Below are 56816 nucleotides of genomic sequence, written 5' to 3' on the forward strand. Positions count from 1 at the left end.
GGATTTTTTTTTGTTTTCAGCCTAGATCGGATTTACTTGACGATGAGAATCCGCGTGTTCTTTTTATTGTTTGCGCTTGGGGTCGGCGGACCACCCCAAAATAATCTAGTCTAGCAACTTTACGATCAGTTCGTGGGGTTCCGCATCGACAACCAATGCCTGGCGGAACGTTCCAACTTCACCGTCGCCTTCCAGCACCTTCACGATGTCGTCGGTGTCCAGGGAGTTGCCTTCGGTGCGGCCGTAGAAGTGGTATTCGCTTTCTTCGGCTTCTTCGTCCAGGATGACGGTCACGGTCTTGCCGATCATTTCTTCGGCGCGCTGTGCTGCCAGTTCTTCCTGGAAGTCGGTGATGGCGTCCAGGCGGGCGCGGGCGTCGCTTTCGTCCACGGGGGCGAGCTTCTTCATGGTCATGACCGGAGTGCCTTCTTCGGGGCTGAACACGAATCCGCCCAGATGTTCGAACTTGATTTCCTGGAGCAGGTCCATCAGGTCTTCGAAGTCTTCGTGGGTTTCGCCGGGGAAGCCTACCAGCACGGTGGTACGGAGGGTGACGTCGGGGAGCTTGGTGCGGATCTTGCGGAGGATGTCACGGAGTTCCTGACGGGTGTACTTGCGCAGCATGTTCTTCAGAACGGGGTCGCTGCTATGCTGGATAGGCATGTCGATGTACTTGACCAGGCGGGGTTCCTTGGCCATCAGGTCCAGCAGTTCATCGTCGATGAAGGCGGGGTACCAGTACAGCATACGGATCCAGGGAATGTTCGTCTCGGCGAGCAGCGCCTTCAGCAGGTCCGTGAGGGTTTCGCCTTCCTTCTTCTTTTCGCGACCGAAGAAGGTAGTGTCCTGGGCGATAAGGGTCAGTTCCTTGATGCCCTGGGCTTCCAGTTCCTTGGCTTCCTTCACCAGTTCCGCAACGGAGGTGGATTTCTGCAGCCCGCGGATATTGGGAATGGCGCAGTAGGCGCAGCGGCGGTTGCAGCCTTCCGCAATCTTCAGGTAGGCGTGGTGGGGGAGTCCGCCCAGGTTCAGGCGGGGAAGCTTGGCAGGATTGCAGCCTGCCGGCTGGTCGATGCCCATCTTTGCCAGAAGTTCGCCGGGCTGATAGGTGCCTGCCCAGAAATCGACTTCGGGGATTTCCTTTTCCAGTTCATCGCCGTAGCGCTTGCTGAGACATCCCGTCACGATCAGCTTTTGCTTCGCTTTCTTGCCCTTTACCTGGGCGAGGATGGCGTTGATGGATTCTTCCTTGGCGGCTTCGATAAATCCGCAGGTGTTTACCAGGATGTAATCGGCCTTGGAGGCTGTTTCCGTGGTTTCAAAACCGACGTTCAGCATTTCTCCAACGAGGCGTTCTGCGTCCACCTGGTTTTTGGAACAACCGAGATGAACGACGAAAATCTTAGGCTTTCTTGTAGGCATGGACCAAATATAGATTTCGGGGATGGCGGATATTAAATAGGAATTGAAAAACGTATATTTGAAAACGCTCATATTTAATTTGGAGGACATATGAATTTAAGGCACAGGCTCTTGCCTTGTTGGCATGTTCCGCTCTTTTCCTGACCGCTTGCGGAGACAGTGGTTCTAGCGCAGGCAATGGAACATATTGCAGGGTGTCTTCGACATCCACAACCGTTAAGGTTGATGCAGCCTATATGGGTGAGTCCTATACATCTGTTGCCACGCAGGTAAGTGACGATGTGGTTACATACCACTCTGTTTATGGATACGCCACACAGGCTGAGGCGGACAAAGCATGCGCCAATTTTAAGGAAGAAGCATCCTACTGGTTGGATGGAAGCTACAAGGTGGCTTGCTCTGGCACGCAAGTGACCGTGGATGAACACAGCGAATACATGGGCTTAGCTTCGGAAGGATTGGTGGAAGCTGAAGCTGATTTCAACGAAATGTGCGGTATGTTGCAAAATATGGCTGACTAAGGCTGTTGCTTGTCTACATAAAAGAAAGGTCCCGTTCAGAAGAACGGGGCCTTTCTTGTAAAGCTGACTTTTTTGAATTAGTCCCAGTCGTCGAAACCGTCTGCGGCCGGTGCTTCGGGAGCGGGAGCAGGCTCGGGTGCCGGTGCGGGCTCGGGTGCCGGAGCCGGTGCAGGGGCAGGTGCGGGAGCCGGAGTAGGAGCAGGAGCCGGTGCGGGCTTGGGTGCCGGAGCCGGAGTTTCTTCCTCTTCTTCTTCGTCGTCTTCTTCCATATCACTGGAGTAATCGCCTGCGGGATTGCCGACTTCGTCGTTCTTACGTTTGTCGACCCACCATGCAAAATTCAATGCCTTCAGGACTTGCTTACCGTATTCCTGGGCGTCGTTGCTGGTTTCAAAGAAACCGACGCGGATGCGGTAGTATGTGCCTTCCAGCTCGCCCGGATTTTCGACTTCGGCGATGTAGGCCTTGATATTCTGTTCTGCCAGTTTCTTTACGATACCGTCAGCGGCCTTCTTGGAAGACTGGATGCTGACCTGAATTACGAAGTCGCCCTTGCTGCCGGGCTGGTTGCTGCCTTCGGGGGCGGCAACTGCTGCGGGAGCATCATCCTTGTTGTCGTTGGAAAGGGACTGGATGGGAACCAGGACCGGTTCGTCTGCGCTCTTAGCTTCTTCGACGGGGGCGGGCTTGGGAGCCGGGGCAGGAGTTGCTGCTTTGGGAGCGGGTGCTGCCTGGGCGGCGGGCTTGGCGGGTTCCATCTGGGGAACGAGGTCTTCCTCTTCGTTGCAGGCAACGAACATCGAACATGCCGCGGCAAGAGAAATTATCGTTGCGATTTTCGCAGAAAAAACGGAAAGGGATTTCATCAAAATCTCCGAATTTTATTGAATGTATCAAAAAAATAAGCTATATGATTTTCGGTTAAAATATACATAAGTCTTTGATATTCCGCAAGTTATAAAAAAATAAAAAGGGTCTTTTTTTTATTACCCTTGACGGAACTATTGGGAATAAATATATTTGGCTATCCAATTTTGAATTTTAAACTTAACCAAAGGATTATCGTGATCGGCGTTATTGTTAAGTCCAACGAACCTTTCGAACGCGCTCTCAAGCGTTTCACCAAGTCTTGCGAAAAGAACGGCATCATTTCCGATGTCAAGAAGCGTCAGCGCTTCGAAAAGCCTTCTGAAGAAAAGAAGCGCATCGAAACTGCTGCTCGTCGCAAGCGCCTGAAGGAAATCGCTGACCAGAACCGCAAGCGTCTCTACTAGTCTGGTCGCCCTGTCTAGGGTACAGTCCAGATAGTGTCACGCCGGAGAATGTCTAGCTTACGCGTAGCCGGGCATTCCTAAAAAGCGAAACTTTCTACTTTGTGAGTCGCTAACCTGTGGTTGGTGGCTCATTAGGTGTTTATAGTCAAAGGGAAAAATATGGCAAGTGAATTGTTGACTCGCATTCTTGATGATATCAAGGCCTCTATGAAGGCTCATGATTCCGAAACTCTCAGCGTTCTTCGCACTCTTCATTCTGATATCAAGAATGAAGCCATGAAGGCCGGCGCTACTCCCGCCCAGATTACCGAAAGCATTACCGACGAAATGTGCGTCGATGCCCTGGCAAAGAGCGTGAAGCAGAAGCAGGAAGCCATTGAAATCCTCAAGAAGGGTGGCTTTGAAGACAAGATTCCCGCTGAAGAAGCTGTCATCGCCATCTACAAGAAGTATATGCCTGCCGAACTTTCCGAAGAAGAAGTGAAGGCTCTCATCGCCGAAATCAAGGCTGCAACTGGTGCTTCCTCTCCCAAGGATATGGGCAAGATCATGAAGGAACTTCAGCCCAAGGTGAAGGGCCGTTTCGATGGCAAGCGCGTTAGCGCCCTGGTCCAGGAAGCCCTGAAGTAAGTAGACAGTGGTTAGTAGGAAGTAGACAGTGATGTCATCCTGAGCGAAGCGAAGGATCCAGCGAAAACTACTAGATGGAAAAACTACAACAAAGTAAAATTCAAGAACTGGAGCTGCTCTACAAGATCAGCTCCATTTTGAACCAGAGTCTGGACTTCGAGAATGTGGCTCATCCCATTCTTGAAGTGTTGGAGTCTACCATGGGTGTGCAGCATGCCACCCTTACTTTGTATAATCGCCATACCGGCGAAATCTCCATTGAAATTGCAGAAGGCCTTTCCAGCCGCCAGGCCCGTAAGGGCCGCTATAAGGTGGGTGAAGGCGTCACTGGCCGCGTGGTGGAAACTGGTAAGCCGGTCATCATTCCCTCTGTGGGTAAGGATCCCAACTTCCTTGACCGTACTGGTCGTGGTAAGGATGAAAACCGTGCTTTCCTTTGCGTTCCCGTGATCATGGAACATGAGGTCATTGGTGCCTTGAGTGCCGACGTCCAGGATCCTGTGGAAGAACAGCTTCCCGAAAAACTTCGCCTTCTGGAAATTATCGCCCAGATGTTGGCCGCGGCTGTTAAATTGCGTCGTCAGGCCCGCGAAGAAAACGAAATCCTCAAGGCCGAAAATGAACGTTTGACTATGGAGCTTAAGGACCGTTTCCAGCCCGACAATATTATCGGCCGCTCCAGTGAAATGCAGCGTGTCTACGCCCAGATCGACCAGGTTTCCAAGAACCCACTTCCGGTTTTGATCGTGGGGGAGGTGGGTACCGGCAAGGGCCTCGTGGCCGAAGCTATCCATTACCGTTCCGACCGCAACACTCATCCCTACATCCGCGTCCATTGCGCCTCCATGCCGGAGTCTGTGCTGGACCGTGAACTTTTCGGAAGCGAGCGTGGCGCCTTGGTTGGCGTGCTTACGGAAACTCCGGGCCGCGTGGAGCAGGCTGATGGTGGAACTCTCTTTCTGGATGAAGTGGCGGAGCTTTCTCCCAACCTTCAGGTGAAACTCTTGCGCCTGCTGCAGGACGGCGAAATGGAACGTGTGGGAGCCCGTTTTTCCAAGAAGGTGGATGTCCGCATTATTGCTGCTACCACCAAGAATCTCCAGCAGATGGTGGCCGACGGCACTTTCCGTTCAGACCTTTATTACCAGCTTCACATTTCTCCCATTTACGTTCCCGCCCTGCATAACCGCAAGACGGATATTGTTCTTCTGGCAGACCACTTTGTGGAACATTACTGCCGTATTGTAGGTAAGAACGTGCGCCGTCTGGCCCGCACCACCATCAACATGCTCATGAGCTACCCCTGGCCCGGCAACGTCCGCGAGCTGGAAAATGCCATCGAGCGCGCGGTCCTCGTGACCGACGAAGACGTCATCTACCCGCACCATTTCCCCACAACGCTGCAGACGGCAGAAACTTCCGGCACCCAGGTGTCCGGCAACCTGAAGCTGATGGTGGAAGCCTACGAACGCGACATCATCTGCGATGCCCTCAAGAGTTCCAAGGGCAAGATGGCCGCTGCCGCCCGCAGCCTCTCCACCACGCCCCGCATTCTTACGTACAAAATAAAACAGCTAGGCATCGACCTAGCTGCATTTACCCGATAAAAAGACCTCCTTTGGGGAGGTCCTTGTAATTTTTTATCGTAGAAACTTTAGTTCCAAGTTGCGGTAAGCCTTGCGGATATACCGATGGAAGATTCAGTTGCGTCGCCAAGATTAGTTTCTCTGCCGTACAGAATAGCGGCCGTTGCGCCGATACCCCAGTTTTCGCTGATCCACCATTCCTTGCCGCCGGCCAGCTGGAGAGCGAAGCCACTGCGGGAGTAATCGTCTGGATTCCCCTGGACATTGGCCTGGAATGTGGGAATGTCATCACATACGCGGAACTGTCCGACGCCGATAGACGCAGATGCTAAGTAGTTGCCCGGGAAATAGTATGTAGCACCGATGCCGAGGATGGAAAGGTTTGTCTTAAAATCCTTGAATTCGTCATCCTCGTTAAAATCTTCAAGATCGTAAATCGTGGATGTGGGGGTGTTGCCAGCAAGGGTCAAGTGAAGGGCGAGGTTGTTTGTTAAGGAAAAACCGATTTTTATATCAATGTCTGTTGCTAGCCCCGATTGACTGGTTGTTTCGTCATCATAATCACCAAGGACAAAATCAATGCTCTGGAAACCCATACCCATGGCCAGGCTCAAAAAGAATCCGTCATGGGTGTGGGGTGCAGAAGCCGCAAAAGTGGACGCAGCTGCAAGAGCGAGTATAGACAAACTCTTTTTCAAGGTAATCCTCCTAAAATTGAACAACGTAAAAGATAAAAAAGAGTAATAGTAGATTGTTGTTTTTTTTGTAAACTTTTGTTAATCTTTGGTAAGGCGCCTTCCGTGGACCTTTCTCCTGTCTACTACCTACTACCTACTTCCTACTAATTTCTATCTTTCCTCGTAGAAAATGAAAATTCACCCTTTTTCCATGGGCTTTAGTTGATTGATGGCTAGCATTTCCTAACCACCAATCACTAACCACTAACCACTGAGAAAATTATGCAATTCCGTCCTGTTAAAGAACAGCTTGATATTTTGATGCGCGGCGTAATCGACATCGTCCCGCAGGATGAACTCGAAAAGAAACTCCAGAAGTCCTATGAAACTGGCGTTCCTCTCCGCATTAAGATGGGCGTTGACCCCACTGCTCCGGACGTTCATTTCGGCCATACCGTTGTGATGCGCAAGCTCCGTCAGTTCCAGGACCTGGGCCATACCGTGGTTCTTATCGTCGGTGACTACACCGCACAGATTGGTGACCCCAGCGGCCGTAACAAGGCCCGTCCCCGTCTCACTCACGAGCAGGTTCTTGAAAACGCCAAGGAATACCAGGAACAGTTCTTCAAGGTTGTCCGTCGCGACCAGGTGGAAATCCACTACAACGGTGAATGGTTCAGTAAGCTTGACTTTAGCAAGGTCACCGAACTCATGGGCCAGTTCACTGTAGCCCAGATGCTGGAACGCGAAGACTTCCACAACCGCTATACTGCAAATACCCCCATTAGCCTTCACGAATTCATGTACCCCATGATGCAGGGCTACGATTCCGTGGCTATCAAGTCCGACGTGGAACTTGGCGGTACCGACCAGAAGTTCAACGTGCTCCGCGGTCGCGACCTTCAGATTTTTGAAGGCATGGAACCCCAGATCGGTCTCTTCATGCCCATCCTTTTGGGTACCGACGGTAAGGTCAAGATGTCTAAGTCCATCGGTAACTACGTGGGCCTCAACGAAGCTCCCGACGTCATGTACCACAAGATCTACAGCCTGGCCGACAGCATCGTTGAAAACTGGTTCGAACTGCTGACCGAAATCCCCATGGAAGAAATCAAGCAGATGATGGCTGACGTGGCTTCCGGCAAGATGAACCCCAACGAAGCTAAGCATCGCCTGGCTATTGACATCGTCACCCAGTACTACGGCGCCGAAGCCGCGGTCGCTGCCGCCGCCAAGGAAAAGGAAGTCCACAGCGGTAACGCCATTCCTAGCGACGCTGCCGAATGCTCTGTTGCTGCCGGTTCCTACGGCGCTCTCGACCTCCTCGTTGAAGTCAAGGCCTTTGCCTCCAAGGGTGAAGCCCGCCGCATGGTCCAGAACGGTGGCGTCAAGATTGGCGGTGAAAAACTTGCTGACCCCCAGGCCCAGATTGAAATCAAGGGCGGTGACCAGATGGTGATCCAGGTGGGTAAGCGTAAGTTCTACAAGGTGAACTTCTAAGGGTGTTTTAAGGGTTTGGGTATGGCTCAAGAAATTCTCATCCTCGGTTTGAATCCCGCCTGGCAGCGCTTGTTCTTCCTGGACAAGTTTACGCCTGGCGAGGTACATCGTATTTCCAAGGTAGAGGAATACGCCTCGGGCAAGGGCATCAACTGTGGTCGCGTCCTGCAGCTGCTGGGCGGTTCGGCTCTTCTGATGCATTTCCTTGGCGACCAGAACGGTTCGCACATCTTTGATGAACTTTCCGCTTGCGGTGTTCAGCAGGCCCCGGTGTGGATCAAGGAACCGACCCGAATCTGTACCACCATCGTCAGTGCTGGTGAATCTACGGAGCTGATTGAGCCCTCTCCCGTTCTGACCGAATCCGAGAACGATGATTTCCTGCAGAACCTGAACGACTACTGGGACTCCACCCAGCGTGTGGCCCTTTGTGGAACGTTCCCCAAGGGCTTTGATGTCAATAAGATCAATTCCCTGGATTTTACCGGCAAAAAAATTTTTGTGGATGCCGTAGAAGACATCGATGCCTGGCTTGCCAAGGGCGTGGAACTGCTGAAGATCAACATGCAGGAATACTGCAAGTTGTGCGAACGAATGGGAATTCCCCTGGTCATGTCCAGCCCCCAGTTCTGGAAGATGTCCGCCACGGCGGTTTTGGAACGTCTGCCGATCAAGAACCTTGTGGTTACGGATGAGGAATCTCCGGTACGAGCCTTCAGACTTTTAGAAGGAAAGTTCCAGGGAGTCCAGATCCAGCCGCCTACAATTCAGGTCAAGAACAGCGTTGGTGCAGGTGATTCCTTCTTTGCCGGTTGGCTGTACGCAGATACCCAGGGCATGTCTTTCGAAGACAGTCTGGTTCTTGCCACCGCAGTCGCCGCAGCCCGTTGCGAAACGGATCGTCCCTGGAATCTTAAACTGGAACGTGTGTCGGAACTTCAGGCGTCCCTGGCCGAAGCCGTAGAAAAACTGGAGTGATTATGGAAAAGCCCGCCTTTGAAAATGTACCCTTGTTTGCCTTTGCGACAGCTATGGAATTTTCGGCGGTCTTCCCCAAGGCGTCCGCAGAATATCCCGACGCTGTCAATAAGCTGATCCCTATCGATGAATTTCCCGGCGGTGCCTACGCCTGCGTACTTGACGTCGGTGCCCTGGATTTTTCTGTTGGTCTGACAAGTATCCTCCTTGAGTGTAGACAAACTAATATTGCCGTTTCTGCAGTAGTCAACGTCGGTATTTGTGGCGCATATCCGAACCGTTGTCTGAACCTTCTTGACGTGGTCCGTGTCGACGAAGACTTGCAGGGCGATTACGGCTGCGAGGAACAGGACGGTTCCTTTAGTTCCTGGGCGAAAGCTCGTCACGCCGCTTCTCCCAAACAGGCTCCGGAATCCATCCGCAACATTGTTTCCAACCTGAAATCTGTCAGAGGCGCAACCGTAAATTGCTGCACCGGTACGGAATGTACCTCCATTTTGCGTTCCCAGAAACTGGATTGCGACGTAGAGTCCATGGAAGGCATCGCCTGTTTCGCGGTCTGCGAAAAATTCCAGATTCCCGCTTTCCAGATCCGCGCCGTTAGCAACTTTGCCACATCCCGTGACAAGAGCCAGTGGAAATCCAGGGAAGCCCTAGAAAAACTGCGCGCAACCATTTTAGCGTAAAGCGAAAAGGTTGAAGCGAAACGGCTAAAGGGGGTTCGCAGGATGGAAACGCTAGCTGTTTAATTAGTAATTCATATCTTGTATCTCGTCTCTCACCCCTCATCTCTTATGCGACTTTCTCTCGGAATTTCTTCCTGCCCCAATGACACCTACATTTACGAAGCCCTGGTAAAGGGTCTTGAAGGTTCCCCTTTTGACTGGGACGTCCATTTTGCCGATGTCCAGACCCTGAACGAAATGGTCCGCCGTGGCGAACTGGACGTGGCCAAGGTGAGCGCCCAGGTTTACCCCAAGGTGGAAAAGGATTATGTCTGCCTGGGCTGTGGCGGCGCTATCGGCTATGGATGCGGACCTCTGCTCCTTTCCGCAGTGGGGGAGTCCTTTGACGATTCCCTGCCGGTAACCTTGCCCGGTTGCGACACTACGGCCGCCTTGCTGTTCCGTTTCTGGCGTTCCCGAACCCGGAAAATCCCCGCAGACCTGCGATACGCCCTATTCGACCAAGTCTATCGTTCCTTGCGCTCCAAGGAGGCTCCTCAGGGCGTTGTCATCCACGAACATCGTTTTACCTGGAAAAGGGACGGTCTGTTCCTGTTGCAGGATCTTGGTGCCTTCTGGGAACAGGAAACTGGAACCCCGATCCCCCTGGGAATTGCGCTGGCGCGAAGGGAACTCGGACCCGAGACCGTTAAACTGGTTGAAAGTGAAATCCGGAAGAGTCTGCAAATGGCCCGCTCCCGTGATACGCTCATCACCGATTTTATCAGCGAAAAGGCTCAGATCGAGGACGATTCTGTCATGGAAGCCCACATCAGGATGTTTGTCAATGACTTCTCCGAAAATGTCGGGGAACGCGGCCAGGCCGCCCTGGATCATTTGTGGACGTTGGTACGTGGTTTATAAGTTGTTGAAGGGTTTCGTTTTATTGTAATATTATGTTAATGTGAACTTAATTTTACAAAATGGCGAATTTTTAGAAAAAACTTTAATTATTTTCCCTACAGCATCTTTTTTTTGGAGTTTGCTTATGAGTTTAGTGAACGATCTTGAACAGGAAGTCGAGAACTTTAAGCGCGAGTACGAGAAGTTCCAGCGCGGCAATAAGTCCGCTGGTACAAGAGCTCGTAAAGTGTTGCAGGACATAAAGAAAACCTGCCAAGAGATTCGCGTCTCCATCCAGGGGGCGAAGAAGGACGGCGAAAAGGACGAACCGGAAGCCGACGATTGACCTGGGAAAACTTCAAATGCGACCACTATCACAATATTTTTACGATAATTTTGCCCATTTTTGCGAAAATCGTTTGACTAATGGCGTTTTTGAAGGTATATTCCCATTTGAATTTTATACTTGCCCCATTGGGGGTAGTATAGATGCATGAATTTTATGTGTTCTATGATTGGAGAAACGTAGCAGTATGACCCTAAAGAAACTGGTCTTGATCACGGCCGGGGCTATGCTCTTGACTGGAACCGCCATGGCAAAGAATATCAACGTGCCTGGCGACTACCAGAAGATTGCAGACGCACTCGGTAATGCAGATGCCGGGGATACCATCCTCGTCAAACGCGGTACTTACAACGAAAACATCACCTTGGTGATGGGCGTTGTGCTTAAGGGCGAGGACCCGCTCACTACCATCATCGATGGTGGCCGTCGCGGTCCGACCGTCATGGGTACTTCTGGCGCCGAAATGTCTCACTTCACTGTGAAGAACGGCCTCGAAGGTATTCTGTGCGAAAACGCAGCCCCCTACATTCATCACTGCTACGTGATGGATAACAAGGCAACCGGTATCGGTGCTTTCATTTCCCTCCCGCATCTTCGTAATAACGTGGTGTACGGCAACCGCTGGTCCGGCATTCTGGCCTGGGGTGCTAAGTCCCTCGACGCTTATATCGAACAGAACGTTGTGCTCCGTAACGGCTACTCCGGTCTCGCTCTCAAGGGCCCGACCAACGTGATTGCCCGCAACAACATCTTCATGGAAAACCACTACTACGGTGTGTTCGCCGACCCCGCTGCCGGCCAGACCAAGGTGGAATACAACAACATCTACAAGAACTACTATCCGTTCAACCAGTTCATCAAGGTGAACCGCACTAACGTTTCCTTGGATCCGAAGTTCATGAATCCTTCGCTCTCCAAGCCGAACTTCTACTGCCAGTCCACCTCTCCGATGCTGAAGCGCGGTAAGGGCAAGCTGGACATCGGTCTGACTGCTGCCGAACTGGTGAAGGAAGAAGAAGCTGTTGAAGAAACTCGTAATCCGGATACCGATGGCGATGGCCTCTGCGATCCGTGGGTTTCCGAAGAAGGCTTCTCCGACAAGTATGCTTCTGTCTGCACCGGCCTCGACAACTGCCCCGAAGAAGCTGAAGACTTCGACGGCTTCCAGGACGACGATGGCTGCCCGGATGCAGATAACGACCGCGACGGTCTCTGCGACCCGTGGGTAGAAGCTAAGGGTATGCTGGCCAACTTCGCTCACGTCTGTAAGGGCGTTGACCTCTGCCCCGAACAGGCTGAAACTCTCAACAGCTACAAGGACGAAGATGGTTGCCCGGATGAAGTTCCCCAGCCGCCTAAGAAGGTGTTCGTCCTTGAAGGTGTTAACTTCGAATCTGGTAAGGCTACGATTACTCCGGATTCCTACATCTCTCTGATGAAGGTTGTCGACATTATGGAAACCTTCACCGAAGCAACGTTTGAAATCGTCGGTCATACAGATAACGTTGGTAACAAAGACAAGAACAAGCAGCTTTCCGCAGATCGCGCTGCCGCCGTTAAGAACTTCCTTGTAGAAAAGGGTATTAACGAAAGCCGTATGGTCACCGACGGTATGGGTGACACCAAGCCTGTCGCATCCAACAAGACACCGGAAGGTCGTGCTCAGAACCGTCGTATCGAGTTCATCCGCACGGATATTAAGTAAAGGAGTAAGTGATGCGTTCTAGTTTTATTAAAACCGCAGTCCTCGGACTCACAGTAGCCAGCACTTCTCTGTTTGCAGAAGCCACTTATTCTCCGCATAAGTATCAGCAGAATGACTGGTTTGCAGAATTCGGTGGCAATACCGCCATGTACGTCAACCCGGCAGGAATTGCAGAAACTGAACAGCTGGAATTCAGCGCAGCTTTCTTCAGCTCCATCAGTGGTGAAGCTTCTCAGGAATACGTCAGCTTGACCTTCCCCATGGATTACAAGCACACTTTGGGCCTGTCTTTCTTCGAAAACGGTGCTTCCATTGATGGCGGTAAGTCCTATGGTGAATACTCCTGGTTGCTCGGCTATGCTTACAACCTGATGCAGTGTGTTGCTCTGGGTATCGACGTTTCCGTTCTTTACATCAACCAGTTCGACGATGTCAAGCACTTGACCGTCGGTGCTGACGTGGGTGTTAGCTGGAATCCCCTTGCTTCTTCTAAGTATGGCTACCTCTTGGTAGGTGTGGCCCTGCAGAACCTGGCTCAGCCGGGCATCAGCATGGAAGAAGATGGTGGCAGCTTCGTCGCTCCGGGTTTCTTCGGTGGCGATCGCGATGATGCCTACAACATCCCCAGCAACCTGAACCTTTCCTTCTTCTACCGCGGTCTCAACCGCTCTCTCGAAGCAAAGGCTGAAATTTCCCTCATCGACGTGTTCCACTCCGATACCGAAGGTGGTGACGGTGTGAACCCGGAAATGAGCTTCACCTTGACTTATTACCTGTCCTCTCATCTCGGTGTCCGCCTCCGCTTTACTAAGGAAGGCTACCCGGTTGCAGGTGCCACCGTTAACGTTAAGGATGTTAGCATCTTCCGTTACCTGGCTTTGGATCTGGAAATGTCTCACGATGACCTCTATGCCAAGAAAAATCGTGGTTTCATCTGGGCCGTGAAGATTACTTCTCGCTTCGGTGACACCCGCGAAGAAAAGATTGGTGAAGAACGTTATCGCCGCTTGAAGATCGAACCTGAAAACGACTACCGTGCAGCAATGCGTCTCTACTTGAACCGTCAGTTCCTCGAAGCAGCTTATGCTTTCGGTAAGGTTCAGACCAAGTACCCCGCATTCCACCTTGTTGACCAGGCTGCTTTCTACAAGGCAAAGTCCTTTGAAAACCTCCGTATGCACAAGGCTGCAAAGTCTGTGTACGAAGACGCTATCAAGCGCTATCCGCAGAGTGACCAACGCGCCAAGTACCACTTCCAGTTGATGAACATCGACTATAAGGAAGGCAAGTACACTGACGCTATGGCTAAGTATCAGGCAATTGCTCAAAAGTTCGGTGAAAGCGACGTTAAGGCTGACGCTGACTACGTTGCAGGCCAGATCAAGTTCGAACAGGGTCTCTATCAGGAATCTGTCGACCTGCTCGCTGCAATTCTTCCGGGTAACGCCAACTACTTCTATGCTCGCTATACCATGGGTATCGCATACAGCCGTCTCGGCAAGTTCGACGAAGCTGAAAACTGCTTCCGCGACATTACCGAACAGCCCGTTTCCAACCAGTCTGAACGCGACCTGCAGGATGCTGCTCGTGTGAAGCTCGGCCACTTGTTCTTCTCTGGCGAAAAGGCTGACATCGGTGCTGCTGCTCAGATGTATGGTCAGGTCCAGCCCGGTTCTCCGGTGTACGATGAAGCTATGCTCGGCATTGCATGGTCCTTCCTCAAGGTTAACAAGCCGAATGAAGCTATGAAGCCCGCTCAGTGGATCGTCAGCAACCTCCCGGAATCCTTCCTGGTTTCTGAAGCCTACCTCGTGATTGGTTACTGCCACTTCATGAAGAAGGACTACAACGGTGCTGTCAAGGCTCTCGAACAGGCTGAAAAGCGCACTGAACAGCCGGTTGTTTCTGTGGCTGCCCGTGATAGCGCTCGCCAGGCATACGAAGCTATGCAGGATGATTTCGACTCTGTGCAGGTTAAGGCTCTTGACCTCGCTCGCCAGCTGCCCACTCCCCGTGTGGAAAGCAAGCGTGAAGCTCTCAAGCCCAGCTTTGATAAGGCTAATGCAGCTATCGAAGACTACGCTGCATTCAACCAGAGAGCAATCCAGAGTGACCGCTTCGAATCCAACCGTAAGCGTATTCTTGATGATGCTGGCTTTACTTTGGCAACCGTTAAGACCAAGATGGGTCAGGGTGCTGGTGTATCTCAGGAAGCTCAGCAGGAACTTGATGAACTGGAGGACCTGGAGTAATCCGGGTTCTTCCCTTTTCTATGATGATATCATAGGTGGATAAGAGAACGATGAAAAAACTTTTGCTTGTTTCAGCAATTATTTGCTCCCTTGCTGGAAATTCCATTGCAGCATCTGATCCTTGTAAGGAAAAGACCGCCGAAGCAAAAAAGATGATGGCCAAGTGTAAGTCCATTGGTAAGGGCAACTCTGGCTACGAACAGTGTGCAAGTTCCTATAAGGTTATTAAGAACCAGGCAGCTCAGGCTTGCCGTTCTGGTGGCCTTGATGAAGACGGTATGCGTCAGGCTATCGCTCAGTGGGAAAAACAGGTTAATAACTGTAAGGGTAAGCAGAATGCCCGTTGCGCTTCTGCTCTCCAGCAGTTGGGTCATTACCAGTTCCAGTTGGAAGAAAAGCTCTTCCTGGACAAAAATGCCCAGTATGAAGAAGATGTTGCATGGTGCGCAGACCGCGATAACAAGCCGGCTAAGTGCGCTAACATCGATCAGCTCCCCAAGGCCGACCACCAGAAGTCCTTGGGTTACTTCCTGGAATACATCGACAAGTATCCCAACGAAAGCAAGACCCCGACCGTGATTTACCAGGCTGCTGCAGTGCAGGAAGCTTCTGGCGAAGACGACAAGGCTTACAAGCTTCGTATGCGTCTTGTTGAAAAGTTCCCGGATAACGGTCTCGTTCCGAAGGCTTGGCTCCGTATTGCGGAATACCACTTCATGAACCGTAAGTTCCGTGACGCTATCAATGCTTATAAGAAGGTGACTGGCTTCGACAACCTGACCGGTAAGGAAGCCGCACTTGCCATGTACCACTTGGCAGAATCTTACTATAACACTGCAGAATACGAAACTGCAGCTATCAAGTACTTTGAATACATCATTGGCGCTGACAAGGGTAAATACCCTGCTGACTTGCGCGCAGAAGCTATGGACTTCATGGCAGCTTCCTTCTCTGACTTGGAAGGTGGTGGTGTCCAGGAAGCTGAAGCTTTCTTGAAGGACAAGAAGGTTCCGTTCAAGGATTCCGTCTACTACCGTATCGGTATGAAGAATAAGGACCATGACCGTAACGAAGAAGCTGTCCAGTCCTTCAAGCGCTTGATGAGCATCAACCCCGACTATATCGACGCTCCTCTGGCTGACATCGCTATGATCGAAATCTTGATCATCCAGCAGAAGTTTGAAGAAGCTCAGAAGCATCGTTACACTGTCGTGAAGCGTTATGACCGTAACTCTTCCTGGTACAAGAAGAACCAGAAGTATCCGGAATCTGTGAAGAACGCTGAAACTGCAATCCGTGGCGCTATGCTCGACATTCCGCAGTACCACCACGCTCGCGCTGCTAAGCTCACTAAGGAAGGTGACTTGGAAGCCGGTAAGAAGCAGTATGCAGAAGCTATCAAGGCTTACGAAGCATTCTTGGCTCGCTACAAGAAGGAACCGACCTGGGATGAATACAAGGTCCACATCAACTTGGCCCTCGTTTACCAGGAAATGGCTCAGTATGCTAACGCTGCTAAGATGTTCAACTGGATCGTTGACACTGATACTACCCGTTATGGCCGTCGTCCCATGGGTTCTGAAGCTCTCCTGAAGAAGGAAGAAGCAGCCTATAACGCCGTGCTCATGATGGATCAGTCTCGCGAAACTGCCAAGAAGAACAAGTATGGCGATGACGCTGTCAAGGCTTACAAGTCCGAAGAAACCAAGGCTTACTTCGCTCAGGTGGATAAGTACATGGCTAAGTTCGGTCAGTACAAGGAAGCCGCAGAACTCGCTTACAACGCATCTATCGTTCATTATGATGCAAAGCAGTTCAAGACTGCAGTTGTGGTGCTCCGCGATCTGAAGCAGAAGTTCCCCAACCATCAGTACATCTTGCTCATCAGCCGTATGTTGGCTCAGTCCCTCCTGGAATCCAGCCAGCTGGATGACGCTCTGAAGGAATTCGAATGGCTCTTTGTTCAGTACACCAAGGTCAAGGAAACCAGAAATGACTCCATGGCCAAGGAAATCGAAAAGGCTATCGCTTACGTTCTCTTCCAGATGGCTGAACAGAGTGTAAAGCAGGGTCAGTTCGAAAAGGGTGCTCAGGCTTACCTGGCTCTCGTGAAGCGCTACCCGCTCATCGACATTGCTGATAAGGCTGTGTTCGAAGCTGCAGTTGCATATGAATCCGCAAAGCAGTTCACCAAGGCTTCTGAAACCTTCATGATGCTGCCCAAGCAGTATGCTTCTTCTCCGCTCACCATTAAGGGCATTGTCCGTGCTGGTGACGCTTACAAGAAGGAAGCTGCAACTAAGAAGAACGACAAGAAGTACTACGATCAGATGTACCGTAATGCCGCTCAGACCTATTTGTTCATCACCAACAACTTCCCGCAGGATTCCATGGCATTCATGGCTATCGGTTCTGCTGCTCAGGTCTATGACTCCATCGCTGATAAGAAGTCCGCTGCTGTCACCTACGAAATCGCCTACAAGCGTTATCCGAAGGATGAACGTACTCCGGGTTACCTCTATAGCGCATGCTTGAGCTATGACGAAGCCAAGATGGTTGATGAAGCTATCCGTTGTAACAAGGACCTGGTCCGTGATTACCCGAAGAGCTCCTACGCTCTGGATGCAGCATTCTCTATCCCCATGGCTTATGCTAACGCAAAGAAGTGGGATCTGGCTGCTAAGGAATACCACACCTTCATCAAGCTGTACACCGAAGACAAGGAAAAGCTGATTGCTGCTTACATCGGTGCCGCTCGTGCTTACATGGAACTGAAGGAAGAAGACAAGGCCATTGCTGATTACGATGCAACTTTGAAGAACTACGATAAGTTCGGTCTTCAGATCAAGAACGCTGATCCGGGTGTTCCTGCTGAAGCTGCCTACTACCTCGGTGAACATGAATACAAGAAGATGGAACCCATCGTCCTGAAGGGTAAGGATAAGGAAAAGGCTAAGATCATCAAGCAGCTGGTGGACATCCTCCAGAAGGCTATGGGTCACTACTCCAAGTCTGCAACCTACGCATCTGAACGCTGGACCTTCCGTGCTACCAACCGTATGGGTATGCTCTTCGTCACCATGGCTGCTAAGATCCGTGAACAGGAACTGAACGGCAAGAAGGAAGACGAACGCTTTGCAGAACGTATCGGTATTGTTCAGCAGCTGCCCAGCTACTACGAACAGGCACGTCCCATCTTCCAGAAGAACATCGACCTCGCTCGCGACCAGGGCTTCTACAACCAGGACGTGATCGAAGCTGAAGAAGGCTATATCGAAATGTACTACCAGGGTTGCGCAGTCTTCGTTGAAGTTGCCGATGCCTTTGCTAACTCTCCGCTCCCGGACTCCGCCTCCATCGTGAAGGAATACGTGGAATACGAAGGTATGGCTAAGGAAGACGCTGTTGAAGCTGTGCATGAAGACCTCGAAGCATACCGTGAAGAACTGAATACCCGTTCTGAAGGTGCTAAGGATCTTGCTAAGCCCCAGTGCGCTACCGGTATTAAGGCCTCTGCCCACTATGGTATCGACAACCAGTGGACTGCCAAGCTGTTCGAATTGCTCAAGAGCCTCGACGAAAACGACGAAGCTCTCAACACCAAGATCGAAAAGTTTGACCCGTCTACTCTGTTCTCTGATCCTGCCTACTTCAAGACCAAGGCTCGTATCGAACAGATTTCCAAGTCCGAAGTCATGACTCCGGAAGAACAGATTGCTACTTACCGCGATATCATCAAGGAAGCTAAGGCTGAAAGAGAAAAGCTGATGGCTGAACTTGCTGAATTGAAGAAGAAGCTTTCTCCGGTTCCGACGACTACCGGTGCTGGTGCTGCTGCAGGTGCTGCTGACGCTGACGAAGCCGGCTACTAGCGGTAAAAACAAATTTACGGGGGACCTTGTTCATAGGGTTCCCCCTATTTTATTTGAGAAAAATGGCGTTTTTTGCTCAGTAAACTAAGTTTTACCCAATTATTGTCCCATATTTCTCAAAAAAAATTAAATATGAACAAAGATTTTTCAAAATAAACCAAAACACTCAATAAAGGAGTACTCTAATGTCTAAAATGCTTCAATCCTTCAGCCCTGAATCCGATGGTTGGCAGTTCATGTGGATCATCTTGGTCGTCTTCCTGATCGGCCTTGGTTTCTCCATCGAACGTTTTGTCTACGTCTTGCTCAAGAGCTCTAAGGGTCGTGCAAAGTTCCTCGCTGATTTCGGTAAGCTGATCTCTTCTCAGCAGTATGATCAGGCTCTGAGCCTCGCCAATGCTACCAAGCTCCCCATCGCTCGCGTTATGGCTGCAATCGTTTCTACCCGTAACGGTGGCCGCGAAACCATGACTGCTGCTTGCGATGCAGTGTTCCTGACCGAAGCTCCCCGTCTGACTCGCTACGTTTCCATCATCTCCGTTATGGCTTCCATCTCTACCTTGCTCGGACTTATGGGTACCATTTACGGTCTGATCTTCACCTTCGACGCTGTTGCTAACAAGCCGGCTTCTGAACGTGCTAAGGCTCTTTCTGACGGTATTGCTATCGCTATGGGTACCACTCTCCTGGGCCTTCTCTCTGCAGTGCCTCTTCTGGTCATCGTTGGCCTCCTGAACATGAACTCCGAACGCCTTATCCAGGAAATGGAAGAAAAGGGCCTCAAGATTATCAACTCCCTCGCTTAATCGCCTAGGATTAATAATTAACTGGAGTTTAAAATATGTCAAGACAACTTAAGAAACCAGCAAAGCCTGAAGAACCGGATCTGTTGCCGGCCATGGGCTTGTTCACGATTCTGATTCCTATGCTGTTGTCTATGGCTGCCTTCTCCAAGCTGGCTATCGTTGAAGTCAATCTGCCGGAACGTTCCATGATGCAGATGGACAACGATACACCTCCGGAACCGGACCAGCAGGCTTTGAACTTGTCTCTGGCTATTACCGACAAGTACCTCGTTATTGGTGCTCGCGGTGGTTTCCAGCCGAATGTCTACTTCAAGGAAATGTGGACGTTCCGTTGCAAGTCCGATGCTAAGCTGATTACCCATTCTCCGGATGATGTTAAGGCAGCTGTCGAAAGCGGTCATGGTCCTAAGTGTAAGGATGGATCCGAGATGAACGTAGAGAAGTATCTCTATGAAATCGAGAGCATCGAACTTTGGGCTATCAATAAGGAATCTGAAGAAGATCCCGGTAAGGTTATGTGGGCTGTTTACACCAACGGCGGTACCGCTGAAGAAGCCGTTGCTGACAGTGCATACGTAGATGGTAACAACAATTTCCTCATGGCTCCGGGTGAAGGCGCTCTTGGTCTGAATCCGCCGTCTACTCTGAGGAAGCCGGGCGCAGGTGCTGATCTTGCTACCCTCACTCCGAACTCTGCTCGTAAGCTGAAACCGGATGTGGCTGCAAAGAACATGATCTACCCGCTGTCTGCATATGATCTGATTGCTAAGGACCTTATCCAGATTCATACTCAGTTCATCGACCTTGATGACGTGGACAATATTATTATCGTTGCTAACGATGATACTCAGTTTGACAAGATCATTCAACTTATGGACCGTGCTAAAGAAGCCGGTTTCAGCAAGATCAATCTTGCTAAGTTGGGAGGTTAATCATGGCTAGAAAAAGTCGTAAATACGGTGAAGAAGTCCCGTTCTCAATTACGTCCATGATGGACATGATGACCATTATTCTGGTGTTCATGATTAAGAACATGGACGCAGAAGGTCAGCTCTTGACTCAGGCAGAAAACTTGATTCTTCCGGTTTCCACCTCTCGTGTGCAGCCGAAGGAAGTTTCTCTGACTGTCGTGGTTGACGCAAACTATGTGATCGTTGATAACGCTAAGATTATCCCGACCGACGACGTCTTGAAGCAGGAAGACCTCCTGGTTGCTCAGGTGGACTCTGTGCTGAAGGAACGCCGCGCTGTTGAACAGGAACATGCCCTCAAGCAGGGTCTGCCTGCCGACGAAGCCGGTCACATTGTTGTGCAGATTGACAAGAACATCCCTTACGATGCAATGTATAAGGTTATGGCTACTTGTGGCTTTGCCGGTTACACCAATATTGCATTCGCCGTGATGGAAAAGAACGGCGGGGAGGAATAACATATGGCAAAGACTAAAAAGGCAGCTCCTGCTATTGATCCGTTAGTAGCGTCCCTGATGCCGGAATCCGATAAGAAGATGGGTGCCATCGCAGGTATCTCTCTGGTTGTCGCTTTGGCAATATGCCTTTGGGCTTCCATGTACGAACAGGTTGTGGATGAAGTCGTGTTCGATGACTCCGCAGCTGCTGATCTTACTGCTTCTATGACCATCGAAGAAAAGAAGGAAGAGAAGAAGGAAGAGAAGAAGAAGGAAGAACCCAAGAAGCCTCGTAAGAAGGCTGGTGGCGGTGGTAAGCCCCGTGGTAAGGGTCAGCCCAACGCTCCCCAGACTCGTGGCGTGCTCAAGCTCCTCACTGCTCAGACCAAGAATGCAAGTGCTGGTGCCTACGACCTTATGAAGAACCAGAAGTTCTCTAAGGACATCGATAAGGTGCTGAAGGACGTTGCAGGTCTCCAGACTACTGGTAAGACTGTTCTCGGTGGCCGTCGCGGTAAGGCTGATGGTGGCTTTAACGAAGGTTACGCTGAAGGCGGTTCCGGTGGTATCGGTGACGGTCTTGCAGGCCTCCTTGGCGGTGGTGGCGGTGGTATCGCTACTAAGTCTAAGGGCTCTATCAAGACTCCGTCTGAACGTGATATCGATATGGGCGCTGGTGGTGGTTCCCGTTCTGCTGCAGACATCATGAAGGTTGTCCGTCAGCGTACTCCGGGTCTCCGTCACATCTATAACAAGTTCCTGAAGAAGAAACCGGGATTCCAGGGTAAGGTTACCTTGAAGTTCACGATCGCTCCGGGCGGCGAAGTTATCAGCATCTCCATTGCTTCTTCTACCACTGGTTTCGGCGAATTTGATGGTGAAATCAAGACCGCTGTTAGCCGTTGGAAGTTCAGCAAGGTTAAGTCCGGTAACACCACTGTGACGATTCCGTTCACCTTCTCTGAATAATTCTTTTTCTGAAGATATTTCAGTAGAGATTGAAAAAGGTCCAGACTGCAAGGTCTGGGCCTTTTTTCCTTTATGCTATTGGGCGAAAAAGACTTAAAGGGGGCAAAAAAAACGCAATTGTTTAAATTTTTATTGCGTTTTACGTTTAATAAAACTAACTTTATTGCAGAAATTTCAAGAGGAGTTTTATAATGAACTTAAGAACTGCTGCTGTTGTTGGCGCCGCTGTTGGTGTCTTTGGCGTAGGTTCCGCCTTTGCAACTTATGCTCGTGTAGAATCCATGGGTAAGAATACCACTTACATTATGGATGATGTGAGCATTTTTGATAATGCTGCTAATGCAAATCTTTATTCCAACTATTTGATCGGTGGCTTCGGTGCCTATACCGACATGAACGTTACCGCAGGTGGCAATCATGATCCTCAGCACCCGACCTTCGGTGGCATCTTTGCGGTTTCTTTCGGCGATGACAACAATCCGGATCCGAAGTTCACGATCGGTGGCCTTTTTGGCCGTATCAACACTGACTTGGCTATGTACCTGCCTGCTTATGTGCAGGAAGGCGACAATGCTTTCTACAAGGTTCCTGAAACCGTGACCAACTTTGACGGTTTCCTTGGCGGCACCTTCTCTAGCGGTGATGCATGGGGCTTGCACATTTACATCGCTCACCAGGATGGTGGCGATCTGGATGAAAGCGGTACTTATCAGCCGGATACTGAAGCTCATGCTTCTATCGTTCAGGCTGACGGTGGCTTGAATATCCAGACTTCCGGTGGTACTTCTTACGAAGCTTCTTTCGGTTTGGCTCGTGTTCAGTATGGCCCGGGTCACTATGACTTCTTCGAAAATGGTGACTTTACCTTCTTGGCTAAGGCTCGTGCATTCTTCACTCTCGAAGCAATTGACGGCGAACTGGTTCCTGCAGTCTCTATGAAACTTGCTCAGGCTCCGGGTATCGATGACAAGCGCGCTCAGGGCGGTCTCGGTATTAACGTCGCTATGGACCGCGGTTTCTTCTGGATGGGTGTTGACTTCATCTGGAATCAGCTGAAGGCTCATGACTACTATTACAGCAACGACAAGAAGGCTTGGGTCTATGACTCTCGCTACGAAGACGATCCTGAATGGGACAAGCGTTCTGATATCGGCGGCAAGATCAGCTTCGGTATTGAACGTAACATCTGGTGGGATTGGTTCGTGATCCGCGTTGGCGGTCAGAAGTCTATCCTGTACACCGAATGCGAAGTTGCTGAAAAGGGCAAGCACAAGGGTAACGGCGTTTGCAAGGACGATGGTTCCTTCTTCACCACCAATCCTCTTGCTGATGGCTCCAATGACGACCATGTTGGCTTCGGCTTCGGTATCAACATCGAAGAAAAGCTGAAGATCGACGTTACTGTCGCAGAAGACCTGCTGTTCCGCAACCCGTTCCAGGGTGAAGGTCGCATCTTCTCTCGTCTGGACGCTACCTACTCCTTCTAATGGGATGCAAAGGGAGGGCCAGCCCTCCCTCTGGACTCCCACCCGTCCTCGGGTACAAAGGACCTGCCTTGCGGCGGTCCTTTTTTGTTTGTTTGATGTTTCTTTTTTTGAGGGGCTTTTCTATTTTAGGGGTGTAACTTCTTACGTTTTTTAATTTTATGAAAAAGTTAGCGATTTTCTTTTTGACGTCCCTCCTATTCCTGGTGCTGGGTTGCTCCGAGCCTACAGACCGTATTGAAAATAAATTAACTCCGTACTTGCAGGAGGACCTGAAGTTCATGGTGGCCGAAACGATCCGGTCGTCGGGTGATAAGTCGGCCTTGATGGAAGAGCCGTACTATCGCGTCAAGGATTTTCGTTTGTTCGAAGGGGCCGAGTCCCGCATTTATGCGGCTTATGCCGAAGTGGATTTTTTCATCTACAAGGATATTGCCATGCATGAAAAGCGCAAATACAGGTATGATGTACATACCCGCAAGTGGGATCGCTATCTGAAAGTGCTGAAATTCGGTAGGGATACGATTCCCGATTGACACGCACTGTTTTTCTCTTAATTATATTTGCTGCGTTAAGTTTCATTTTTTTATAAGAAGGGCACAACTTTGTTCGGTCTTTTTTCTTGCGATATCGGTATTGACCTGGGTACAGCAAATACATTGGTCCATGTAGCTGGCCAGGGCATCGTCATTAATGAACCTACGGTTATTGCGGTGGACAGCAAGAATAACCGTGTTTCCGCCATCGGTTCCGAAGCAAAGAAGATGCTTGGTAGAACTCCGGGCGAAAGCCGCGCCGTACGCCCCATGCGCGATGGCGTGATTGCAGACTTTGAACTGGTGGAAAGCCTTCTCCAGACTTTCATCAAGCGTGTTCAGAAGTATCCGCTGTGGATGGTTAAGCCCCGCGTTGTGGTTGGTGTTCCTTCCGGCATTACCGAAGTGGAAAAGCGTGCCGTGATCGACGCTGCCAAGCAGGCTGGTGCCAAGGAAGTGCATCTGGTTCACGAACCTATGGCTGCCGCCGTGGGTATGGGTATTCCTGTTGAAGATCCCGTGGGTAACATGATCGTGGATATTGGCGGTGGTACTTCCGATATTGCTGTTATCGCCTTGAATGGTACTGTCTGTAACGCTTCTGTTCGCGTTGGCGGCGATGAAATGGACGAAGCCATTGTCCGTTACCTGCGCACCATGTACAACCTTTGCGTTGGCGAAAGCACTGCCGAACAGATCAAGATGCAGATCGGCTCTGCAAGCCCCCTGGAAGAAGAATTGACCATGGAAGTGAAGGGTCACGACTTTATCGCCGGTATGCCTCGCACTATGACCATCAACAGTGCTGAAATCCGCGAAGCCCTGAACGAACCTGTGACTGCTATCGTTGAAGCGGTCAAGCAGGCTCTGAGCATTACTCCGCCGGAACTTTCTGCTGATATCTACGACAAGGGCATTATCATGACTGGTGGCGGTTCTCAGCTTCGCGGCTTTGACGAACGCATCCGTCAGGAAACTGGCCTTTCTGTGAATGTGATCGACGAAGCTCTCATTTGCGTTTGCAAGGGTGCCGCCCGCATTCTGGAAGACCTGGACAAGTATCGTCCGGTCCTGATTGCCTCTTCTACCTAATAACAGAATCTTGATCGATGCTTAGGGCTTTTCGCTTTATTATCGACTTGTTCACTCAAAGGCATGGCGTTGTCGCCTTTGCCTTTTTTCTCGCTTTGGGGCTGCTGATGAGGCAGTCTCCCAATTCGGTGCGTCAGAGTGTCGTTTCGTCTGCATTAGGTTCTGTATTCTATCCGGCTCAGCTGGCTGTGTCTTCTGTGAACGCCTATCGTTCCCTGGCAGACGAAAATGCCCAGCTGAAATCGGAAAATGCAAGGCTCCGTCAGGAGACCTACCATGCCCGCGAAGGCCTGCAGGAGTTGGCCCGACTGCATACGCTGGTTCGGTTTGACGACAAGTGGGATTTCCCGATCGTGACATCCCGCGTGGTGGGGCATAATCCGGGGCGTTTCCTTACGACTCTGGTGGTGAACCGTGGAAGCAAGCATGGCGTAAAGGAGAACATGCCTGTGTTCTCTATGAATGGACTTGTGGGTAAGATAACCAAGGCTTCGATTACGCATTCAAGAGTTCAGTTGCTTGTAGATCCGAATCTTAAGTTGTCTGTAATGGAGCGCCGCACCCGCGTCGTGGGCTTCCTGGAATCCATGGATGGCCATGTGCTTACGGCCATGGTGCCTGCCCATGCTGGCGTCAGTGTTGGCGATACTTTGGTCACATCGGGCCTTGGCGGTATCTTTCCTAAGGGGATTCCCGTGGGGACGGTTAAGCAGGTTAGAAAGTCTGACCTGGATGTAATGCGTCAGATGGATGTGGAACCGTTCCAGGAGTTCTCTACTCTGGAAGAAGTTTTTGTGATGGAAAAAGATCCGGACTGGGAAATAAAGGAGTTGCTCGATGAAGAACCTTAGGTGGTTTAGTCTCCTGATCCTTTTCGTGGTTACGTTCGCTTTCCAGATTACGGTGGCGGACTGGCTTTCCATTTTTGACGTGGGTCCGGATTTTGTCATCATCTTTATTGTGGCTGTCGCTATTAAGTGCGGTCCCGCTGCAGGTTGTTTCTGGGGATTCCTTGCCGGTTTCACTCAGGATGTGTACGCTCCCATTGAATGGCTTGGTGCTCATACCATTTCAATGACGGTTATCGGCTTTGTTGTTGGACAGCTGGAAGAACGATTCCTGTCTTTGAACATGCCTGCAAAGATTGGCGTGCTTGGACTTTCGTGCTTGATTTGTGACGGTATTTATTTTGCCATTACCGGACTCTCGAAGGAAATCGTTACGAATTTGTTCTTGACGTTCTCCTTGCCGGGTTGCGCTTATACCATGCTGATTGGTAGCATTTTGTTCTACCTGGATGTAGGCAAGAAGAAAAAGCATGCTTAATGGTGCTTCGGAAAATGAGGTTGTGCAGAACAGGAACCTCCATGTATTGATTTACATGGCTGGTGTGGTATTGCTGTTCTCGGTTTTGCTTTTCCGACTGTTTTCGTTGCAGTATACCCACTACGACGAAAATTTGCAGCGTTCCGATAACAACCGTATCCGTAAGGTGGAACTGGTTGCGGAACGCGGTTACATTTACGACCGCAACGGTGAAGTTCTTGTTAGAAATCGTCCGTCGTATCAGATTTCGTTGCAGGCGGTGCAGATGCCCCGCAAGAAGGATCAGCGCGATTCTGTCTTGAATCGTCTGCTGAGAATTCGAGACAAGTCAGGCGAACGTCTTTTCGACTCCCTTTCGCTGGATACGGCGTTTATGAGGTCCCGCTGGATTAAGACCCGCCCCATCCGTTTGCTGGAAGACGCCTCGCCGGAACAGGTTTCTGTGATTGAGGAGCATGCGTCGGAATTGCCTGGCGTGGTGACCTTGATTGAATCCCGCCGTGAATACCCCTATGGAACGCTGGCTTCCCATGTGCTGGGGTATACCAACGAAATTTCTGAAGATCAGCTGAAGTTGCCTGAATACGCCGATTATTCCCAGGGTGACCGTATTGGTCAGAAAGGGCTTGAACAGGGGTATGATAAGGAATTCCGTGGAAAGAACGGTGTAAAGCTTGTTGAGGTGAACGCTTCTGGTCGAGAGGTGGGCGTTGTGTCTAGTGGTGGTGAGCTGGCTCCCGTACCTGGACTGCACCTGGTTTCTACCATTGACTTGCGTTTGCAGAAGGTGGCTGAAGCCGCCATTCCCGATAGCGCCAAGGGGGCCCTGGTGGCCCTTGATCCCAGAACTGGCGAAATTCTTGCCATGGTCAGTTCTCCGCGACTGGACCCGAACATTTTCTCGTTGAAGCGTCGCGAACGTAACAAGGGCTGGGCTCATGTGGCTCTGGACTCTATGCGACCCTTGACTAATCGTGCCATTTCTGGTACGTATCCGCCGGCTTCTGTCTTTAAGCTGGTGACGGCTGGGGCGGGGCTTGAACATGGTGTTTTGACAGAGAACAAGTATTACCCGAAATCCTGTACGGGTGGGTATCAGTATGGCGTCCGCTATCAGAAGTGCTGGGGAACTCATGGTGGCCTGAATGTGGTTCATGCCATCCGTCTTTCCTGTGACGTATTCTTCTACCAGGCTGGTTTGGAAATCGACATGGAGCGTATTAACGAATTTGGCCGACGTTTTGGTTATGGTGAAAAGCTGCTGGGTATTGATATTCCCGGAGAACGTGCTGGCTGGCTTCCGGATTCGGCTTCCTTCAACGTTCGTAACAAGAGGGCTGGCTGGCGTTGGGCTCGCGGCTTGATTTTGAACTTGTCTATCGGTCAGGGCCAGATTGTGACTCCGCTTCAGCAGGCTGTTTTTGTGGGCTCCCTGGCTACGGGAAAGGGCGTCTATAGGCCTCACTTTATGAAGGAACTGCGGGATGACAAGGGTAACGTGGTGCGCCGTTATGAGCCTGAGGTTGTTCGCCCGGGCAACATGAAGCCTTACACTCATCGCATTTTGATGAACGCCATGGATTCTGTGGTGAACCATCCCGGTGGAACGGGTAAGCGAGGCGCTCTTCCTAATGTTCGCGTGGGTGCGAAGACTGGCTCTGGCGAATGGAAGAAGGGCGAGAAGACTCATGCCTGGTATGCGGCGGTTGCCCCTCTGGATGCCCCGGAAATTGCTGTGGCTGTCATTATGGAAGCTGCAGGCGGCGGTGGTTCCGTTTCTGGACCTATAGCCAAGAAGGTCTTGGAAGCTTACTTTGAAAACAAGAAGCTCGATGAAGGAATTGTGGAGGAGGAACCATGATTTCAAAGCGTTTTGTAGATCATTCCCTTAAGTTTGACTGGCTTTTCATCGTGCTGGTGCTGGCCCTGATGGGTTGCGGCATTACTTTGGTGTATTCTGCGACAGTGTTTGAAGAAGTCCCCCTGAAGGATGCTTTCTGGTTTAAGCAGATTGTTTATTTCTTCTGCGGAATTATTATGGCGGGAGCGTTGGTCTTTGTCCGTATTGACTGGCTGAAGCGTGCGGCGGTTCCGTTGTATGTTGTTTCGCTGATCCTCCTGGCGGTGGTTCTCTTTTTTGCTGGCGATGTGGTGAAGGGTGCGGGTCGCTGGATTGACCTTGGTGTCTTTAAGCTTCAGCCTTCCGAGTTTGCGAAGATTGCCTACCTTCTGACAATTTCCTATTGGCTTTCTAGACATCCCGTCAGCTTGCACAAGGTGAAGACTTTTGCGGTCCCCTTTGCCTTGTTCATTGTGCCTTTTGGCCTTGTGTTGAAGCAGCCGGACTTGAGTACCGCCCTCGTTTTTATTGCGGTGACTATGGTCGGTTTCTTTTTTGCCGGGCTTTCCTTTGCCGATGTTTTCTTGATTGTGAGTCCGCTGCTGTCGGTGTTGTTTTCCCATTCCCAGTCTATACAGTTTGAGGTTCTGTGGGGGCTTCTGATTTGTGCGGTCGTGTTTACCTTGGTTCGTCGGAAATTGCCCAAGATTTTGACGGGGTTGTTCCTTTTTGCAAATATTCTGGCTGGGTATGCAAGTACCATGGCGTGGAATATGCTGGAGCCTCATCAGCAGAAGCGTGTGAATACCTTCCTGGATCCGATGAGTGATCCCCTGGGGGATGGTTATCAGGTGCTGCAGTCCTTGACCGCCATCGGTTCCGGAGGCGTATCCGGTAAGGGTTTTGGTAACGGAACTCAAACCAATTTGGCGTTCCTGCCCGAAGAACATACCGATTTTATTTTTAGTGTTCTTGGGGAACAATTTGGTTTCGTGGGTTGCGCCTTTGTCCTGGTTCTTTATGGTTTGTTCCTGTGGCGTGCCACGTCTATTTGTAAGCGTTCGGCGGATCCCTTCGTGACTTTGATGGTGATGGGAGCTTCTACGATTTTCCTGTTCCATATTCTTGTGAACATCGCCATGACCATAGGCCTTATGCCTGTGACCGGGCTTCCCCTGCCGTTCCTTTCTTATGGTGGGTCTTTTGCCTTGACTTGCATGGTGCTGGTGGGATTTTTGCTTTGCCTGCGTTACCAGGGAAGCCGCCGATAGTTTGACTGAAATTTTTTGTAAATAAAGTTTTTCGTCATCTCGACTTGTTTCAAACGTGTTAATAAGAGAGGCCTCGTGTGGGTCTCTCTTTTTTTAGAGGTTGATATGAGTATTGCAAGTCAGGTGAGCGGTTTTATTTTCGGTTCGGAATGTCTGGGGTGCGGCAAGGCGTCGGGGGGTCTAGACCCCTGGCTTTGTCCGGAGTGTGTGGATGAACTGGCTAGGGAGATGAAATCCTATTCCAGCCCGAAGGAGGGAGTGTACTGTCTTTTCCCGATGCGGTCGTTGACCCGTAATTTGGTGCATGCCCTGAAGTACAAGAGCATTCATGGGATGGCGGCCTATCTTGTGCGGCGCTCGGCGGCGGTGCGGGACGGCGCTGTGGGACAGGAGTTTGCGCTCTTGCCCCATCCGCTGTATTTTGTGCCGGTGCCTCTTCACAGGGCTCGTATGCGGGAACGCGGGTATAACCAGGCGGAGCAGATTGCCGCGGCTCTTGCCTTGGTGACCGGAGGCCAGGTGTGCCGCTGGCTGAAGAGGCGGACCTTCGTGATGTCGCAGACGAAACTTTCTAGGGAGGCTCGCGAACGTAACGTGATGGGGGCTTTTGTGGCCCGTTTGCCAGAACGGCTGCCTGAGGGTGGAACCGTTATTATTGTGGATGATGTCTACACGACCGGGTCGACGACTTCGGCCTGTGTGGATGCGCTGGGAGTGGATTTCCCGCTGCCCCTTAAGGTGTGCACGCTGCTGTACGATGAACCGATCACGGCCGTGGCTGATTTCGTGGCGGATAATCGAATGGACTGGAATTACCGATAGGGGCGGTCAGCCGGCTTCGGGGTCAAAAAAAGACCGTCGAGGTCTTCTCGAACGGTCTTCTTTGGAGCGGAGGAAGAGGGACTCGAACCCCCAAGCCTTACGGCGGCGGTTTTCAAGACCGCTGACTTACCAATTAGCCTATTCCTCCAGGGGTGGGCAAAGGATAGAAAAATTTGGGTGTTTCCGTCAACAATTCCTGTGATTATTTGAAAATCTTTAGCTATTTTTACATCGTATGACGGAGTTTGATTCAAAACAGGCGATAGAATCTCAGAGAATTCTGGAATTGCTGTTCTCTTACATGCCGAAGATCGCGGCTGAACGTAAGATGGACAATTTGCTTGTGTTGATGGCCGATCTTGGCCGTTCCATTGTTTCGGCTGACCGTTGCTCCCTTTGGCTTGTGGATGATGAAAGAGACGAACTTTGGACGAAGGTGGCCCATGGTGTCAGCGAACTCCGGATTCCCAAGACTGCTGGCTTTGTAGGCTGTTCCGTAACTACCGGCGAAGCTCTGCTCATTAAGGACGCCTACCTGGACTCCAGGTTTGATAGTCGTACTGACCAGAAAACTCACTACCATACCAAGTCAGTGATGACTGTACCCCTGAAGGATTCTACGGGGCAGGTGATGGGAGTGTTCCAGGCGATTAACAAGCAGGGCGGGACTGTGGATGAATTTTCTGAACAGGACCTGGAACGTCTGAGGCTGACTGCTGTATATTCCGCGAAGACTGTGGAGTCTGCCATGCTGACTGCGGAACTGGAAGCGACCCAGCGTGAAATTATTCATACCTTGGGTGAGGCTTCTGAATACCGTAGCCAGGAAACGGGTGACCACATTTTGCGTGTGGCTGAGATTTCCCGTAAGTTGGCCGAGTATCTCGGACTGCCGCCGGATGAGGTTGAACGAATCCGTCTGACGGCTCCCCTCCATGACTTGGGTAAGATTGCCGTGCCTGACGCTGTGCTGAATAAGCCTGGCCGCCTTACGGATGAAGAATACGCCGTCATGAAGACTCATGTGGATCTCGGCTACAGGATGCTCTGTAATTCTAAGAGAAAGCTGCTGCGCTATGCGGCCGATGTGGCTCGCTCCCATCATGAACGTTGGGACGGACAGGGCTATCCTCTTGGTTTGAAGGGGGAGAGTATTCCTCTGGCTGCTCGTATTTGTGCCGTGGCGGATGTGCTGGATGCCTTGTCATGCTACCGCTGCTATAAGGCCCCGTGGCCTGAAGAAAAGGTGAAGACCGAATTTGCGAAGATGAAGGGTTCCCAGTTCCAGCCGGAAATTGTTGATGCTCTGCTTGAACATTGGGACGATATCTATTCTTGTTACCGTTCCCAGAATGCAACTATTGACGTCGACGCCATTGACTATCGCAGATAATCGGGCTGGGCGTTAACGGATTCTTTGAATAAATTATTTATGAATGGGCGGACCTCTGGCAGGTCCGTCTAATTTTTTTTAGTATATGGGGAAAATGAAAAAGACCTCAGCTTTCGCTAAGGTCTTTTTTCGTGGCACCGGTCAGAGTTGAACTGACGACACGCGGATTTTCAGTCCGCTGCTCTACCAACTGAGCTACAGCGCCGTTTTGATGTGCCCAAATATAACTCAATCTGTGAGTCTTGTCAAGGGTAAATAAGATATTACCGACATTTTTTCCTTTTTTTTTAAGAAACTTCTAAATTTAATGCCAGGTGTTGAATGTAGGGGCCGAATTTTTGGGATTATTTCGGCTTTTGTTAAAGAATTAAAAGGTAGCGATGTGTTTCTGGGAAAATCGTTAAAAGGTTTTGCAGCATTTTGCTGTTTTGGTCTGGTATTGAATGGAGTTATCGCTTGCTCCGACGATAGTGCTTCTGCAGAAGATGATAAGAAAGGTAATACAACCGTAATCGTAACCCCTGATGGTGATACTACGACTGTTGTTATTGGCCCCAGCGGCGATACCAGCGTGGTGGGGATTGATTCTATCCGTGTAGTTACTCCCGAAGGCGATACGATCATTAAGCTAGACACGGCTTACTATCCGGCTGACACGACTCTTCACTGGGTTGGCAATTCTGCCCTGGTGATTACGGAAATTGCTCCGGTGAACTTGGACTGGCTTGACGAAGAAGGTGGCGACCCGGGTTGGGTTGAAATCTATAACGCTGGCGGAACCGAAGCAAACCTGAAGGGTTATACCCTTGTAGAAAACAGGAAGAATGCCCGTAAGTGGTTCTTTGGTAACGTAGTGTTGAAGCCCAAGCAGTTTACCACCGTATTCTGCGACAAGAAAAACCTGAATGAAGTGGCTGGAACTGATACCCTCGACAGGCATTATCGTGTCCATACCAACTGGAAGTTGGAAAAGGATGGCGGTACCGTATACCTGATTGACCCTTACTATGGAATTCGTGACTCGGTAACTTATCCGGCATTGACGGGTAACGTAAGCTGGGGTATCGTGGATGGTGGCGCCTGGAAGATGTTTGATGTTCCCACTCCGGAACAGCCCAACAACCAGTCTACTGCCTACGATGGCTATGCACCTACATTCTCTTTTGATGGCGCTCAGGGCGGTTTCTATAACGAACCTGTGACATTGAATCCGCCCTCTGTTAGCGGTGGACTTTCTGTGCGCTGCACCCAGGATGGTTCTATTCCCACGAAGAGTTCCCAGGAATTTAATAGCCCCATCGTAATTGACAAGAATACAGTCTTGCGTTGTGCCGCCTTTAAGGATGGTTTGTTGACCAGACAGGTTGTTACCAATACTTACTTTATTGGTGAACAGGTGAAGATGCCTGTGGTGTCTGTGTCCGTAGCCCCGGAATTCTTTACGAAGTACTATAAGAAGACTAACGGTGGCGAACCCGATATGGATAATGACCAGATGTATGCACCCAACAAGGCTTATCCTGATGATTCTGGTGAACTTCCTGTTCATGTGGAATTCTACGCCGAAGGAAGCAAGTCTAGCAAGAAGGCCTGGGAAATTGATGGTGGTATTTCTCTGATGGGTGGCTGGAGCCGCATGGAACGAAAGAAGTCTGTGGCCATTGTCATGCGTGAAGAATATGAAGCTGGCTGGCTTGAATATCCTTTGTTTGAAACCCGTAAGGATAAGAATAGCAAGTTCAAGGGCTTTAACCTCCGTAACAACGGTAACCGCTTTGTGGCTGACTATTTTGCCGATGCTGCTGGCGGTGCCATCCTTGAAGGCAGTGGCGTTGATTACCAGCGCAGCCGCCAGGTGGTGGTGTTCTACAATGGTACATACTATGGCATCCACGATATGCGTGAACGCTACAACAAGAACTATGTAGAAACAAACTATGGCATTGATGCCGGCTCCGTGAACTTTATTAAGCACCTGAATAAGACTGTAACTGCAAGCAACGGCACCGAAGCTGATTACCTGGCCATGCTGGCCTTTATCGGTGGAAACGACATGACCGTTCCTGAAAATTATGAAGCGGCCAAGACTCTCATCGATATTGGAAACTTTGCCGATTATATGATTGCAGAAATGTACATTCATAATGGTGACTGGCCCGACAATAACGTTCGCGCCTGGAAGTCTCCGGAACAGCCCTGGAAGTTTATGGTCTATGACCTTGACCATGGTTTTGAATGGGATTGGTCTGTTTCTGGTTTCAGCCAGTCTACAAATATGTTCTCCTGGGTAAAGAAGGGTGGCAAGAATGGTTGCGCTTCGGCTGCAAATAATTGCTTCGCCTCTCTGTACAACAGCCTGATCAAGAATGCTGACTTTAAGCGTCTGTTCGTTAACCATGCCTCTGTGATGTTCGGTACCTACCTGAATGGAAGCAATGTGACGGAAAAGGCTAAGTTCCTGGCCAACATGCTTGATGCATCTGACGTTGAAAGGGATATGTCTGTTGAAGCCTATAAGGAAAGAAGAAACAGCTATGCTCACTCCTTCGACCCCTATGGCGAAAAGCTTGGCCCCTGGGCTTCTGAACGTGACGCTACTGTAAGGAGCGAATATACAAGTGAATTTGGTCTTTCTGGAGACATTTCCCTGACTATTTCTGCAAATGGTAGCGGTACTGTGTTGATGGAAGGTATGAAACTTCCGGGCAACGGTTCCTATAAGGGCAAGTTCTTTGGTGGTATGAATATGGAATTGACAGCCGTCGCAACGGGAGGCGCTGTGTTCAGCGGCTGGAGCGACGGTTCTACCGACAATCCCCATATCATTACCCCGACTGATGGCATGACCATTACGGCTAACTTCAAGTAATTGCCGGCGGGCGATCCCGTGGCTTACATTTGAAAGGAGTGCGGCTCACGTTTGTGAATCGCACTCTTTTTTAATTTCTAAATTTGAAGTATGAGAAATCCTGAAGACAAGAGCTACGTTCGCAAGATGTTTGACGAAATTTCGGGGCGTTATGATTTTTTGAATCATACCCTCAGCTGTTTTCAGGATATCCGTTGGCGCAGGGCCTGCTGTAAGGAACTGAGAAAGTTGCGTCCGGGCAGGCGGTTGCTGGACCTGTGCGGCGGTACTGGCGATTTTGCCGTGACCTACGAAAAGTTTAACGGGACTCAGGACGTGGCGATTCTCGGGGACTTTTCTTACGGAATGCTCCGTGGTGCAGAAGGCAAGAATACGACCGCGGTTCCTGTCCAGCTGGATGCCATGAAGATGCCCTTTGGCGATGCTTCCTTCGATGTGGTGCTGAATGGCTTTGGTATGCGAAACTTGCCTAATGCCGATGCCGGCTTGAAGGAATCGGCCCGCGTGCTGAGCCACGGAGGCTACCTGCAGGTGCTTGAGTTTTTCGCTCCGCGGAATGCGTTCAACAAGTTCTTCTATAAAGTTTTGGCGCCTATGTTCATTCCTGTAATGGGGGCGCTGTTCAGCAAGCATGATGCCTATGAATATCTGGTGAATTCCGTGCTGCACTTTTTGCCGGTAGACGAATTTGTGAAGCTGGCCGAAAAGAACGGGTTTGAACTGGTCCATGTGAAGCCCTGCTTTTGGGGCGTTGCCTATCGCGTTCTTCTGAAGAAAGTTTCTGCGGGTGGATCTGCGGCGGGGGCGGTCAAGTGAGCCGTTATATTCTGGGCGTGACGGGTGCCAGCGGCGCTATCTATGCGACCCGCACTGCAATGCATCTCAAGAAACTGGGGCATCATGTGACGGCCCTGGTGACTTCCCCGGGTCGCGAAGTGGTGGCCTACGAGGGGCAGGAATCTCTGTACGATTACTGCGATGAACTTCCTGACGTGAATGATTTTTTTGCGGAATGTGCCAGCGGTAGCGCCGATTATGCAGGCATGGTAGTGGTGCCCTGTTCCATGGGAACTTTGGGGAGAATGGCGGCAGGTACATCTGACAATTTGTTGGTCCGTTCGGCGGATGTATGCCTGAAGGAACGCCGCCCTCTGATTGTGGTTCCGCGGGAGATGCCCTATAATTTAATCCACCTGGAAAATATGGAACGTCTGACTCGCGCGGGAGCGGTTGTGATTGCCGCGAGCCCCCAGTTCTACAGCAAGCCTACGACGATGGAGGAACTGGTGGATACGGTGGTGGCGAAAATTTTGAAACACCTGGGAGAAGAAACGAAAATTGTAGAACCATGGAAGAAAGTTGATGTTAAATAAGATTCTTGAATTCGGTCACCTGGTTCGTTTGAGTCATTCGCTGTTCGCCATGCCTTTTGCGCTGGGATCCATGTGGGTGGCTGCAAATGGTTTCCGTGATATGAGTTGGCAGGAGACTGCCCGCATCGTGGTGCTTATTGTGCTTTGCATGGTAACGGCCCGTAACAGCGCCATGAGTTTTAACCGCATTGCCGATGCAGATATCGATGCCAAGAATCCTCGCACGGCCAAGCGCCACCTGCCCGATGGACGCTTGAGCAAGAAATCGGTGATTGCCTTTTTGGCGGTAAACGGCGTTCTGTTCGTTCTGTTTGCGGCGCTGTTGCAGCCTCTGGCCGGTTTGTTGGCCTTGCCTGTGTGGCTATTGCTGTTGTCCTATTCCTACTGGAAACGCTTTAGCTGGCTTTGCCATTGGTTCCTGGGATTTGCCATCGGCATGAGCCCCCTGGGTGCCTGGATTGCTATCCGAGGCGAATTCGCGCTGTTCCCCATTTTCCTGCTGATGATTCTGATGCTCTGGATGGGTGGCTTCGACATTATCTACGCCACACAGGATGAAGAGATTGACCGCCAGATGGGATTGCATTCCGTGCCGGCAAGATTTGGCCGTAAGCGTTCCTTGCAGATTGCCTTCTGGAGTCATATGGCCATGCTTGCCCTTTGTGTGGCTTTCGGCTTTATTTGGCAGATGGGTGTTGCCTGGTGGGCGGTAACCGCCCTTATGGCCGCTGCGGTATTTTATATTCACTTGTTTAGAAAGTCTGACGATCTGGATGCGATGAACCGTGATTTCTTCTTGGCCAATGTCACCATCAGTGTGTTGGTCATGGTGGGTCTCTTCGTCTGGATTTTAATGGGAGGCGATGTCAATGTCCTTTATTAGTGGTAACGGTCCGAAGAAGTTTGATAACGAAGACAAGATCAAGATGTTTGAACGTCTGGGTTCCCTGGGAGCCGTCCTTGCACTGATTATCATCCTGATGATCGAGAGTGGAAAGTTCGAGGCTTACCAGAATTTGCTGGACATGGGGCTCACTGCCATGATCGTGGTGCTGGCAGTGGCGCTGGTCGGTAGCGTATTCTTTAAGACAAAGAGAAAATAAGTCAAATTTCAAGGTCGGCGGAGTAGACCGTTTCTACGGTGCCGTCGTCGGTTTCGAATAGTAGACTTCCGTCGGGTTGCATGTCGAGAATGCGGCCCGATTTTTTGATGGAGCCTGCGCCGCTGTCGCGGTTTTCGTCGGTGCAGTTGTTGTTGACCACGATGGTGCCCCGGGCGCCGATGAACTGGTCCATCTTGCGCCAGGCTTCAATCCAGGGAGAAAGTCCGAAGGCGCGGAACTGGCCTATGGCACGCTCCAGGTTACCTACGAGGGCCTGCAGTAATTTTTCGCGGTTGATCTGGCGGCCGCCTGCGATTTCTTTTAGGGTGGTGACGGGGCGGTTTAGAAAGGCGTAGTTTGCGGGATCGCTGTTGACGTTGATGCCTATGCCCATGTTGACTGCGGGTCTGGGCGGTTGGCGCTTGCCGTCTACGGTTTCGCCGGGTACAAAGACGATTTCTGCCAGGATGCCGCAGAACTTGCTCTTGCCGCAGAGGATGTCGTTGGGCCACTTGACGGTGACGCGTCCCAGCTGCGGTGCGGTGCCGGATTCGTCCTGGATGTCGCGGAATGTTTCTGCGAAGGTGAGGGCGGCGACCTGAGTGATTTGCGGTGCCTTGGAGAGGGCGATTCCCTCTAGCGGAATCAGGATGTTGAAATAGAGGTTCTCGTTGGCGGGGGAGGCCCATGTGCGTTCGTGGCGGCCTCGGCCTGCGGTTTGCTGGTTGGCGACAACGAGGGCGCCAGGCTGTATTTTGCCCGTGGCTGCCTGCTGTTTCATAAGAGAGTGTGTACTCTCGACTGTCTCCAAAAGGTATGCGTTCTGGCCGGCGAAGCCGGTCAGTTTCCAGCGGTCAAAATTTGGTTCCGTAGAAAACATTCTTACTGAGCCTTGGGCTCGTCTTTCTTGGGATCGAGTTCTGCCTCGACCAGGTCATCCTTTTTCTGGTCTTCCAGCATCTTCAGGGCCTCTTCGGGGAAGATGGCGAAGTATTCACGCTTCTTGTCTTCGAAGAGCTGCAGCAGTCGTTCCTGTTCGAATTGTTCGCGGTCGATGTTCTGCATAAAGAATTCGTCGCGGGCGAAATCGCGGGTGGTCATCATCTTCTTGATGTCTTCGGAAAGGTCCACCTCATCCCACAGGATGTAATAGGAGCCTACCATGCCATCGGCAAAGATGTCCACGTTCAGCGTCACGGCGTTGTTCTTGGTGGAGTCGACCAATTGCACCTGGGTTTCGCGCTTTTCGGGGCGGAACACATCTACGTCGTTTACAGGTTTAGAAAGATCCTGGGCCCAGAGGAGGCTTGCCAGGGTCACTGTAAACAGAGAAATTTTGAAAGCAGGGCAATTCATGTTCATAATATACTTACAAACGCAATCGAAAAGAGGGGTGTGCAAAAGTTTGTGCGAAAAAATACACGAAGACGTTGCCAGGATACGAAAAATCCTCCTGATTGGAACAGGAGGATCCGATTTTTTTGGTAAAACCGCAGGTATCTAGGGCTACTGGGCTAGAGGCATCCAGGGCTTGACTACGTCAATGGAGGTCAGCATATTCTGGCGGACTCGGCGGATGGCTGCAGCGGCGATCATGGCGCCGTTGTCGGTACTGAGGCTGCGGTCGGGAACTAGGAACTTGATGCCGTGTTTGCCGCAATAGTCTTGCAGTCGGGTGCGGAGCCAGGCGTTGGCACTGACACCACCGCCCATGACCAAAGTCTTCATCTTGGTCTTCTTGAGGGCGTTGATGGTCTTGGTCACCAGGCTATCCACGATGGCGTCTTCCAGGGAGGCGCAGATGTCGCCCAGGTTCTGCTGGATGTATTCCGGATCGTGAGTTTCGGTATAGCGCAGCACGGCGGTCTTCAGGCCGCTAAAGGAAAATTCGCAGTTGTCGTGGGAGCGGAGGGCTCGGGGAAATTCGACGAACTTGCGGTTGCCATTGGCACCCAGCTTGCTGATGGTGGCGCCTGCAGGGTACTTGAGACCCAGAAGCTTTCCGCACTTGTCGAAGGCTTCGCCGGCAGCGTCGTCGCGGGTGCGTCCGATGCTTGTGTACTTGAATCCCGGTTCTTCCAACACCAGTTCCGTGTGGCCGCCGGATACCGTAAGTGTCAGGAAGGGCGGCTCGATTTCGGGGTGGCTCAACCAGGCGGCAGCCAGGTGGCCTTCCAGGTGGTTGATGCCGTAGGCGGGAATCTGCAAGTCGCGGGCAAGACCCTTGGCGAAGCTTGCGCCCACAAGGAGAGGTCCCATAAGGCCCGGGCCTGTGGTGTAGGCGATGGCGTCGATGTCTTCCATCTTGATGCCTGCTTCCTTGACGGCGGCTTCGGCGACGGGAACAATTTTCTGCAGGTGGGCGCGGGCTGCGATTTCGGGAACCACGCCGCCATAGAGGGCGTGTTCGTCGATCTGGCTGTACAGCGGGTTGGAAAGCACTTTCAGCGGGTCATCCTGCAAGATGGCGCAGGCTGTTTCGTCGCAGCTGGATTCAATTCCAAGCCAAATCATGGTGTGGCCTCCTGGACTGTTTCTTCGGGATTCTCGGTGACGGCCGGCTTGACTTCTACCTTGTTCAGGCGAACCTTTTCGGGCTTGATCTGGATAGCCTTGATGGACATTTCGCGGTTTACGCTGGGGGGCAGCGTAAGCTTGACGGTGGGGGCCAGGCTGTCGGCGTCTTCAATTGCAAATCGGTTGAATTCCAGTATCAGTTCGATGTCCTTTGACGAGATGGAATCCAGTACCTGTTCGCCGCCGGTAATTTCTACGGATACGGTGTCGGGGTTCAGGGAGTAGATCTTCTTGTCGAAGAAACCAATCAGGCTGACGGGAATATTCTGGAAAGTCTTGCTGTCCATCTTCTGGATGTTCACGGCGATGGTCACTGTGGAATCGCTGGGCTTTACGAAGGATGGAAGAGATGCGAAATTCAGGGGGACTTTGAACTTGCCGCTCTTACGGAGGGTATCGTAGTTGACAGAGTCTGTGGGGATGTCGATAATGCGGGTGAGGGCATTACGGGCGCCGGAAACCTTAAGCTCTTCGGGGAGGATGGCGGGATCGTCGGCCAGCAGGTAACCCTGGGCGGCGTTGAAATTTACGTTAGACTTGATGGGAACGTTACGGACGATGCGGGTGTCGATTTCCAGGTCGATAAAGATAAGCTGGTTGTCGGGTTCCACAAAGCGGATGTCGGGGAATCCGGGGGCCACGAAGTTGTGGGCGTCCAGGTGGATTCGGGTTCCGCCTAGTTCGGCGTTCTGCAGGTCTACCACCATGGCTACGGAATTCTGTTTGTCCTTGTTCATCTGGTGGCGCAGACGGATCAAATCCCAGGACTTGCCTTCTACGGTAATGTGCAAGGTGTGGGGCGGTTTAGAGGCGATGGCCATGTTCTCGTGAAGCTTCACGAAGTGCAGGGGAACTTCCATGGAAAGCTGGAAGTCCTTCTGTGAAATGACAAGAAACCAGAGGGCTATGCCAAAGACTAGTGCTGTTATCTTTATTACGATATTTCCCATTGTCGCCCCGTAAAGAACTCTTGAAAATTTAGTTATTATTCAACCCGTGCTTGGACAACTCGGCTACTTAATATCAGAATCTTTTAGAGGAATGAGGCAACACCGTACGGTGATCTTGCCTTCGTTGGTCACAATCTTTCTCTGTTCCCTATTGCTTTCGGCTTCCATCACCGTTTTGGGTGGTGTTGTGCGTCTGATGTCTACGGAGCGGAACCTGTGTGCAATCGAGGCTTTCCTGCCCGAATCCCTTTCGATGGATTCCATAAAAGTTATACAGACCCGCCTGCAGCATACCAAGCATATCGATTCCGTTTCCTTTATCAGTGCCGATTCCGCCCTGGCGGATTTCCGCAACCATTTCTCGGGTGAGATGCTGGACCTTGTGGAAGGGAACCCCATTCCTCCGTTTTTCAGGGTGACCCTGGATGAGGCTAGCCAGAATCCTGCCGACCTGGTGACTTTGCGGAATGCCCTGGCCCAGGAAGAATTTTTCGAGGAAGTCCAGGCGCCTGTGGAATGGGTTGAAAAATTTGCGGCCTGGAAATTCAAACTGGTTTTCTGGCCCGTCTGTATTAGCGTGTTGCTGCTGGTGACGCTGTCGCTGATCATCTGTAATTCCGTTCGCCTTTCGCTGTTCTCTCGCCAGCTGCTGGTAGAGAACATGAAGTACGCCGGCGGAAGCTATTTCTTTATCGAGTTCCCCTTTGTGCTGCAGGGCGTGATTCAGGGCCTTGTGGGTAGCGGTCTTGCGGTGATCCTCTTGATGACACTGGTCAATTCCGTGACGCAGGCTTTCCCGATTGTCTGGACTTACCTGGATGGGCTGGGTCTTGTCTTGGCGCTGGTGGTCTTGCTGGTGACGGCCCTGTCGGGTTATTTCAGCTTTAGGACTGTTCGCCGGTTCCTGATGGTCAAGCGTAACGAACAGGAATAGGGCTTCATGCGTTTTTTGGTCTTGCTGTTGTGCTTTCTGGTGGGTGTAGGCTTTGCCGCTCCCAATGGAAAGGCTGCGCCTGCAAAACCTGCTGCGAAATCTGCGCCTGCAAAACCTGCTGCTTCAAAACCTTCGGCCGGTAAGCCGGCCGCCTCAAAGTCTGCGGCTCCTAAGGCGGTCACCAAAAAAACAGACGCCCAGATCAGCGAACAGAAAAACGCACTTAAGAAACTGGAGTCCGACCTGGCCAAGAAACGTCAGGAACTGGCTCTCCTTGAAACTGAAGAGAAGGGCGTGCTGAACACGATTTCTCTTCTGGACCAGAACTTGAACCAGACTCGAACTTACATCAGCGAACTTTCCAAGAGCGAGAACATGCTGGAAAGCGCCATTGTTCAGCTGGAGGCCGATATCGATTCCCTTGACCAGAAGATCGAGGAACGAAAGGAGGCCATGAAAAAGAGAATTAGAACTTTGTATGTAAATGGACGCGCTAACGAGGCGAAGGTCCTTTATAATCTTCTGACTCAGGAAGGCAACCCTGATCGACAGGTGTACTGGGTACATCGAATTTTGAATCAGGACCAGCAGGAAGTGGAAACCTTGCAGCAGCTGGTTTATGAACGTGATGAAAAGAAACAGCAGTCCACCGACCATCTGGCTGACTTGAAGAAAATGCGCGACAAGAAAGCTGCCGAAGAAAAGGGTCTCGTGAGCCAGATGTCTGGTCAGGAACGGATGTTGAAGTCCCTGAAGCAGGACCAGAATATGCAGCGACGCGCCCTCAAGGAATTTGAGCAGAACCAGAAGACCATGCTGGCCTTGATCAAGAAGCTGGAAGAGCGCCGCAAGAAGGAAATCGAGGCGGCCAAGAAGGCCGAAGCCGAACGCAAGGCAAAGGAAAAGGCGGGCAAGTCTAAGGGCAAGAAGCCCGAGAAGAAGGATACGAAGACGGTGTCCAAGCCCAAGGTTGTGGTGGCCGAATCGGTAAAGGGACCTAAGTGCAGACCTTTGAAGGGGGACGTCATCAGTAATTATGGTCTCCAGGAACATCCGGTGCTTCATATCATGACTCGCAATTTGGGTGTAGAAATCCGTGGCAAGCGTGGCGAAATGGTGAAGGCTGCTTCTGCCGGTACCGTGGTCATGGTCTCCGAAATTGACGGTCGCGGCCCCTCCGTGATTATCGAACACCAGGGCGGAACCTATTCCGTGTATGGTCATATGAAGTCTATTCGCGTACAAGAAGGCAAGGAAGTCCGAAATTGCGAAGAAATTGGCGAGGTGGGCGACGTTGCTTCCTTAAATGGAATTAAATTGTACTTTCAAGTTAGCGAAGGGACTCAGACCGTGGATCCCCTTCAGTGGTTAAAGCAGTAAATAAAGCAGTAGATGATTGAATATATTCTAAATGGCCCCGCCTCCCAGGAACGTGCAAGGATCCGACTGATGTCGGCTCTCCGTGAGAATCGTTTCCCGCAGTCAATCCTGATTGACGGTCCTGCCGGTATCGGCAAGAAGGCTCTGGCCATGAAGCTTTCTCAGGCTCTGCAGTGCTCTAACCCTGACGAACGCCCTTGCGGCCACTGCTTTGGCTGCCGTATGGCGATGGACAGCGGCGATACCAATAGCTGGGTTATTCCCCTGGATACCAAGGAAGCCCACTCCAAGAGCGGTGCCGACGTTTCTGCCGGCAGTACCGCCAAGACTGTAGAAGATATTAAGAAGGGCTACATCGAGGAAATCCAGAAGAACCCTTACCGCGTAGACCTTTTTGGCCCTGCCTCCTTTATTTCGGTGGACCTGATCCGTTCCATGACCGGTGGATTCGCCATGAAGGGTGACCGCGTCCGTGTGGTGATCATTGCCGAGGCGGACCGCATGAACGAGGCGGCCAGCAACGCCTTCCTGAAGACTTTGGAAGACGTTCCCCCCGATACCTATTTCATCTTGACCACGTCTTCCCGCGAGAAGATGCTGCAGACCATCCGTTCCCGTTGCCTGGCCCTGCACCTGCTGCCCCTGACCGATGCCGAGGTCCGCAGCGAATGTGCCCGGGTTTCTGCCGGCGAGGTTTCCGAAGAGGAACAGGATGAGGATAGCTTTAGCGAAGGTGTTGAAATTCCCGACGATGTGGTGGGCCTGGCTGTAGGCTCTCCGGGCAAGGCTCTCTACTATGCCAAGCGGAGCAAGACTTGGTGCAAGCTTGCCGCCGAATTCGTCCGCAAGTCCCTGTTGCAGGACTACACCGACCTTTTTATGACTTTGAAGGATGCCGAACTGGATGAGGCCTACGAGGCCAACCGATTCCTCGAAGTTCTTTCCTTCCTGATTGCGGACCTGATCCGCCTGGTGGCTGGTGCGCCTTTGCGCTTGCCCGAGACCACGGCTAACGTGGGTATCGAGAACTTCCCGCGGGTAGATGCCACCGCCCTTGAACTTTCACTGGTTGCAGTCCAGGAGACCATGTCCCGCATCGAGTCCCGCCGCGTGACCGCCTCCATGTGTCTGCAGAATCTGGCCCTTAAACTTTTCGAGGGCTATAAATGACTTTTGGCGTAACAGAAGAACGCCTGGCGACGTCTATCTCGCACAGCCTCAGGATCCCCCATGTGGTGGCCCGATTCCTGGTGGCCCGCGGAATTACTTCTGCGGCCGATGCCCACCGCATGCTCTGCGGTAGCAAGGATGATGTGCTGGACCCCTTTGGAATCATGGGGATGGAAGACGCAGTCAACTGGCTTCTGGATGTGCGCGAAAAAGGTGGCAAGGTTTTCGTCTTTGGTGACTACGACCTGGACGGTATGACTGCCGTGACCTTGATGACTCGTGCCCTGGCTGAAATCGGCATGGAGTCTGACTGGCGCCTGCCTAACCGCTTCGGTGATGGCTACGGCCTTTCTATGTCGGCGGTAGACGAGATGTACGAAGCTGGCGCCCGCTATGTGGTGACTGTCGATACGGGTATTACCGCCAACGCCGAAATTGCTCACGCCAAGGAACTGGGAATGGCGGTCATGGTGATCGACCATCATCAGCCTTCTGGCGATGGCCTCCCGGTTTGCGATGTTCTTCTGGATCCCCATCAGGAAGGCGATACCTACCAGAACCCTGAACTTTGCGGCGTGGGTGTTTCCTATAAGTTTGTCTGTGCTCTGTACTCCAGGCTCGGACGTCCCGTTCCCGAAAAATTCCTGGACCTGGTGGCTCTTGGAACTCTGGCCGACCTGGTTCAGATGACTCCCGAGAATAGATGCTTTACCAAGGCTGGCCTCAAGAATCTTGAGAGCAGTAGCTGGCCCGGCCTTCAGGAAATGTATGGCAACCTGATGAAGCCCCACAGCGCCGTGGGCGGCATCGACGTGATGTACAAGTTTGCCCCCATCCTCAATGCCCCCGGTCGAATGGAACGTCCGGATCCGGCACTTAAGCTTTTGCTGAGCCCCAACAGAGCCAGCGCCAATGCCCTGCTGGCGGAACTTCGCGACTGGAACGCCCGCCGCAAGCAGAAGGAAGCGGAAATCACCGAGATGGCCATGGAACAGGTTCGCGCTGTCTATGGCGAACGTATTCCCACCGTGATTGTGGTGGCCGGTGAAAAGTGGCATGTGGGTGTGATCGGTATCGTGGCTGCCAAGCTGGCCCAGGAATTCCACAGACCCTCCGCCGTCATGTCGGTTTGTGATGGTATGGCCCACGCCAGTGCCCGCGCTGTTCCCGGCTTTAACTGGCACAAGGCCCTTTTCGAATCCAAGGATTTGTTTGACCGTTGGGGTGGCCACGCCAACGCCGCCGGCTTCTCTCTCCCTGCCGACAAGGTGGATGAACTCCGCGCCCGTCTGGAACGCTCTGCCGAAGTTCAGGGCTACACCGGCGAAGAGGAATTGCAGGAAGAAGCCTACCCCTACGATATTGAAGTTTCTCTCCACGAACTTGAAGTGGATGCTGGACAGTACATGCCCACCAAGGGAATCCCCTTCGCCCAGAACCAGATGCTGCGTCCTATGATCACGGTGCTGGACTTCTTCGATATGATGGAACCCTTCGGCGGTAACTTCCCGTCTCCGACCTTCCGTGCCGCCGGCGTCCGCGTACACAGGATGCGTGAACTGAAGGGCGGACACCTGCAGATGGATATCTCCCAGGCGGGTAGCCGTGTGTTCCCGGCCATCGCCTTCGGCCTCCGCAAGAACAAGAACTTGCTGACTCGCGGTGAACTGGTCTCCGTGTTTTTCGAACCCACCTGGAACTACTTCAACGGCAAGAAGACCCTGCAACTTTGCATCAAGGCCATCGAGTAGCACTGGATCATGCGTAACCTTCCCCTGATTTTTCTGGCATTTGTCATTGCCGTAATGGTGGTTGCCCTCCTGCGCATCCAGCAGGCTCCTGCTCCCATCGTGACCATCATTCCCGCCGAGCCCGCTCCCGTTAGCCCCATGGCCGGTTACACGGGCCGCATGGTCATGCCTTCCATCAACGACATCTACGTTCTCGAGAATACGGCCAACCGCGACCTGAACCAGATCGCCCAGTATATCCAGGGCCGTGCCGCAGGCCTCCACTGGCTGGCTGCCGAACACTTCAAGGCCAAGAAGAAATCCCGCAAGAAACCCAGCCGTCTGCAGCCCCTGTCCTCCGAGGGCGACATCCTCATGGGCATCAAACTTTCCCTAGATTCTCTGGGTCAATTCGAATCCCAGATCCTCTTCAGCAACGTCAACGACGAAGCTTTGAACGCCCTGGTGCAGCAGCATATCAGCCAGTTCTGGCGCTACAGGAAGAGCGCCGGCGGTCGCTTTGAAATGTGGGCCCCCTTCGTCTGGAAACAGGACTGGAGCCCCTTCGTGGCTAAGTGAATCAAAAAGGCTGAGCATTCCGCCCAGCCTTTTCAAATACGTCAAACTTTAAATAAACGTTGGAATTACTTTGCCTTCAGAATAGAAAGCAACTGGTCGGCCTTCTTTTCGATCAGGATGAAGGCTTCGAACATGCGGGCTTCACGCCACTTGATCAGGTACTTGGCACGCCAATCGTCAGCCACCATTTCGGTGTCTTCGTGACCGCCGTCCTTTTCCTTTTCGTTCTGATACCATTCTTCCTTCTTGATTTCGCGGATCATGTCGCCCAGTTCGGCGGCGGGCTGCAGGGAGCCCTTGCACAGCAGCAGGGCGCGCAGGTTGTCCAGAAGGATTTCGTCGGTAGGTTCGTCGGCGTCGTCACGGGCACAGTCCCAGATTTCGCCACGGTGGCGTTCCGTCCAGCCAATCAGGTGCTTCTCGGTGCGCTGAAGTTCGCCCTTGGCAAGCTTCTCTTCCACCGCTTCGCGCGGGTAGTAAATGCTGTTCGGATAAAAGTCGATCATGTTGACCTCGCTACCTTTTAAAAGTTAGCTCATTAATGCCCGGGGCGGGACTTGAACCCGCACGAGGTTGCCCCCAAGGGATTTTAAGTCCCCAGTGTCTACCATTCCACCACCTGGGCTGGTGTGAGCGTAGCGCAAATATATAAAAAAGCGGGGCAATGCAGGCTGTTTTTTTAGCTACATTGGGTTTTATGAAGAAGTTAATCCGTAATACCCTTGTTTTTCTGGCCCTGAGCCTGTTTGGATGCCTTTCCGCCTTCGCCTATGATGGCGACATGGACGAATACCACGAGTTCAAGGAAGACCTGGCCCTGGTCCGCGACAGCTATGTCCAATGCGTCAATATGGTGGCCGACGAGAATCCCGAAAAAATCGGCGGCAGCTGGCAGACCCTGGAATTCGAGGCTCCCCAAACCGCCTACGTAAAAATCGATGAAGTGGCCGGCGGCTTCAAGATCAAGGGCACCCATGGCGCCTACAAACTGGACGTAGAAGTCCGGGTGAAACTGAACCAGGAAGGCGACATCAAGTACGAAATCAAGCACGGCAAGGGCAGCAACGCCCCCGGCAAGGAAATCGCCAGCGAAGTATTCCGCTAGTTTTTATTTTGTTCGCAAAATAGAACTGCATACTATAAAAAGAACATAAAAAAGAAAAGGTCGAGCTGAATGCCCGACCTTTTTTAACACCGACCTTGGTCGGTGTAGATGACTCATAATTCCTACTTCACGATGAGCATCGAATCATCCCAAGCCTCATGCTTTTCGAAGCCCATGAGGTTAGCGGTGGTGGCTGCCAGGTTGGACAGACCCCAGTTGCCTTCCTTGAGAGAGAGCTTGCCGCCGGTAACGTTATCGTACAGGATGCAGGGAACCTTGTTCAAGGTGTGGCTGGTCTTAGCCTTGAAGGAACCATCCTTGTTCACCTTGGGCATGCCGGTCTTCTTGTCGATTTCGTACATTTCGTCGGCGTTACCGTGGTCAGCGGTAATGAGGGCAACACCGCCGGCTGCGTCGATCACCGGGAGGAGACGGGCGAGGCCGATATCCACAGCTTCGATAGCCATGGTAGCAGCACGGAAGGAACCAGTGTGGCCCACCATGTCGCCGTTGGGGTAGTTGCAGCGGAGCGTCTGGTACTTGCCGCTCTTGATAGCTTCGATCATAGCGTCGGTCACTTCTGCAGCCTTCATCCAGGGGCGCTGTTCGAACGGAACGACGTCGGATTCGATTTCCAGGTAGGTTTCACCGTCGAACTTGCTGGAACGGTTACCGTTCCAGAAGTAAGTCACGTGGCCGTACTTCTGGGTTTCAGAGCAAGCGAACTGCTTAACGCCAGTTTCTGCGAACCATTCGCCGGAGGTTTCCTTGATTGCCGGAGGAGGTACCAGGAAGCGGTTGGGGAGCTTCAGGTCGCCATCGTACTGGAGCATGCCGGCGTAGCAAACCTTGGGGAAGCGGACGCGGTCAAATTCATTGAAGGATTCTTCTTCGAAGGCGCGGGTGATTTCGATTGCGCGGTCGCCACGGAAGTTGAAGAACACCACGGAGTCGCCATCGTTGATGGTGCCCACGGGCTGGCCGTTGGCAGCGATTACGAACGGAGGAAGATCCTGGTCGATAGCCTTGGTTTCGCCACGGAGAGTTTCGATAGCCTGCTTTGCAGATTCGAACATGCGGCCTTCGCCCAGAACGTGGGTCTTCCAGCCGAGTTCAACCATCTTCCAGTTGGCATTGTAACGGTCCATGGTGATCTGCATACGGCCACCGCCAGAAGCGATGCAAACGTCGAATTCAGAAGAACGGAGTTCAGAGAGGAACTGTTCGAAGGGTTCGACGTAGTCCAGAGCGGAAGTTTCAGGAACGTCACGACCATCCAGGAGGATGTGGATACGAACCTTCTTCACGGCTTCCTTCTTAGCCTGGGCCACCATGGCCTTCAGGTGAGAAATGTTGGAGTGAACGTTACCGTCGGAGAAGAGGCCGATGAAGTGGAGCACGGAGTTCTTTTCGCGAACGTTGGCGGAAATTTCCTTCCAGGCGTCGCGGCCGAAGATATCGCCAGAAACGATTGCGTCCTGAACGAGAGCGGCACCCTGGTTGTAAACCTGGCCAGCACCGATAGCGTTATGACCGACTTCGGAGTTACCCATGTCTTCGTTGGTGGGCATACCCACGGCGCGGCCGTGAGCGTTCAGAAGAACGTTGGGGTACTTGGCGAACAAGGCGTCCAGAGTGGGCTTACGAGCAGCGGCAATAGCGTTGCCCTGTTCGTTGGGGTTGAAACCATAACCGTCCATCACGATAGTGACAACGGGACCCTTGATACCAGGGAAGTTGGAAAGCTTCTTAAGCATAGTTTACTCCAGTTATGCCCGGACCTTCCGGGCGCGTTAAATTACGGCTAAAAAATAGAAAAATGTGGGGTACAATAAAAGGCTCCCCGCCTAAACGGGAAGCCCTTAAAAGGAGAAATTCGCTAGGAATTACTGTGCAGGCTTGTAGAGCTTGATAAAGAAGGAGTAGTCGTTGTTGGTCAGCTTCTTGTAGGAGGTTTCGGTTGCGAAGCCCAGTGCGTAGAAGCCGCCGGCAGCGGTCTGGATGACATAGATCTGTTCTGCACTTTCGATCATGTTTGCAAAGCTTGCGTTTGCAATTGCACGATACGGGAAGTCGCTCTTGTAAGCCAAGGGGCGGTCGTTTGCAGTTTCGGGCCAGTAGCCTACGGAGTAGTCTGCATCCAGCTTGCCGAACATAGCGCCGTTGCCGCTAGACATGGTGATGTCGCCATTTGCTGCGGTGAAGATGACGTCGGCGGTTGCTGCAGAAGCAGCGTCCACTGCAGTGCAGGTTGCCAGGTCGAGACCCGGAGCCATGTTGGTAGAAAGTTCAACCTGGCAGTTGGTCATGGGAACTTCTTCGACTACGGCTTCAGAAGAAGAAGATTCCGGTTCGCTGGTTTTGCAGAAAGATTCAGGACGGTCGAAGGTGATGAACTGGTTGGAAACCTTGTCGTTGCCTTCGGTATCGACAGCGGAAACCTTGACGACCAAGGTGTAAGTGCCGCAGCCGACCGGGTCAAGAGCGGGATTTGCAAGAGAAATGGAAACGCCGGCGGAGTTGGCGGAGCCCAAGTCGATCATCTTGGTGGGGAATCTGACTTCCTGGTGGGCGGTCAGGTCGCCCAGAGATCTGTAGCTTTCGCCCGGAACCACGGTACCGTAGGCCACGTCATAGGAAATGGCGGTGAAGCTGATATCGGTGGCTTCGCCGGTCTGCTGTGCGCTCAGGTCGATGTCGAAGTTGCCGCTAAAAATTACTTCGGCGTTGACACCGATGCCTCTAGTTCTGGAACCCAGGTTGGTTGCGCTGATAGAAATATCCTGGGTGGCGTCGGCGCTGGCGGAGCTGCCCGGCTGTTCATCTGCAGGTGCGCTGCTACCGGAATCATCACCGCAAGCGATGAGGCCGAAAGCGCCCATGGTAATCACGGAACCCATCATAAGGGTCTTTGCGAAATTAAAAGTCATATAGATTCCTCTCTCTAAATGTTTTTTGCCCATTGAAAATACACAAAAATATTCCAAAACGGACTAGGGGACCTATTAAATAGGTGTAAAAAAACGTGAAAATATTGTGAATTCAGGCTAAAAAAGCATACTAAAAAGGGTTCCGCAGGGGGTAAAATCACTTTCCCAGGTCGCGGATCAGGTCGCGGAGACGGGCTGCCTCCTCGAAATCCAGCTTGGCCGCGGCGGCCTTCATCTGCTTTTCCAGCTCCTCGATTGACAGGTCGCTTCGCTTTGAGGTGTGAGGTCGCTTTGCTTTCAGGTTCGAGGATTTTTTGGGTTTGCCCATGGGGGCGCCCTCGAAAAGGGGGACATCCCCATCTTCGTCGTTGTCGGCGAAACCGTAATCTGCGTCGAAATCCGGGTCCTCGGCTGCCTTGGGAGTCTTGTCGCCGCGCCACAGGTCCATGAGCGGATCGTTGATGACCAGGTCCCCTTCCAGCTTGCGGCTGACGGACTTTGGCGTAATACCGTGTTCCTTGTTGAATTCCTCTTGCAGGGTGCGGCGGCGGATGGTTTCGTCGACGGCCTTCTGCAAACTGTCGGTCATGTTGTCGGCGAACAGCAACACGGTTCCGTTTACGTTACGGCTGGCGCGGCCCATGGTCTGGATCAGGCTGCGGTAATTTCTCAGGAAGCCTTCCTTGTCGGCGTCCAATATAGCCACCATACTGACTTCCGGAAGGTCCAGACCTTCACGCAGAAGGTTGATTCCCACCAGCACGTCGAACTCACCGGTTCGCAGCCCCTTGATCAAGTCGTGACGTTCCAGGGTCTTGATGTCACTGTGGAGGTACTTGGCGCGGATGCCTGCTTCTACAAAATAGTCCGTAAGGTCCTGGGCCATCTTCTTGGTCAGCGTTGTAACCAGTACGCGGTCTCCCTTCTTCACCACTTCGTCAATACGGTAAAGCAGAACGTCCATCTGTCCCTGGATGGGGAACATCTCGATCTTCGGATCCAATAGGCCGGTGGGGCGGTTAATCTGCTCGGCCACTACGCCACCAGTCTTTTCAAGTTCGTATTCCCCCGGGGTGGCGCTGACGAACAGCACCTGCTTGGGGTACATATATTCGAACTCCTTGAAGTTCATGGGGCGGTTATCAAGAGCGCAGGGGAGGCGGAAACCGTAATTTACCAGAGTGGTCTTTCGGCTCTTGTCGCCTTCGGCCATGCCGCCTACCTGGGGGATGCTCACATGGGATTCGTCTACCATCAAAAGCCAGTCATCGCCGAAGTAGTCGATGAGGGTAAAGGGGCGAGTGCCGGGGCCGCGGTTTTCGATAAGGGCGGAATAGTTCTCGATGCCGGAACACATGCCGGTCTCGCGGATCATTTCCATGTCGTAGCGGGTTCTGCTACTCAGTCGGGCGGATTCCAGTACCTTACCTTCCTTGTCCAATTCGGCAAGGCGGTCCGTCAATTGCAACTGCATGCGCTGCAGGATCCCGGCTCGGCCTTCTTCCTTCGTGACGAAGTGCTTTGCCGGGGCGATGGTCATTTCTTCCAGCTCCTGGATGACCTCGCCGGCAATGATGTTGAAGCGCACCAGACGATCCACCTCGTCGCCGAACAGCTCGATGCGCATGCCGTCTTCGTCGTAGCTGGGGTGGATTTCGATGACGTCGCCATGGCAGCGGAAGGTGCCGCGTTCCAGGCTGAAGTCGTTACGGGTGTACTGGATGCGGACCAGTTCATGAAGCAGGTCGTCGCGGTCCTTGATGTCGCCTTTTTTCACGCGGACCATCAGGTCGAAGTATTCCGCGGGGCTTCCCAAGCCGTAAATGCAGCTGACGGAAGCGATGATGATGACATCGCGACGGGTCAGCAGGTTTGCCGTTGCACGCAGACGCAGCTTGTCGATTTCGTCGTTGATGCTGGCGTCTTTTTCGATAAAGGTATCGGTGTGGGGAATGTAGGCTTCGGGCTGGAAATAGTCGTAATAGCTGACAAAATATTCCACCGCATTCTTGGGGAAGAAAGCCTTGAATTCCTGGTAGAGCTGGGCGGCCAAGGTCTTGTTGTGGGTCAGGATCAGGGTAGGCTTGCCTACATTCTTGATGACGTTGGCCATGGTAAACGTCTTACCGGAACCGGTTACGCCAAGCAGTGTCTGGAATTGATCGCCCTGCTTGAAACCTTCGGTAATCTGCTCGATGGCCTTGGGCTGGTCGCCGGCGGCGGCGTACTGGGAAACCAGTTCGAAGTTGGCGCGGGTGGGCGCCTGGAACTGACGCAATCTGCCCGGAAGGCTCTGCTCGGGGGAGAGAACCTTTGCTATCGGTTTTGCATACGGATCCGGGGTAATTGTCTTGCGCGCTCTAGCCATGAGGAAGTGATTAGTAGTTAGTGGTTAGTAAGCAGAGGGGGTGATGGAATGATTTGAATTGGTATGTTGGATTCTAGTCCTTCACGCAACGGATGGATTGATAATCTTTGTGGTAATATCTGTATATTAACGCAGAGTTTTTTTGTGTTTCAAATAATACACCGTATGTAGATGGTGATCCGAGTGTTGAATCTAAGGGATTCCCGGTCCACACTAAGGCAATGTAGCCATCAATTGCTTTGTCTGGTGTATATTTGAAATGGTTTACAAAATTGTCTATTACAGGGATTGGGTAAAGGCTGAAGCCGCAATCGTCCGTTCCATTTGAGGCTTGTCCCGGGTTCAAGGGTGTCCACCCCTCGGTTGCCTTTAGGCGGGCTGCTGCGATATCTATTCCACCAACATTATCAAAAAGTATGTTCCACTCTATTTCTGTAGGCAAATGCCAGCCATTCGGGCATGCGTTTTGCGCGTCCATCGGGGTGTATTCTCGACCTTTTTCTGAACAGGATTCCTTGGCGCAGGGAGAACCATTGTCAAAATTAAGGTTCTCGGCCATCCACACCTGGTTGCCGATGGTGGTGTACTTGTACACCTGTCCGTCACGTTCGTCGGTGAATGAACCTCGATTCGGCTCTCCGTATGCGTTCGTCCCTTCGGCGGGGCAGACGACGTTTGCGTCGAATACGTACTTTGGCTCCGAAGGGCTATCTTCGGAACAAGAACAAAGCAAGGCTGCAAATGTTACTGAAATTGCTAATGTAATTGGGTTGTTCATAAGAAAAAAGTAGTTGTTAATCCTTTAGACACCTAATAGTCATCTTTGGACTATTTATATTAAAGGAGAAATAATCTGTTGAATTAAAAGTACACATGAAAGTAGTTTCAAAATCTTTTGCTGTTGATGTCCAATAAGAAGAAAAATGGCCAAATACGGATCCGTCTAACAACCATTCCCCCGCAGGTTTAGAACTAAACCCACAATCGTCGGTTCCTGGAACATATCGTTCCCAAAAGTCAAAGGAACTCATCAGTCTACGCCCAACATTTTCTTCCCCCCCCATGTTCTCTACCAACATTTTCCATTCATCAAGAGAAGGCACATGCCACCCGGCAGGGCAAATGGTGTCTACCAAATCCTGGTCAAAGAGTCCAAAAAAATCGCCGTCTACATGCAGCGAATAAAACCGACCGAACGTATCGCAGAAGCCTTCGATTTTGTCATAGCACAGGCTGAACGGTGCGTCGAATTTCAAGTTCTCGGCCATCCACACTTGGTTGCCTATTGTGGTGTACTTGTACACCTGTCCGTCGCGTTCGTCGGTGAACGTCCCCCTTTGATTTTCCGGGCAGACGACGCTTGCGTCAAAAGTATCCTTTGGCTCCGAAGGGCTATCTTCGGAACACGCGCAAAGCAAGGAAACAAAAGCGGTAAAAAGAATGAACTTTGTTTTCATGAGAATGTTAATTCTTTAGACACCTAATAGTCATTCTGGGGCGATTTATTTCTATTGACTGACTTCCAAGATTATAGGCATACATTGTATCATAACTTCTTCTTGTAGAAGTCCAATAAATAGCATAAATTCTATTTCCAGAAAGCTCTCCGTTTAACATCCAGGATCCTGCAGGCAGGGCGTTAAAACTACAATCATCAGAACCAGAGTTATAATATTCTCCAAAATCATTGGATGACTTTAATCTGGCACTTCCCTTTTTACCTTCCCCAACATTATTCGCCAATTCATTCCATTCATCCACCGAAGGCACATGCCACCCAGCAGGGCAAATGGTGTCCGCCAAAACTTGATCAATGAGGGCAAAATATTCGCCATTTACGTACAGAGTGTAGAACCTGCCGAACGTTTCGCAAAAATTTTCTTCTCTGGCATAGCATAGACTGTACGGTGCGTCAAATTTCAAGTTCTCCGCCATCCACACTTGGTTGCCGATGGTGGTGTACTTGTACACCTGTCCATCACGTTCATCAGTGAATGAACCTCGGTTCGGCTCGCCGTATGCGTTCGTCCCTTCGGCTGGGCAGACGACGTTTGCGTCAAAAGTGTCTTTAGGCTCCGAAGGGCTATCTTCGGAACACGCGCAAAGCAAGGAAACAAAAGCGGTAAAAAGAATGAACTTTGTTTTCATGAGAATGTTAATTCTTTAGACACCTAATAGTCATTCTGGGGCGATTTATTTCTATTGACTGACTTCCAAGATTATAGGCATACATTGTATCATAACTTCTTCTTGTAGAAGTCCAATAAATAGCATAAATTCTATTTCCAGAAAGCTCTCCGTTTAACATCCAGGATCCTGCAGGCAGGGCGTTAAAACTACAATCATCAGAACCAGAGTTATAATATTCTCCAAAATCATTGGATGACTTTAATCTGGCACTTCCCTTTTTACCTTCCCCAACATTATTCGCCAATTCATTCCATTCATCCACCGAAGGCACATGCCACCCAGCAGGGCAAATGGTGTCCGCCAAAACTTGATCAATGAGGGCAAAATATTCGCCATTTACGTACAGAGTGTAGAACCTGCCGAACGTTTCGCAAAAATTTTCTTCTCTGGCATAGCACAGGCTGTACGGTGCGTCAAATTTCAAGTTCTCGGCCATCCACACTTGGTTGCCGATGGTGGTGTACTTGTACACCTGGCCGTCACGTTCATCAGTGAATGTACCTCGGTTCGGCTCGCCGTATGCGTTCATCCCGTCGGCTGGGCAGACGACGCTTGCGTCAAAAGTATCCTTTGGCTCCGAAGGGCTATCTTCGGAACACGCGCAAAGCAAGGAAACAAAAGCGGTAAAAAGAATGAACTTTGTTTTCATGAGAATGTTAATTCTTTAGACACCTAATAGTCATTCTGGGGCGATTTATTTCTATTGACTGACTTCCAAGATTATAGGCATACATTGTATCATAACTTCTTCTTGTAGAAGTCCAATAAATAGCATAAATTCTATTTCCAGAAAGCTCTCCGTTTAACATCCAGGATCCTGCAGGCAGGGCGTTAAAACTACAATCATCAGAACCAGAGTTATAATATTCTCCAAAATCATTGGATGACTTTAATCTGGCACTTCCCTTTTTACCTTCCCCAACATTATTCGCCAATTCATTCCATTCATCCACCGAAGGCACATGCCACCCAGCAGGGCAAATGGTGTCCGCCAAAACTTGATCAATGAGGGCAAAATATTCGCCATTTACGTACAGAGTGTAGAACCTGCCGAACGTTTCGCAAAAATTTTCTTCTCTGGCATAGCATAGGCTGTACGGTGCGTCAAATTTCAAGTTCTCAGCCATCCACACTTGGTTGCCTATTGTGGTGTACTTGTACACCTGTCCATCACGTTCGTCAGTGAATGAACCTCGGTTCGGCTCGCCGTATGCGTTCATCCCGTCGGCGGGGCAGACAACGCTCGCGTCAAAAGTATCCTTAGGCTCCGAAGGGCTATCTTCGGAACAAGCCCAAAGCAAGGAAACAAACACCGTAAAAAGAATGAACTTTGATTTCATGTGAACAAATATAGGTAATGTAGAATAGAATTTTTGCAGATAAAGTGAAAAAACGGGTGCTTTCGGAATCATTCGTGAAAATGTCCCGAAAAAAACACAAAAACGCAAGATTTGCAAGTTCTAAATTTTAGCGGTTGTTTTTCTCGGAGAAAAAACGAACAAAGCAATATCCCTCCTGTTGTTCTTTACGGCTTTTTATTGCCATTCTTATGATGGTTCCTTGGACCCTTCCGAAGCGGTAGATGTGCTTTTTAAGGGGGCAAATTCTGTTTTTAGTAAGGCCCTGAATCAGTGGTCCCAGAATGGGAAAAATTCAGCTTCTAAGAAAGTTCCCAATAAATTTGTAATCATTGCCGAAGGTGTTGCGGGTCTTGCTGCACGCGAGTATGTCCAAAGTAAGGAATATCAAGGAGAAATCGATAACGTATTGTTCTTCAATACTCCACATGAGGGGTCCGGGTTTGCGGACCAAACTTTATTGAATGGCTCTAGTGTCTTGAATAAGGCAAAGTCTGTATCCGATTATAGAAAGAAAAATAAGCGTTTTTATTAAAAGTCTAACTAAAAAATATTTGTTTATTATACACTCTGAATAGTATAGGGCTCCGAGCCATGAACACATGGGAAGGCATGTGTGCAGTAGTTGCCCTGACCCATGAACACATGGGAATGTATGTGTGCAATAGTGGCCTTGAGCCATGAACACATGGGAATGCATAATACGAAATGTGAGTCCGCAGAACTTTTACATGGGAAGGCATGTGTGCAGTAGTAGCCTTGAGCCATGAACACATGGGAATGCATAATACGAAATGTGAGTCCGTAGAACTTTTACATGGGAATGTATGTGTGCAGTAGTAGCCTTGAGCCATGAACACATGGGAATGCATAATACGAAATGTGAGTCCGTAGAACTTTTACATGGGAATGTATGTGTGCA

General features: G+C 51.2%; 53 protein-coding genes and 3 tRNA genes. 37 read left to right on the plus strand and 19 right to left on the minus strand.

Annotation, left to right across the window (positions count from 1 at the left end; all coding sequences use genetic code 11):
• Positions 1 to 105 precede the first annotated feature (105 nt).
• Positions 106 to 1422: a 30S ribosomal protein S12 methylthiotransferase RimO gene (gene rimO / locus B7992_RS10835; protein WP_112132200.1), complete on the minus strand. Its 1317-nt coding sequence runs from the start codon at positions 1420 to 1422 to the stop codon at positions 106 to 108.
• A gap of 119 nt (positions 1423 to 1541) precedes the next feature.
• Between rimO and B7992_RS10840 the strand changes: the two genes are divergently transcribed.
• On the plus strand, positions 1542 to 1943 hold the full coding sequence (locus B7992_RS10840; RefSeq protein WP_141100448.1) for a hypothetical protein: 402 nt from the start codon (positions 1542 to 1544) through the stop codon (positions 1941 to 1943).
• 77 nt (positions 1944 to 2020) lie between these two features.
• On the opposite strand, the gene B7992_RS10850 is transcribed toward B7992_RS10840, so the two are convergent.
• Complete coding sequence (locus B7992_RS10850) at positions 2021 to 2809, minus strand: SPOR domain-containing protein (RefSeq protein WP_254917687.1); 789 nt, start codon at positions 2807 to 2809, stop codon at positions 2021 to 2023.
• Positions 2810 to 3007: 198 nt separating this feature from the next.
• On the opposite strand from B7992_RS10850, the gene rpsU reads away from it, so the two are divergent.
• The 3 genes from rpsU to B7992_RS10865 all read left to right on the plus strand — a co-directional run bounded on the left by rpsU (position 3008) and on the right by B7992_RS10865 (position 5454).
• Positions 3008 to 3217, plus strand: a complete 210-nt coding sequence (rpsU, locus tag B7992_RS10855) for a 30S ribosomal protein S21 (protein ID WP_014546541.1) — start codon at positions 3008 to 3010, stop codon at positions 3215 to 3217.
• Between the two features lie 159 nt (positions 3218 to 3376).
• Positions 3377 to 3847 (plus strand): GatB/YqeY domain-containing protein, encoded by a 471-nt coding sequence (locus B7992_RS10860; RefSeq protein WP_073285030.1) that lies wholly within the window; start codon positions 3377 to 3379, stop codon positions 3845 to 3847.
• Between the two features lie 74 nt (positions 3848 to 3921).
• Positions 3922 to 5454, plus strand: a complete 1533-nt coding sequence (locus B7992_RS10865; protein ID WP_073158517.1) for a sigma-54-dependent Fis family transcriptional regulator — start codon at positions 3922 to 3924, stop codon at positions 5452 to 5454.
• A 47-nt stretch (positions 5455 to 5501) separates the two neighbouring features.
• Here B7992_RS10865 and B7992_RS10870 read toward each other — a convergent pair whose 3' ends face one another.
• Positions 5502 to 6131 carry an outer membrane beta-barrel protein gene (locus B7992_RS10870; RefSeq protein ID WP_176421922.1) on the minus strand — a complete coding sequence of 210 codons (630 nt, stop codon included), beginning with the start codon at positions 6129 to 6131 and terminating at the stop codon, positions 5502 to 5504.
• A gap of 261 nt (positions 6132 to 6392) precedes the next feature.
• Between B7992_RS10870 and tyrS the strand changes: the two genes are divergently transcribed.
• The 20 genes from tyrS (at position 6393) to B7992_RS10970 (ending at position 29885) form a co-directional block, all read left to right on the plus strand.
• Positions 6393 to 7610, plus strand: coding sequence for a tyrosine--tRNA ligase (gene tyrS / locus B7992_RS10875; protein WP_073158523.1), 1218 nt, complete (start codon positions 6393 to 6395; stop codon positions 7608 to 7610).
• Positions 7611 to 7631: 21 nt separating this feature from the next.
• Complete coding sequence (locus B7992_RS10880; RefSeq protein ID WP_073158526.1) at positions 7632 to 8588, plus strand: 1-phosphofructokinase family hexose kinase; 957 nt, start codon at positions 7632 to 7634, stop codon at positions 8586 to 8588.
• A gap of 2 nt (positions 8589 to 8590) precedes the next feature.
• Complete coding sequence (locus B7992_RS10885) at positions 8591 to 9274, plus strand: hypothetical protein (protein WP_073234349.1); 684 nt, start codon at positions 8591 to 8593, stop codon at positions 9272 to 9274.
• A gap of 108 nt (positions 9275 to 9382) precedes the next feature.
• Positions 9383 to 10177, plus strand: a complete 795-nt coding sequence (locus tag B7992_RS10890; RefSeq protein WP_073234352.1) for a 1,4-dihydroxy-6-naphthoate synthase — start codon at positions 9383 to 9385, stop codon at positions 10175 to 10177.
• A gap of 124 nt (positions 10178 to 10301) precedes the next feature.
• Positions 10302 to 10502, plus strand: coding sequence for a hypothetical protein (locus tag B7992_RS10895; RefSeq protein ID WP_073158531.1), 201 nt, complete (start codon positions 10302 to 10304; stop codon positions 10500 to 10502).
• 187 nt (positions 10503 to 10689) lie between these two features.
• Positions 10690 to 12207 carry an OmpA family protein gene (locus B7992_RS10900; RefSeq protein ID WP_249269423.1) on the plus strand — a complete coding sequence of 506 codons (1518 nt, stop codon included), beginning with the start codon at positions 10690 to 10692 and terminating at the stop codon, positions 12205 to 12207.
• Positions 12208 to 12218: 11 nt separating this feature from the next.
• Positions 12219 to 14459, plus strand: coding sequence for a tetratricopeptide repeat protein (locus tag B7992_RS10905; RefSeq protein WP_249269422.1), 2241 nt, complete (start codon positions 12219 to 12221; stop codon positions 14457 to 14459).
• Positions 14460 to 14509: 50 nt separating this feature from the next.
• Entirely contained in the window at positions 14510 to 18331 is a 3822-nt protein-coding gene (locus tag B7992_RS10910; protein ID WP_249269421.1) for a tetratricopeptide repeat protein, read from the plus strand.
• A 185-nt stretch (positions 18332 to 18516) separates the two neighbouring features.
• A complete protein-coding gene (locus B7992_RS10915; protein ID WP_073158584.1) occupies positions 18517 to 19137 on the plus strand; it encodes a MotA/TolQ/ExbB proton channel family protein in 621 nt (206 codons plus the stop codon).
• Positions 19138 to 19172: 35 nt separating this feature from the next.
• Positions 19173 to 20069 carry a biopolymer transporter ExbD gene (locus B7992_RS10920; RefSeq protein ID WP_073158587.1) on the plus strand — a complete coding sequence of 299 codons (897 nt, stop codon included), beginning with the start codon at positions 19173 to 19175 and terminating at the stop codon, positions 20067 to 20069.
• Positions 20070 to 20071: 2 nt separating this feature from the next.
• Positions 20072 to 20566 (plus strand): biopolymer transporter ExbD, encoded by a 495-nt coding sequence (locus B7992_RS10925; RefSeq protein ID WP_073158597.1) that lies wholly within the window; start codon positions 20072 to 20074, stop codon positions 20564 to 20566.
• Between the two features lie 3 nt (positions 20567 to 20569).
• Positions 20570 to 21514 (plus strand): AgmX/PglI C-terminal domain-containing protein, encoded by a 945-nt coding sequence (locus tag B7992_RS10930; protein WP_073158600.1) that lies wholly within the window; start codon positions 20570 to 20572, stop codon positions 21512 to 21514.
• Positions 21515 to 21705: 191 nt separating this feature from the next.
• Positions 21706 to 23001 carry a hypothetical protein gene (locus tag B7992_RS10935; RefSeq protein ID WP_073234355.1) on the plus strand — a complete coding sequence of 432 codons (1296 nt, stop codon included), beginning with the start codon at positions 21706 to 21708 and terminating at the stop codon, positions 22999 to 23001.
• 158 nt (positions 23002 to 23159) lie between these two features.
• Positions 23160 to 23534 carry a hypothetical protein gene (locus tag B7992_RS10940; protein ID WP_073234358.1) on the plus strand — a complete coding sequence of 125 codons (375 nt, stop codon included), beginning with the start codon at positions 23160 to 23162 and terminating at the stop codon, positions 23532 to 23534.
• Positions 23535 to 23603: 69 nt separating this feature from the next.
• Entirely contained in the window at positions 23604 to 24626 is a 1023-nt protein-coding gene (locus B7992_RS10945) for a rod shape-determining protein (protein ID WP_073158607.1), read from the plus strand.
• A 17-nt stretch (positions 24627 to 24643) separates the two neighbouring features.
• Entirely contained in the window at positions 24644 to 25477 is an 834-nt protein-coding gene (gene mreC, locus B7992_RS10950) for a rod shape-determining protein MreC (RefSeq protein WP_073158609.1), read from the plus strand.
• The gene (mreD, locus tag B7992_RS10955; RefSeq protein WP_073158611.1) at positions 25464 to 25952 is read left to right on the plus strand and encodes a rod shape-determining protein MreD; all 489 of its coding nucleotides are present in this window, start codon (positions 25464 to 25466) and stop codon (positions 25950 to 25952) included. Before mreC ends, mreD begins: the two co-directional genes overlap by 14 nt.
• On the plus strand, positions 25945 to 27813 hold the full coding sequence (gene mrdA / locus B7992_RS10960) for a penicillin-binding protein 2 (protein ID WP_073158614.1): 1869 nt from the start codon (positions 25945 to 25947) through the stop codon (positions 27811 to 27813). The genes mreD and mrdA overlap by 8 nt, the downstream gene beginning before the upstream one ends.
• Positions 27810 to 29063, plus strand: coding sequence for a rod shape-determining protein RodA (rodA, locus tag B7992_RS10965; protein ID WP_073158617.1), 1254 nt, complete (start codon positions 27810 to 27812; stop codon positions 29061 to 29063). Before mrdA ends, rodA begins: the two co-directional genes overlap by 4 nt.
• Before the next feature lie 105 nt (positions 29064 to 29168).
• Positions 29169 to 29885, plus strand: a complete 717-nt coding sequence (locus B7992_RS10970) for a phosphoribosyltransferase family protein (protein WP_073158923.1) — start codon at positions 29169 to 29171, stop codon at positions 29883 to 29885.
• A gap of 67 nt (positions 29886 to 29952) precedes the next feature.
• On the opposite strand, the gene B7992_RS10975 is transcribed toward B7992_RS10970, so the two are convergent.
• Positions 29953 to 30033: transfer RNA gene (locus B7992_RS10975), tRNA-Ser, on the minus strand.
• 87 nt (positions 30034 to 30120) lie between these two features.
• Here B7992_RS10975 and B7992_RS10980 point away from each other — a divergent pair.
• The gene (locus tag B7992_RS10980; RefSeq protein ID WP_088666277.1) at positions 30121 to 31278 is read left to right on the plus strand and encodes an HD domain-containing phosphohydrolase; all 1158 of its coding nucleotides are present in this window, start codon (positions 30121 to 30123) and stop codon (positions 31276 to 31278) included.
• Between the two features lie 132 nt (positions 31279 to 31410).
• On the opposite strand, the gene B7992_RS10985 is transcribed toward B7992_RS10980, so the two are convergent.
• Positions 31411 to 31483: transfer RNA gene (locus tag B7992_RS10985), tRNA-Phe, on the minus strand.
• 234 nt (positions 31484 to 31717) lie between these two features.
• Between B7992_RS10985 and B7992_RS10990 the strand changes: the two genes are divergently transcribed.
• From B7992_RS10990 to B7992_RS11010, 5 genes are all read left to right on the plus strand, one after another.
• Complete coding sequence (locus tag B7992_RS10990) at positions 31718 to 34147, plus strand: CotH kinase family protein (RefSeq protein ID WP_176421923.1); 2430 nt, start codon at positions 31718 to 31720, stop codon at positions 34145 to 34147.
• 90 nt (positions 34148 to 34237) lie between these two features.
• A complete protein-coding gene (locus B7992_RS10995; protein WP_088666279.1) occupies positions 34238 to 34963 on the plus strand; it encodes a ubiquinone/menaquinone biosynthesis methyltransferase in 726 nt (241 codons plus the stop codon).
• Positions 34960 to 35520, plus strand: a complete 561-nt coding sequence (locus tag B7992_RS11000) for a UbiX family flavin prenyltransferase (protein WP_073234374.1) — start codon at positions 34960 to 34962, stop codon at positions 35518 to 35520. Before B7992_RS10995 ends, B7992_RS11000 begins: the two co-directional genes overlap by 4 nt.
• Complete coding sequence (locus B7992_RS11005; RefSeq protein ID WP_073158631.1) at positions 35510 to 36403, plus strand: UbiA-like polyprenyltransferase; 894 nt, start codon at positions 35510 to 35512, stop codon at positions 36401 to 36403. Before B7992_RS11000 ends, B7992_RS11005 begins: the two co-directional genes overlap by 11 nt.
• On the plus strand, positions 36390 to 36623 hold the full coding sequence (locus B7992_RS11010) for a hypothetical protein (protein WP_073158633.1): 234 nt from the start codon (positions 36390 to 36392) through the stop codon (positions 36621 to 36623). Before B7992_RS11005 ends, B7992_RS11010 begins: the two co-directional genes overlap by 14 nt.
• Position 36624: 1 nt before the next feature.
• On the opposite strand, the gene B7992_RS11015 is transcribed toward B7992_RS11010, so the two are convergent.
• The 4 genes from B7992_RS11015 to B7992_RS11030 form a co-directional block, all read right to left on the minus strand.
• Entirely contained in the window at positions 36625 to 37503 is an 879-nt protein-coding gene (locus B7992_RS11015) for a biotin--[acetyl-CoA-carboxylase] ligase (protein WP_073285017.1), read from the minus strand.
• Positions 37504 to 37505: 2 nt separating this feature from the next.
• On the minus strand, positions 37506 to 37985 hold the full coding sequence (locus B7992_RS11020) for a hypothetical protein (protein ID WP_254917688.1): 480 nt from the start codon (positions 37983 to 37985) through the stop codon (positions 37506 to 37508).
• A 144-nt stretch (positions 37986 to 38129) separates the two neighbouring features.
• Entirely contained in the window at positions 38130 to 39137 is a 1008-nt protein-coding gene (gene tsaD / locus B7992_RS11025; protein WP_073158652.1) for a tRNA (adenosine(37)-N6)-threonylcarbamoyltransferase complex transferase subunit TsaD, read from the minus strand.
• Positions 39134 to 40150 carry a YbbR-like domain-containing protein gene (locus B7992_RS11030; RefSeq protein ID WP_073158655.1) on the minus strand — a complete coding sequence of 339 codons (1017 nt, stop codon included), beginning with the start codon at positions 40148 to 40150 and terminating at the stop codon, positions 39134 to 39136. Before B7992_RS11030 ends, tsaD begins: the two co-directional genes overlap by 4 nt.
• Before the next feature lie 91 nt (positions 40151 to 40241).
• Here B7992_RS11030 and B7992_RS11035 point away from each other — a divergent pair, with 91 nt between their 5' ends.
• The 5 genes from B7992_RS11035 to B7992_RS11055 are packed head-to-tail and all read left to right on the plus strand — an operon-like array spanning position 40242 to position 45943.
• Positions 40242 to 41084, plus strand: a complete 843-nt coding sequence (locus tag B7992_RS11035; protein ID WP_254917689.1) for an ABC transporter permease — start codon at positions 40242 to 40244, stop codon at positions 41082 to 41084.
• 6 nt (positions 41085 to 41090) lie between these two features.
• Positions 41091 to 42464, plus strand: coding sequence for a murein hydrolase activator EnvC (locus B7992_RS11040; RefSeq protein ID WP_083539700.1), 1374 nt, complete (start codon positions 41091 to 41093; stop codon positions 42462 to 42464).
• A 12-nt stretch (positions 42465 to 42476) separates the two neighbouring features.
• The gene (locus B7992_RS11045) at positions 42477 to 43634 is read left to right on the plus strand and encodes an AAA family ATPase (protein ID WP_073158661.1); all 1158 of its coding nucleotides are present in this window, start codon (positions 42477 to 42479) and stop codon (positions 43632 to 43634) included.
• Positions 43631 to 45385, plus strand: coding sequence for a single-stranded-DNA-specific exonuclease RecJ (gene recJ, locus B7992_RS11050; RefSeq protein WP_088666281.1), 1755 nt, complete (start codon positions 43631 to 43633; stop codon positions 45383 to 45385). Before B7992_RS11045 ends, recJ begins: the two co-directional genes overlap by 4 nt.
• Positions 45386 to 45394: 9 nt before the next feature.
• Positions 45395 to 45943 (plus strand): hypothetical protein, encoded by a 549-nt coding sequence (locus tag B7992_RS11055; RefSeq protein ID WP_073158667.1) that lies wholly within the window; start codon positions 45395 to 45397, stop codon positions 45941 to 45943.
• Positions 45944 to 46008: 65 nt separating this feature from the next.
• Here the strand turns inward: B7992_RS11055 and B7992_RS11060 are convergent, their stop codons facing one another.
• Both B7992_RS11060 and B7992_RS11065 read right to left on the minus strand, forming a co-directional pair.
• Positions 46009 to 46449, minus strand: coding sequence for a hypothetical protein (locus tag B7992_RS11060; protein ID WP_073158670.1), 441 nt, complete (start codon positions 46447 to 46449; stop codon positions 46009 to 46011).
• A 36-nt stretch (positions 46450 to 46485) separates the two neighbouring features.
• A tRNA-Leu gene (locus tag B7992_RS11065) sits at positions 46486 to 46568 on the minus strand.
• 72 nt (positions 46569 to 46640) lie between these two features.
• On the opposite strand from B7992_RS11065, the gene B7992_RS11070 reads away from it, so the two are divergent.
• The gene (locus B7992_RS11070; protein WP_139259164.1) at positions 46641 to 47048 is read left to right on the plus strand and encodes a hypothetical protein; all 408 of its coding nucleotides are present in this window, start codon (positions 46641 to 46643) and stop codon (positions 47046 to 47048) included.
• Between the two features lie 122 nt (positions 47049 to 47170).
• Here the strand turns inward: B7992_RS11070 and gpmI are convergent, their stop codons facing one another.
• The 8 genes from gpmI to B7992_RS11110 all read right to left on the minus strand — a co-directional run bounded on the left by gpmI (position 47171) and on the right by B7992_RS11110 (position 55876).
• On the minus strand, positions 47171 to 48805 hold the full coding sequence (gene gpmI, locus B7992_RS11075; RefSeq protein WP_073158676.1) for a 2,3-bisphosphoglycerate-independent phosphoglycerate mutase: 1635 nt from the start codon (positions 48803 to 48805) through the stop codon (positions 47171 to 47173).
• A gap of 129 nt (positions 48806 to 48934) precedes the next feature.
• Positions 48935 to 49978: a hypothetical protein gene (locus B7992_RS11080; RefSeq protein ID WP_088666282.1), complete on the minus strand. Its 1044-nt coding sequence runs from the start codon at positions 49976 to 49978 to the stop codon at positions 48935 to 48937.
• Positions 49979 to 50135: 157 nt separating this feature from the next.
• Positions 50136 to 52346: an excinuclease ABC subunit UvrB gene (gene uvrB / locus B7992_RS11085; protein ID WP_088666283.1), complete on the minus strand. Its 2211-nt coding sequence runs from the start codon at positions 52344 to 52346 to the stop codon at positions 50136 to 50138.
• 73 nt (positions 52347 to 52419) lie between these two features.
• Entirely contained in the window at positions 52420 to 53079 is a 660-nt protein-coding gene (locus B7992_RS11090; protein ID WP_176421925.1) for an FISUMP domain-containing protein, read from the minus strand.
• Positions 53080 to 53140: 61 nt separating this feature from the next.
• Positions 53141 to 53803, minus strand: coding sequence for an FISUMP domain-containing protein (locus B7992_RS11095; RefSeq protein WP_088666285.1), 663 nt, complete (start codon positions 53801 to 53803; stop codon positions 53141 to 53143).
• Positions 53804 to 53810: 7 nt separating this feature from the next.
• Entirely contained in the window at positions 53811 to 54494 is a 684-nt protein-coding gene (locus B7992_RS11100) for an FISUMP domain-containing protein (protein ID WP_088666286.1), read from the minus strand.
• Between the two features lie 7 nt (positions 54495 to 54501).
• On the minus strand, positions 54502 to 55185 hold the full coding sequence (locus B7992_RS11105) for an FISUMP domain-containing protein (RefSeq protein WP_088666287.1): 684 nt from the start codon (positions 55183 to 55185) through the stop codon (positions 54502 to 54504).
• Positions 55186 to 55192: 7 nt separating this feature from the next.
• Positions 55193 to 55876 (minus strand): FISUMP domain-containing protein, encoded by a 684-nt coding sequence (locus B7992_RS11110; RefSeq protein WP_176421926.1) that lies wholly within the window; start codon positions 55874 to 55876, stop codon positions 55193 to 55195.
• Positions 55877 to 56096: 220 nt separating this feature from the next.
• Here B7992_RS11110 and B7992_RS11115 point away from each other — a divergent pair, with 220 nt between their 5' ends.
• Positions 56097 to 56429 (plus strand): hypothetical protein, encoded by a 333-nt coding sequence (locus tag B7992_RS11115; protein WP_176421927.1) that lies wholly within the window; start codon positions 56097 to 56099, stop codon positions 56427 to 56429.
• Positions 56430 to 56816 lie beyond the last annotated feature (387 nt).

Origin of the sequence: Fibrobacter sp. UWH1 (assembly GCF_002210365.1) — a bacterium.
Taxonomy (GTDB): domain Bacteria; phylum Fibrobacterota; class Fibrobacteria; order Fibrobacterales; family Fibrobacteraceae; genus Fibrobacter.

What these genes read in the sequence shown, in the direction of transcription:
- rimO (WP_112132200.1), bottom strand. Translation starts at nt 1,422, where the DNA reads ATGCCTACAAGAAAGCCTAAGATTTTCGTCGTTCATCTCGGTTGTTCC.
- B7992_RS10850 (WP_254917687.1), bottom strand. Translation starts at nt 2,809, where the DNA reads ATGAAATCCCTTTCCGTTTTTTCTGCGAAAATCGCAACGATAATTTCT.
- B7992_RS10860 (WP_073285030.1), top strand. Translation starts at nt 3,377, where the DNA reads ATGGCAAGTGAATTGTTGACTCGCATTCTTGATGATATCAAGGCCTCT.
- B7992_RS10865 (WP_073158517.1), top strand. Translation starts at nt 3,922, where the DNA reads ATGGAAAAACTACAACAAAGTAAAATTCAAGAACTGGAGCTGCTCTAC.
- tyrS (WP_073158523.1), top strand. Translation starts at nt 6,393, where the DNA reads ATGCAATTCCGTCCTGTTAAAGAACAGCTTGATATTTTGATGCGCGGC.
- B7992_RS10880 (WP_073158526.1), top strand. Translation starts at nt 7,632, where the DNA reads ATGGCTCAAGAAATTCTCATCCTCGGTTTGAATCCCGCCTGGCAGCGC.
- B7992_RS10885 (WP_073234349.1), top strand. Translation starts at nt 8,591, where the DNA reads ATGGAAAAGCCCGCCTTTGAAAATGTACCCTTGTTTGCCTTTGCGACA.
- B7992_RS10890 (WP_073234352.1), top strand. Translation starts at nt 9,383, where the DNA reads ATGCGACTTTCTCTCGGAATTTCTTCCTGCCCCAATGACACCTACATT.
- B7992_RS10895 (WP_073158531.1), top strand. Translation starts at nt 10,302, where the DNA reads ATGAGTTTAGTGAACGATCTTGAACAGGAAGTCGAGAACTTTAAGCGC.
- B7992_RS10900 (WP_249269423.1), top strand. Translation starts at nt 10,690, where the DNA reads ATGACCCTAAAGAAACTGGTCTTGATCACGGCCGGGGCTATGCTCTTG.
- B7992_RS10905 (WP_249269422.1), top strand. Translation starts at nt 12,219, where the DNA reads ATGCGTTCTAGTTTTATTAAAACCGCAGTCCTCGGACTCACAGTAGCC.
- B7992_RS10910 (WP_249269421.1), top strand. Translation starts at nt 14,510, where the DNA reads ATGAAAAAACTTTTGCTTGTTTCAGCAATTATTTGCTCCCTTGCTGGA.
- B7992_RS10915 (WP_073158584.1), top strand. Translation starts at nt 18,517, where the DNA reads ATGTCTAAAATGCTTCAATCCTTCAGCCCTGAATCCGATGGTTGGCAG.
- B7992_RS10920 (WP_073158587.1), top strand. Translation starts at nt 19,173, where the DNA reads ATGTCAAGACAACTTAAGAAACCAGCAAAGCCTGAAGAACCGGATCTG.
- B7992_RS10925 (WP_073158597.1), top strand. Translation starts at nt 20,072, where the DNA reads ATGGCTAGAAAAAGTCGTAAATACGGTGAAGAAGTCCCGTTCTCAATT.
- B7992_RS10930 (WP_073158600.1), top strand. Translation starts at nt 20,570, where the DNA reads ATGGCAAAGACTAAAAAGGCAGCTCCTGCTATTGATCCGTTAGTAGCG.
- B7992_RS10935 (WP_073234355.1), top strand. Translation starts at nt 21,706, where the DNA reads ATGAACTTAAGAACTGCTGCTGTTGTTGGCGCCGCTGTTGGTGTCTTT.
- B7992_RS10940 (WP_073234358.1), top strand. Translation starts at nt 23,160, where the DNA reads ATGAAAAAGTTAGCGATTTTCTTTTTGACGTCCCTCCTATTCCTGGTG.
- mreC (WP_073158609.1), top strand. Translation starts at nt 24,644, where the DNA reads ATGCTTAGGGCTTTTCGCTTTATTATCGACTTGTTCACTCAAAGGCAT.
- mreD (WP_073158611.1), top strand. Translation starts at nt 25,464, where the DNA reads ATGAAGAACCTTAGGTGGTTTAGTCTCCTGATCCTTTTCGTGGTTACG.
- mrdA (WP_073158614.1), top strand. Translation starts at nt 25,945, where the DNA reads ATGCTTAATGGTGCTTCGGAAAATGAGGTTGTGCAGAACAGGAACCTC.
- rodA (WP_073158617.1), top strand. Translation starts at nt 27,810, where the DNA reads ATGATTTCAAAGCGTTTTGTAGATCATTCCCTTAAGTTTGACTGGCTT.
- B7992_RS10970 (WP_073158923.1), top strand. Translation starts at nt 29,169, where the DNA reads ATGAGTATTGCAAGTCAGGTGAGCGGTTTTATTTTCGGTTCGGAATGT.
- B7992_RS10980 (WP_088666277.1), top strand. Translation starts at nt 30,121, where the DNA reads ATGACGGAGTTTGATTCAAAACAGGCGATAGAATCTCAGAGAATTCTG.
- B7992_RS10995 (WP_088666279.1), top strand. Translation starts at nt 34,238, where the DNA reads ATGAGAAATCCTGAAGACAAGAGCTACGTTCGCAAGATGTTTGACGAA.
- B7992_RS11005 (WP_073158631.1), top strand. Translation starts at nt 35,510, where the DNA reads ATGTTAAATAAGATTCTTGAATTCGGTCACCTGGTTCGTTTGAGTCAT.
- B7992_RS11010 (WP_073158633.1), top strand. Translation starts at nt 36,390, where the DNA reads ATGTCCTTTATTAGTGGTAACGGTCCGAAGAAGTTTGATAACGAAGAC.
- B7992_RS11015 (WP_073285017.1), bottom strand. Translation starts at nt 37,503, where the DNA reads ATGTTTTCTACGGAACCAAATTTTGACCGCTGGAAACTGACCGGCTTC.
- B7992_RS11020 (WP_254917688.1), bottom strand. Translation starts at nt 37,985, where the DNA reads ATGAACATGAATTGCCCTGCTTTCAAAATTTCTCTGTTTACAGTGACC.
- tsaD (WP_073158652.1), bottom strand. Translation starts at nt 39,137, where the DNA reads ATGATTTGGCTTGGAATTGAATCCAGCTGCGACGAAACAGCCTGCGCC.
- B7992_RS11030 (WP_073158655.1), bottom strand. Translation starts at nt 40,150, where the DNA reads ATGGGAAATATCGTAATAAAGATAACAGCACTAGTCTTTGGCATAGCC.
- B7992_RS11035 (WP_254917689.1), top strand. Translation starts at nt 40,242, where the DNA reads ATGAGGCAACACCGTACGGTGATCTTGCCTTCGTTGGTCACAATCTTT.
- B7992_RS11040 (WP_083539700.1), top strand. Translation starts at nt 41,091, where the DNA reads ATGCGTTTTTTGGTCTTGCTGTTGTGCTTTCTGGTGGGTGTAGGCTTT.
- B7992_RS11045 (WP_073158661.1), top strand. Translation starts at nt 42,477, where the DNA reads ATGATTGAATATATTCTAAATGGCCCCGCCTCCCAGGAACGTGCAAGG.
- recJ (WP_088666281.1), top strand. Translation starts at nt 43,631, where the DNA reads ATGACTTTTGGCGTAACAGAAGAACGCCTGGCGACGTCTATCTCGCAC.
- B7992_RS11055 (WP_073158667.1), top strand. Translation starts at nt 45,395, where the DNA reads ATGCGTAACCTTCCCCTGATTTTTCTGGCATTTGTCATTGCCGTAATG.
- B7992_RS11060 (WP_073158670.1), bottom strand. Translation starts at nt 46,449, where the DNA reads ATGATCGACTTTTATCCGAACAGCATTTACTACCCGCGCGAAGCGGTG.
- B7992_RS11070 (WP_139259164.1), top strand. Translation starts at nt 46,641, where the DNA reads ATGAAGAAGTTAATCCGTAATACCCTTGTTTTTCTGGCCCTGAGCCTG.
- gpmI (WP_073158676.1), bottom strand. Translation starts at nt 48,805, where the DNA reads ATGCTTAAGAAGCTTTCCAACTTCCCTGGTATCAAGGGTCCCGTTGTC.
- B7992_RS11080 (WP_088666282.1), bottom strand. Translation starts at nt 49,978, where the DNA reads ATGACTTTTAATTTCGCAAAGACCCTTATGATGGGTTCCGTGATTACC.
- uvrB (WP_088666283.1), bottom strand. Translation starts at nt 52,346, where the DNA reads ATGGCTAGAGCGCGCAAGACAATTACCCCGGATCCGTATGCAAAACCG.
- B7992_RS11095 (WP_088666285.1), bottom strand. Translation starts at nt 53,803, where the DNA reads ATGAAAACAAAGTTCATTCTTTTTACCGCTTTTGTTTCCTTGCTTTGC.
- B7992_RS11100 (WP_088666286.1), bottom strand. Translation starts at nt 54,494, where the DNA reads ATGAAAACAAAGTTCATTCTTTTTACCGCTTTTGTTTCCTTGCTTTGC.
- B7992_RS11105 (WP_088666287.1), bottom strand. Translation starts at nt 55,185, where the DNA reads ATGAAAACAAAGTTCATTCTTTTTACCGCTTTTGTTTCCTTGCTTTGC.
- B7992_RS11110 (WP_176421926.1), bottom strand. Translation starts at nt 55,876, where the DNA reads ATGAAATCAAAGTTCATTCTTTTTACGGTGTTTGTTTCCTTGCTTTGG.